At 33.6% G+C, this 57671-nt stretch carries 55 protein-coding genes (1 of these 55 running past the window's edge); 30 read left to right on the plus strand and 25 right to left on the minus strand.

The window, feature by feature from the left end; translation table 11 throughout:
• Window positions 1–23: 23 nt before the first annotated feature.
• The 3 genes from AC1EU5_RS11475 to AC1EU5_RS11485 all read left to right on the plus strand — a co-directional run bounded on the left by AC1EU5_RS11475 (window position 24) and on the right by AC1EU5_RS11485 (window position 2172).
• Window positions 24–701 carry a DUF2461 domain-containing protein gene (locus AC1EU5_RS11475; RefSeq protein WP_480192531.1) on the plus strand — a complete coding sequence of 226 codons (678 nt, stop codon included), beginning with the start codon at window positions 24–26 and terminating at the stop codon, window positions 699–701.
• Window positions 702–800: 99 nt separating this feature from the next.
• A complete protein-coding gene (locus tag AC1EU5_RS11480) occupies window positions 801–1454 on the plus strand; it encodes a SatD family protein (protein WP_480192532.1) in 654 nt (217 codons plus the stop codon).
• Window positions 1444–2172 (plus strand): DUF3307 domain-containing protein, encoded by a 729-nt coding sequence (locus tag AC1EU5_RS11485; RefSeq protein WP_480192533.1) that lies wholly within the window; start codon window positions 1444–1446, stop codon window positions 2170–2172. The genes AC1EU5_RS11480 and AC1EU5_RS11485 overlap by 11 nt, the downstream gene beginning before the upstream one ends.
• Here AC1EU5_RS11485 and AC1EU5_RS11490 read toward each other — a convergent pair.
• Window positions 2146–2553, minus strand: coding sequence for a glyoxalase (locus tag AC1EU5_RS11490; RefSeq protein ID WP_480192534.1), 408 nt, complete (start codon window positions 2551–2553; stop codon window positions 2146–2148). The two genes, AC1EU5_RS11485 and AC1EU5_RS11490, sit on opposite strands and share 27 nt — an antisense overlap.
• A 92-nt stretch (window positions 2554–2645) precedes the next feature.
• On the opposite strand from AC1EU5_RS11490, the gene AC1EU5_RS11495 reads away from it, so the two are divergent.
• Complete coding sequence (locus AC1EU5_RS11495; RefSeq protein WP_480192535.1) at window positions 2646–3536, plus strand: DUF72 domain-containing protein; 891 nt, start codon at window positions 2646–2648, stop codon at window positions 3534–3536.
• Here AC1EU5_RS11495 and AC1EU5_RS11500 read toward each other — a convergent pair.
• Window positions 3528–4154, minus strand: coding sequence for a peptidase associated/transthyretin-like domain-containing protein (locus tag AC1EU5_RS11500; RefSeq protein ID WP_480192536.1), 627 nt, complete (start codon window positions 4152–4154; stop codon window positions 3528–3530). The genes AC1EU5_RS11495 and AC1EU5_RS11500 overlap by 9 nt on opposite strands.
• Window positions 4155–4251: 97 nt before the next feature.
• On the opposite strand from AC1EU5_RS11500, the gene AC1EU5_RS11505 reads away from it, so the two are divergent.
• Together AC1EU5_RS11505 and AC1EU5_RS11510 are read left to right on the plus strand one after the other, a co-directional pair.
• Window positions 4252–4644: an acyl-CoA thioesterase gene (locus tag AC1EU5_RS11505; protein WP_480192537.1), complete on the plus strand. Its 393-nt coding sequence runs from the start codon at window positions 4252–4254 to the stop codon at window positions 4642–4644.
• Complete coding sequence (locus AC1EU5_RS11510; protein ID WP_480192538.1) at window positions 4637–5044, plus strand: acyl-CoA thioesterase; 408 nt, start codon at window positions 4637–4639, stop codon at window positions 5042–5044. Before AC1EU5_RS11505 ends, AC1EU5_RS11510 begins: the two co-directional genes overlap by 8 nt.
• Window positions 5045–5053: 9 nt before the next feature.
• Here the strand turns inward: AC1EU5_RS11510 and AC1EU5_RS11515 are convergent, their stop codons facing one another.
• Window positions 5054–6352 carry a T9SS type A sorting domain-containing protein gene (locus AC1EU5_RS11515; protein ID WP_480192539.1) on the minus strand — a complete coding sequence of 433 codons (1299 nt, stop codon included), beginning with the start codon at window positions 6350–6352 and terminating at the stop codon, window positions 5054–5056.
• A 16-nt stretch (window positions 6353–6368) separates the two neighbouring features.
• On the minus strand, window positions 6369–7661 hold the full coding sequence (locus tag AC1EU5_RS11520) for a dipeptidase (RefSeq protein ID WP_480192540.1): 1293 nt from the start codon (window positions 7659–7661) through the stop codon (window positions 6369–6371).
• Window positions 7662–7738: 77 nt separating this feature from the next.
• Between AC1EU5_RS11520 and AC1EU5_RS11525 the strand changes: the two genes are divergently transcribed.
• The 5 genes from AC1EU5_RS11525 to AC1EU5_RS11545 all read left to right on the plus strand — a co-directional run bounded on the left by AC1EU5_RS11525 (window position 7739) and on the right by AC1EU5_RS11545 (window position 11856).
• Window positions 7739–8107, plus strand: a complete 369-nt coding sequence (locus tag AC1EU5_RS11525; protein ID WP_480192541.1) for a hypothetical protein — start codon at window positions 7739–7741, stop codon at window positions 8105–8107.
• Between the two features lie 55 nt (window positions 8108–8162).
• Window positions 8163–9449, plus strand: a complete 1287-nt coding sequence (locus AC1EU5_RS11530; protein ID WP_480192542.1) for a carboxypeptidase-like regulatory domain-containing protein — start codon at window positions 8163–8165, stop codon at window positions 9447–9449.
• A gap of 121 nt (window positions 9450–9570) precedes the next feature.
• The gene (locus AC1EU5_RS11535) at window positions 9571–11088 is read left to right on the plus strand and encodes a DEAD/DEAH box helicase (RefSeq protein WP_480192543.1); all 1518 of its coding nucleotides are present in this window, start codon (window positions 9571–9573) and stop codon (window positions 11086–11088) included.
• Between the two features lie 127 nt (window positions 11089–11215).
• A complete protein-coding gene (locus AC1EU5_RS11540; RefSeq protein ID WP_480192544.1) occupies window positions 11216–11656 on the plus strand; it encodes a hypothetical protein in 441 nt (146 codons plus the stop codon).
• Window positions 11656–11856 (plus strand): helix-turn-helix transcriptional regulator, encoded by a 201-nt coding sequence (locus tag AC1EU5_RS11545; RefSeq protein ID WP_480192545.1) that lies wholly within the window; start codon window positions 11656–11658, stop codon window positions 11854–11856. The genes AC1EU5_RS11540 and AC1EU5_RS11545 overlap by 1 nt, the downstream gene beginning before the upstream one ends.
• 25 nt (window positions 11857–11881) lie before the next feature.
• Here the strand turns inward: AC1EU5_RS11545 and AC1EU5_RS11550 are convergent, their stop codons facing one another.
• Entirely contained in the window at window positions 11882–12844 is a 963-nt protein-coding gene (locus AC1EU5_RS11550) for a carbohydrate kinase family protein (protein WP_480192546.1), read from the minus strand.
• Window positions 12845–13181: 337 nt separating this feature from the next.
• Here AC1EU5_RS11550 and AC1EU5_RS11555 point away from each other — a divergent pair, with 337 nt between their 5' ends.
• A complete protein-coding gene (locus tag AC1EU5_RS11555; RefSeq protein ID WP_480192547.1) occupies window positions 13182–14264 on the plus strand; it encodes a hypothetical protein in 1083 nt (360 codons plus the stop codon).
• Between the two features lie 90 nt (window positions 14265–14354).
• Here the strand turns inward: AC1EU5_RS11555 and AC1EU5_RS11560 are convergent, their stop codons facing one another.
• A complete protein-coding gene (locus tag AC1EU5_RS11560; protein ID WP_480192548.1) occupies window positions 14355–16550 on the minus strand; it encodes an amino acid permease in 2196 nt (731 codons plus the stop codon).
• A 163-nt stretch (window positions 16551–16713) separates the two neighbouring features.
• Between AC1EU5_RS11560 and AC1EU5_RS11565 the strand changes: the two genes are divergently transcribed.
• From AC1EU5_RS11565 to AC1EU5_RS11575, 3 genes are all read left to right on the plus strand, one after another.
• Window positions 16714–17274, plus strand: coding sequence for a DUF4251 domain-containing protein (locus AC1EU5_RS11565; protein ID WP_480192549.1), 561 nt, complete (start codon window positions 16714–16716; stop codon window positions 17272–17274).
• Window positions 17264–17920 (plus strand): class I SAM-dependent methyltransferase, encoded by a 657-nt coding sequence (locus AC1EU5_RS11570; protein ID WP_480192550.1) that lies wholly within the window; start codon window positions 17264–17266, stop codon window positions 17918–17920. The genes AC1EU5_RS11565 and AC1EU5_RS11570 overlap by 11 nt, the downstream gene beginning before the upstream one ends.
• Before the next feature lie 206 nt (window positions 17921–18126).
• Window positions 18127–19422 (plus strand): hypothetical protein, encoded by a 1296-nt coding sequence (locus AC1EU5_RS11575; protein WP_480192551.1) that lies wholly within the window; start codon window positions 18127–18129, stop codon window positions 19420–19422.
• Between the two features lie 78 nt (window positions 19423–19500).
• On the opposite strand, the gene AC1EU5_RS11580 is transcribed toward AC1EU5_RS11575, so the two are convergent.
• Window positions 19501–20313, minus strand: coding sequence for a hypothetical protein (locus AC1EU5_RS11580; protein WP_480192552.1), 813 nt, complete (start codon window positions 20311–20313; stop codon window positions 19501–19503).
• Complete coding sequence (locus AC1EU5_RS11585; protein WP_480192553.1) at window positions 20310–21254, minus strand: hypothetical protein; 945 nt, start codon at window positions 21252–21254, stop codon at window positions 20310–20312. The genes AC1EU5_RS11580 and AC1EU5_RS11585 overlap by 4 nt, the downstream gene beginning before the upstream one ends.
• A 160-nt stretch (window positions 21255–21414) precedes the next feature.
• On the opposite strand from AC1EU5_RS11585, the gene AC1EU5_RS11590 reads away from it, so the two are divergent.
• The 5 genes from AC1EU5_RS11590 to AC1EU5_RS11610 all read left to right on the plus strand — a co-directional run bounded on the left by AC1EU5_RS11590 (window position 21415) and on the right by AC1EU5_RS11610 (window position 28348).
• Complete coding sequence (locus AC1EU5_RS11590; RefSeq protein WP_480192554.1) at window positions 21415–23151, plus strand: amidohydrolase family protein; 1737 nt, start codon at window positions 21415–21417, stop codon at window positions 23149–23151.
• Between the two features lie 145 nt (window positions 23152–23296).
• Complete coding sequence (gene fabD, locus AC1EU5_RS11595) at window positions 23297–24172, plus strand: ACP S-malonyltransferase (RefSeq protein WP_480192555.1); 876 nt, start codon at window positions 23297–23299, stop codon at window positions 24170–24172.
• A gap of 135 nt (window positions 24173–24307) precedes the next feature.
• Window positions 24308–25765, plus strand: a complete 1458-nt coding sequence (locus AC1EU5_RS11600; protein WP_480192556.1) for an MltF family protein — start codon at window positions 24308–24310, stop codon at window positions 25763–25765.
• A 64-nt stretch (window positions 25766–25829) separates the two neighbouring features.
• Complete coding sequence (locus tag AC1EU5_RS11605) at window positions 25830–26831, plus strand: metal-dependent hydrolase (protein ID WP_480192557.1); 1002 nt, start codon at window positions 25830–25832, stop codon at window positions 26829–26831.
• A gap of 248 nt (window positions 26832–27079) precedes the next feature.
• Window positions 27080–28348, plus strand: coding sequence for a ligand-binding sensor domain-containing protein (locus AC1EU5_RS11610; RefSeq protein WP_480192558.1), 1269 nt, complete (start codon window positions 27080–27082; stop codon window positions 28346–28348).
• A 146-nt stretch (window positions 28349–28494) separates the two neighbouring features.
• Here the strand turns inward: AC1EU5_RS11610 and AC1EU5_RS11615 are convergent, their stop codons facing one another.
• The gene (locus AC1EU5_RS11615; RefSeq protein ID WP_480192559.1) at window positions 28495–29382 is read right to left on the minus strand and encodes a LysR family transcriptional regulator; all 888 of its coding nucleotides are present in this window, start codon (window positions 29380–29382) and stop codon (window positions 28495–28497) included.
• 135 nt (window positions 29383–29517) lie between these two features.
• On the opposite strand from AC1EU5_RS11615, the gene AC1EU5_RS11620 reads away from it, so the two are divergent.
• The 4 genes from AC1EU5_RS11620 (at window position 29518) to AC1EU5_RS11635 (ending at window position 33502) form a co-directional block, all read left to right on the plus strand.
• Window positions 29518–30240: an aspartate/glutamate racemase family protein gene (locus AC1EU5_RS11620; RefSeq protein ID WP_480192560.1), complete on the plus strand. Its 723-nt coding sequence runs from the start codon at window positions 29518–29520 to the stop codon at window positions 30238–30240.
• 23 nt (window positions 30241–30263) lie between these two features.
• Window positions 30264–31115, plus strand: a complete 852-nt coding sequence (locus AC1EU5_RS11625) for a LamG-like jellyroll fold domain-containing protein (RefSeq protein ID WP_480192561.1) — start codon at window positions 30264–30266, stop codon at window positions 31113–31115.
• A gap of 129 nt (window positions 31116–31244) precedes the next feature.
• Entirely contained in the window at window positions 31245–33080 is a 1836-nt protein-coding gene (locus AC1EU5_RS11630) for an SEL1-like repeat protein (protein WP_480192562.1), read from the plus strand.
• Complete coding sequence (locus tag AC1EU5_RS11635) at window positions 33056–33502, plus strand: hypothetical protein (RefSeq protein WP_480192563.1); 447 nt, start codon at window positions 33056–33058, stop codon at window positions 33500–33502. The genes AC1EU5_RS11630 and AC1EU5_RS11635 overlap by 25 nt, the downstream gene beginning before the upstream one ends.
• An 86-nt stretch (window positions 33503–33588) precedes the next feature.
• Here AC1EU5_RS11635 and AC1EU5_RS11640 read toward each other — a convergent pair whose 3' ends face one another.
• Entirely contained in the window at window positions 33589–34290 is a 702-nt protein-coding gene (locus AC1EU5_RS11640; protein ID WP_480192564.1) for a LytR/AlgR family response regulator transcription factor, read from the minus strand.
• 13 nt (window positions 34291–34303) lie between these two features.
• A complete protein-coding gene (locus AC1EU5_RS11645; protein ID WP_480192565.1) occupies window positions 34304–35296 on the minus strand; it encodes a sensor histidine kinase in 993 nt (330 codons plus the stop codon).
• A 259-nt stretch (window positions 35297–35555) separates the two neighbouring features.
• Between AC1EU5_RS11645 and AC1EU5_RS11650 the strand changes: the two genes are divergently transcribed.
• From AC1EU5_RS11650 to AC1EU5_RS11660, 3 genes are read left to right on the plus strand one after another with little or no spacing between them, the layout of a single operon-like run.
• A complete protein-coding gene (locus AC1EU5_RS11650; RefSeq protein ID WP_480192566.1) occupies window positions 35556–36446 on the plus strand; it encodes a TolB family protein in 891 nt (296 codons plus the stop codon).
• 10 nt (window positions 36447–36456) lie between these two features.
• On the plus strand, window positions 36457–37389 hold the full coding sequence (locus tag AC1EU5_RS11655) for a hypothetical protein (protein WP_480192567.1): 933 nt from the start codon (window positions 36457–36459) through the stop codon (window positions 37387–37389).
• An 18-nt stretch (window positions 37390–37407) separates the two neighbouring features.
• A complete protein-coding gene (locus AC1EU5_RS11660; RefSeq protein ID WP_480192568.1) occupies window positions 37408–39387 on the plus strand; it encodes an alpha/beta hydrolase-fold protein in 1980 nt (659 codons plus the stop codon).
• 37 nt (window positions 39388–39424) lie between these two features.
• Here AC1EU5_RS11660 and AC1EU5_RS11665 read toward each other — a convergent pair whose 3' ends face one another.
• From AC1EU5_RS11665 to AC1EU5_RS11690, 6 genes are all read right to left on the minus strand, one after another.
• Window positions 39425–41707, minus strand: a complete 2283-nt coding sequence (locus AC1EU5_RS11665; protein WP_480192569.1) for an acyl-CoA dehydrogenase family protein — start codon at window positions 41705–41707, stop codon at window positions 39425–39427.
• Between the two features lie 288 nt (window positions 41708–41995).
• Window positions 41996–42178, minus strand: a complete 183-nt coding sequence (locus AC1EU5_RS11670) for a zinc ribbon domain-containing protein (RefSeq protein WP_480192570.1) — start codon at window positions 42176–42178, stop codon at window positions 41996–41998.
• 262 nt (window positions 42179–42440) lie between these two features.
• The gene (locus AC1EU5_RS11675; RefSeq protein ID WP_480192571.1) at window positions 42441–44087 is read right to left on the minus strand and encodes a sodium:solute symporter family transporter; all 1647 of its coding nucleotides are present in this window, start codon (window positions 44085–44087) and stop codon (window positions 42441–42443) included.
• Entirely contained in the window at window positions 44084–44689 is a 606-nt protein-coding gene (locus tag AC1EU5_RS11680) for a GNAT family N-acetyltransferase (RefSeq protein ID WP_480192572.1), read from the minus strand. Before AC1EU5_RS11680 ends, AC1EU5_RS11675 begins: the two co-directional genes overlap by 4 nt.
• On the minus strand, window positions 44686–45990 hold the full coding sequence (locus AC1EU5_RS11685) for an MGH1-like glycoside hydrolase domain-containing protein (protein WP_480192573.1): 1305 nt from the start codon (window positions 45988–45990) through the stop codon (window positions 44686–44688). The genes AC1EU5_RS11680 and AC1EU5_RS11685 overlap by 4 nt, the downstream gene beginning before the upstream one ends.
• A 61-nt stretch (window positions 45991–46051) precedes the next feature.
• A complete protein-coding gene (locus AC1EU5_RS11690; RefSeq protein ID WP_480192574.1) occupies window positions 46052–48724 on the minus strand; it encodes a TonB-dependent receptor domain-containing protein in 2673 nt (890 codons plus the stop codon).
• A gap of 147 nt (window positions 48725–48871) precedes the next feature.
• On the opposite strand from AC1EU5_RS11690, the gene AC1EU5_RS11695 reads away from it, so the two are divergent.
• A complete protein-coding gene (locus tag AC1EU5_RS11695; RefSeq protein ID WP_480192575.1) occupies window positions 48872–49900 on the plus strand; it encodes a LacI family DNA-binding transcriptional regulator in 1029 nt (342 codons plus the stop codon).
• 4 nt (window positions 49901–49904) lie between these two features.
• Here AC1EU5_RS11695 and AC1EU5_RS11700 read toward each other — a convergent pair whose 3' ends face one another.
• The 4 genes from AC1EU5_RS11700 to AC1EU5_RS11715 all read right to left on the minus strand — a co-directional run bounded on the left by AC1EU5_RS11700 (window position 49905) and on the right by AC1EU5_RS11715 (window position 54335).
• The gene (locus AC1EU5_RS11700; RefSeq protein ID WP_480192576.1) at window positions 49905–50570 is read right to left on the minus strand and encodes a sterol desaturase family protein; all 666 of its coding nucleotides are present in this window, start codon (window positions 50568–50570) and stop codon (window positions 49905–49907) included.
• Window positions 50571–50603: 33 nt separating this feature from the next.
• Window positions 50604–52577: an alpha-ketoacid dehydrogenase subunit alpha/beta gene (locus tag AC1EU5_RS11705; protein WP_480192577.1), complete on the minus strand. Its 1974-nt coding sequence runs from the start codon at window positions 52575–52577 to the stop codon at window positions 50604–50606.
• A 75-nt stretch (window positions 52578–52652) separates the two neighbouring features.
• Entirely contained in the window at window positions 52653–53138 is a 486-nt protein-coding gene (locus AC1EU5_RS11710) for an Lrp/AsnC family transcriptional regulator (protein ID WP_480192578.1), read from the minus strand.
• 63 nt (window positions 53139–53201) lie between these two features.
• Window positions 53202–54335, minus strand: a complete 1134-nt coding sequence (locus AC1EU5_RS11715) for a M14 family zinc carboxypeptidase (RefSeq protein ID WP_480192579.1) — start codon at window positions 54333–54335, stop codon at window positions 53202–53204.
• 247 nt (window positions 54336–54582) lie between these two features.
• Between AC1EU5_RS11715 and AC1EU5_RS11720 the strand changes: the two genes are divergently transcribed.
• Window positions 54583–54945: a helix-turn-helix domain-containing protein gene (locus tag AC1EU5_RS11720; RefSeq protein WP_480192580.1), complete on the plus strand. Its 363-nt coding sequence runs from the start codon at window positions 54583–54585 to the stop codon at window positions 54943–54945.
• A 52-nt stretch (window positions 54946–54997) separates the two neighbouring features.
• Here the strand turns inward: AC1EU5_RS11720 and AC1EU5_RS11725 are convergent, their stop codons facing one another.
• From AC1EU5_RS11725 to AC1EU5_RS11740, 4 genes are read right to left on the minus strand one after another with little or no spacing between them, the layout of a single operon-like run.
• A complete protein-coding gene (locus AC1EU5_RS11725) occupies window positions 54998–55546 on the minus strand; it encodes a DUF4252 domain-containing protein (RefSeq protein WP_480192581.1) in 549 nt (182 codons plus the stop codon).
• A gap of 8 nt (window positions 55547–55554) precedes the next feature.
• Window positions 55555–56136 carry a DUF4252 domain-containing protein gene (locus tag AC1EU5_RS11730; protein ID WP_480192582.1) on the minus strand — a complete coding sequence of 194 codons (582 nt, stop codon included), beginning with the start codon at window positions 56134–56136 and terminating at the stop codon, window positions 55555–55557.
• Between the two features lie 12 nt (window positions 56137–56148).
• Window positions 56149–56580, minus strand: coding sequence for a hypothetical protein (locus AC1EU5_RS11735; protein ID WP_480192583.1), 432 nt, complete (start codon window positions 56578–56580; stop codon window positions 56149–56151).
• Window positions 56567–57076 (minus strand): RNA polymerase sigma factor, encoded by a 510-nt coding sequence (locus AC1EU5_RS11740; protein ID WP_480192584.1) that lies wholly within the window; start codon window positions 57074–57076, stop codon window positions 56567–56569. The genes AC1EU5_RS11735 and AC1EU5_RS11740 overlap by 14 nt, the downstream gene beginning before the upstream one ends.
• Before the next feature lie 131 nt (window positions 57077–57207).
• On the opposite strand from AC1EU5_RS11740, the gene AC1EU5_RS11745 reads away from it, so the two are divergent.
• On the plus strand, window positions 57208–57671 hold the start of the coding sequence (locus AC1EU5_RS11745; RefSeq protein WP_480192585.1) for a S41 family peptidase. The gene runs 1051 nt beyond the window's last position; only the first 464 of its 1515 coding nucleotides appear in the window; the start codon lies at window positions 57208–57210; its stop codon lies beyond the right edge, outside the window.

Raw genomic sequence — 57671 nt, forward strand, 5'->3', positions numbered from 1 at the left:
TAAAAGCATTAAAATTTTATCAAATGGCCTTACAAATTTCTAAAGATGTCTTCAGTTTTTTTAAAGACTTAAAAAAGAATAATAACCGTGAATGGTTTACCGAGAATAAAAAGCATTTTAAAACCCTGGAAGCTGATGTCAAACAGTTTTATACGGCTATAAACGACAATTTGAATACCCATGATGATATTGATAAAATGAAACTCTTTAGAATTTATCGTGATGTACGTTTTTCAAAGGATAAAACGCCTTATAAAACACATTTTGGTGGATCTTTTGGAAGAACAAAACCACGTTTACGTGGTGGTTATTATTTACACATTGCTCCAGGTGATTCATTTATAGCTACCGGCTTCTGGCAGCCTAATTCTGCTGACTTAATGCGTATTCGTAAAGAATTAGAATTAGATGCTACTGAATTTAGAAAAATCATAAACGCAAAAAAATTTAAAGAGGTATGGGGTGATATAGTAGGTGATGAAGTAAAAACTGCTCCTAAAGGTTTTAATAAAGAACATTCTGATATAGACCTTATTAAGAAAAAACAATTCATATTTACCAAGAAATATTCTGATAAAGAAGTTACTTCTGCTGATTTCTTGAAAGAAATTGACAAATCTTTTAAAACCATTCGCCCTTATTTTGATTATATGAGTGAGGTCTTAACCACTGATTTAAATGGTGTTTCATTAATAGATTAATAATTAGTCTGTAGACTAATATTTATACTTTATTAGCCTACAGACTAATATTTATGCTTTATTAGCCTGCAGACTAATATTTTTATATATATTTGGAGCATGCAAACAGTAATAACAGGAGATTTAATAGATTCTTCGCTATATACATCAGAAGAACTTAATATTGTTTTAAATACTTTAAATAATGAATTTAAAAGTATTCAAAATCAATGCGATACGGAATTTAAAATATTTAGAGGAGATAGTTTTCAAGGAATTATTTTAAATTCTTCAGATGCACTTGATCATGTATTACAGCTGAAAACTGCCATTAATAAAATTGAACATAGTAACAAGAAAATATCCGGTTTAACCGATTTTAGAATAGCTATTGGCATTGGTACAGTGGATTTAAAACGTGAATCTATTTTAGAATCAAATGGTGAAGCATTTCAATTTTCAGGGAGAACGTTAGATACTATGAAAGGTGACTACCCACGTTTATCACTAAAGACTGCAAGTTCTAATTTGGATGAAGAATTCAATGCGAGTTTTAGTTTATTAGATAGTGTAATGAGCAAATGGAGTAGGGCTTCAGCTGAAGTTGTGTATTATCTTTTAAAAGGGCATAAAGAAAAAGAGATAGCGAATATTTTAGGTATTAATCAATCGGCAGTGAACCACAGAAAAAAGGCAGCCAATTGGGACTCTATTGCTTTGCTATTAAAACGATATAAATCAGCCATAAGTACTTTTGTTAAAGATGGAAGCTAATACTACAATACTTTTACAATTACTCTTGGCACATGTATTAACCGATTTTGTGTTTCAAAACACAAAAATGGTGGAGCATAAACGTGCTCATAAAGCCAGATCAGGTTATTTATATGTGCATAGCTTTTTGGCAGGATTCTTCACATATTTATTATTACAACAATGGTCCCAATTTTTAATTCCTATTGTGATAGCCATTACTCATTTCTTTATTGATCTCTGGAAACTCAATCAGAAAAAGGATAACCTGAAGTATTTCTTGATAGATCAATTCTTACATATTCTAGTGATTGTCTTAGCTTGGATCTATTTAGTAGATGGTTTATATGATATTTTACCAACGCTAGGAACATTTTTTACTTCAAAAAAGGCACTAGCTATACTTATAGGGTATGTGATTGTAATTTTTCCGGTAGGTTTTGTTATTGGAAAAGCTACAGAACGTTGGCAAAAAGAAATTGCGAAAGAGACTGAGCAAGAAAGCCTACAAAAAGCTGGACGTTTTATTGGTGTTTTTGAACGAATATTGGTATTGACCTTTATTCTTTCAAGTAATTTTTCAGCTATAGGTTTCTTAATTGGTGCTAAATCTATACTACGCTTTGGTGATGTAAAAGGAGCCCGTAAGCATACCGAATATGTACTCATAGGCACACTAATGAGCTTCGCAATATGTATAGCAGTTGGTTTACTAATTCGCTATTTCGTACTCAAATAGTTGAACTTGATCTTTTAAACGTTCGGTCACTAAATTCATCATTCTCTTATTTAGCGCTGAAGAATTTTCAATATAAAGATCATACTCTTCAATGGTAAATTGACCGATGACCATACCTTTTAAAGAGTTTCTAAACTTAGTATCTCGCTGAATTGCATTTTCAATATACGCATAGCGTTGTTCAAGGTTTAAGTCATAAAATCCGTATTTTCTTTTACGGATGTAATTTTTGAATACCTCAAGAAACAAATCATTCTGCAACTTAATAATGGGTCTTAATGTTTTGTTTTGAAATTGCTCATCATTTGACATGGTATCTGAAACAATGGCTGTTGGAATTTCAGGTCTTGACTTCAGTAGGTCGTGAGTTCTTGAATTCATGAGTAGCGAAGTTTCCTATAAATGTACAGATTGCTTATATTTGTTATGAACAGAAAAATTATTGTTATCAACAAATTATTAACTTTTTTCATATGAAATTTGGAAGTGTTCAGCATCCTGAAACTATAGATTTTACTTTACCTAAAGATCATCTTGATACTAAAGTGGTGTTAACAAAATTGAAAAATGAAAATCCGTTACAGGTATATGTTGGTTGCGCTAAATGGAATCGACAAGATTTAAAAGGATTTTATCCTCGTGGCACTAAAGATGAACTAGAGTATTATGCAACGCAGTTTAATAGTATTGAGTTAAATGCAACATTTTATAGGTTTTTCCCTCCAGAACAATTTCAAAAATGGTATGAAAAGACGCCACTGGGATTCAAGTTTTTCCCTAAATTAAACCAAGAGATCAGTCACTGGAAACGATTGAATGACATAGCCGAATCAGTAGACAATTATTTATATGCTGCTGCAAATCTCAAAGAAAAACTAGGGACTATTTTTTTACAAATGCATGCTAATTTTGCTCCCAAAGATTTTGATAGAGTAATAAATTTTGCAGAAGATTGGCCTAAGGAAGTACCTTTAGCTATGGAATTCAGACATACAGGTTGGTTTAATGATGCTAAAATTGCTCAAGAATTATATCATTTGCTAGAAGAAAATAATATTGCTAATGTATTAGTAGATTCTGCTGGAAGACGAGATATTATGCATATGCGACTTACCAATAATGAAGCTTTTATACGCTATGTAGGCGCTAACCATGAAAGTGATTATGATCGACTAGATGATTGGGTAGTGCGATTAAAAAATTGGGTAGAAAATGGGTTAGAGAAAATTCATTTTTTTGTTCACCAGAACTTAGAGAAAGCCTCGCCATTACTTTCAGCTCATTTTATTAAAAATTTAAACACAGCATTGGATACTAATTTGGTGATTCCTCAAATGGGTAAAGAGCCTCCTACCTTATTTTAATGGATACTTAGGAATATTTTCTCCTAGAACTATATCGCGTTTTGCTATAAGATAATCACCTTCTTTTTTGAGTGTGACTACTCCTTTTCCACCACGTGGATTTTGACGATTTTTAGTTCTATTGCTCAGATTAGGATCATCCGAAAAAGTGATGTCGTCAATATAATATTCATTTTTATCAGGTTCTTTAAGAGTTAAATGAATGTGCTGCTCAATGGTAGTATTAGGATAAGAAGCGGGCCTAAATGTATACAATGTATAGCTACCTGTTTGATCTGTTTTAATCCAACCTCTAATATAACCATGGCGTCGTTCCCATCTTTCAGAACCATCTTTTTTTGGGTAGATTCCTTTTTCATCTGTATGATAGGCATATAAGATAACGTCTTTTGCAGGTGTCTTACCATCACTCTTATAAATAGTACCTACAACTTTCATTTTTTGAGTAGCAGTTTCAAAACCTGGTAAGGTATCTATTGAATTTAGTATCTTATTTCCATATTCATAAATTGCTTCACATCCTTGGCAAGGACCACCAATGTTCTCCTTCAGATTTTCGCTTTTTTGAGAATTTGCACAACCAATGCTTAGTAAAAATACAATCAACAAAAATCTCATATCTTTAATTTTTTAAGATATTTTGAAAGTTAGCAGTTATTTTATTCCTAATAAAATGATTGTGAGAAGTTTATTAAAATATTAACACTAGTAGTTTATGAGATTTCATACCAGAAAGTGGGTAAAACCTGAAGACTTAAATCCTAACGGAACTTTATTTGGTGGTAGGCTGTTGGCTTGGATAGATGAAGAAGCCGCATTATATACTATCATACAGTTAAACAATTCAAAAATTGTTACCAAATATATGTCTGAGATTGATTTTAAGAGCTCAGCCAAGCAAGGTGATATAGTTGAAATTGGTATTGAAGTTGTAAAGTTTGGAAGATCATCACTTGTTTTAAAATGTGAAGTGCGAAATAAAATGACACGTGAAACCATTATTACTGTTGATAATATCATTATGGTAAATCTTGATGATAAAGGTATACCTGCACCGCATGGTAAAACCAAAATAGAATTTATAAAAGACCGTTTAGAAGGTGAATAAAGTTCCTGAAAATAAGGTTTCGTTTCGTTATTCTTTTAACGTAACTAAAGAACATATAGATGCTTTAAATCATGTAAATAATATAGTGTATTTGAAATGGGTACAAGAGGTCTCTGAAAAACATTGGAATAGGTTGGCTGATGAAAATATGAGAGCCAATAATATTTGGATGGCACTAAGGCATGAAATAGATTATCTAAATCAGTCGTTTCTTGGCGATTCAATAACAATTTATACATGGATTGAAGACTCAACAGGTGTCAAATCTACACGAATAGTACATATCTATAAAGATGAAACCTTAGTAACCAAATGTAAAACAACTTGGGTATTATTGGATGCAAAAAGTTTAAAACCAAAGAGAATAACTGATAATATATTGAGTCTATTTCACAATTAAAATAAAATATTACTCTATCACCATTCTTTTAATATCGTAACTATTTCCTTTTTTAAACTGTAAGAAGTACACACCTGATTCAAGATTAGAAATATCCAATTGTACAAGATTTCCTATTTGAATAATATCAGGTGTAATTTCATGACCGTTTTCTGTAAACAATTTAATATTGTTATATCTGGTTTTACCAGAAAGTAATGCTGTTTTACTATTTGCGGAACTGTCAATTAGCAAGGCTTCGTCAGTAACTTCATCCATATCATTAGAATCACTATCTAAATAGTCAGGCAAACCGTCTTCGTCGGCATCAGAAAATATGATTTTATATTCTTCTTTACGCTCTATAGTCACTTCATTTGCTGTAGGAATGCCATCATTATCATCATCTGGATCCAAAAAATTAAAATCATCATCGCTATCAGTGTTTAGTAATGCATAAATAAGTTGTCCACTATCTCTTGCTGTCTCTAATCTGTTATAGAGTCCATTAGTACCGTATTCTGCAAACTCAACATTGATTTTGCCAAATTGATTCAATGGCAAATTCCTGCGTCCAGATTCAATTGCATCGAAAATGCCATCGCCGTCTGAATCAAGATCGAGATGATTGGGAATACTATCATTATCTATATCAAAAAAACTTTCAACCCTGTTGTTATTATCACCAATATCAAAATTATTGTCATTATCGTCTAAATAGATAGGTGTACCATCTTTATCAAAATCACTATCTGGGTCTACTCCAAGAGATTCGTAAGCATCTGGTATGCCATCATTATCATCATCAAGATCTTCATAATCAAAGATTTGATCTTTATCCATGTCAGATGGTATAGGTTGAACATCAGTTATTTCAACTTCATCATCATCTAAAAATTTATCGCCTAGATCATTAACTCCAAAGCCGACTTCAGGATCACTATTCGGATCATAATTGTCAGAGGCTATGATCTCTGCACGTATCAAGTAATCAGTGCCGCTTAACACTTTGGCGGTAAATTGTAAGAATTTATTAGTTCTTGGGGGTATTTTTAAATTTAACCAACTTATAGATTTACCGGCTATTTCACCACCCTCAGTTAATGATTTCAAATCACCAAAACCATCACCTAACTCACTCAAAACCAAAACTCCGGTTGCTTCATCTGGCCCTTCATTATTCACGGTAATAGTGAATTTAATAGTAGAACGGATGTTAGGTACTTTGTTTTCAACCAACATATCAATAGATAAATCTGACGATTGCCCTATTAAATTCTGACTTAATAAAGCTAATACGCAAAAAGTGATTACTTTTCTTAATTTCATCTTCATGAACCTTTTTCTATCCTTCTGATTGCAATTTTTGGGCCACAGCTTGCGCTTGGTCCAGTGCTCTTAATAAATTACCACTCCATAGCTTTTCGATTTCTTCTTCCGTATATCCACGTTTTACTAATTCTAGCGTAACATTCAAGGTTTCCGAAGCATCGCTCCAGCCTTTAATACCTCCACCACCATCAAAGTCTGAACTAATTCCCACATGGTTAATACCAAGTAGATCAACCATATAATCTATGTGATCAACAAAGTCAGATACATCAACTGCAGGAGGAAGGTCTTTCATATTTTTTATCTTTTTCTTTACTATTTTTGATGCTTCAATATAGGTATCGATATAAGAGTTTCGTTCTGCACCTGTTAATTCTGCTATTTTTTCTCTTGGAAGCCACTTTTTACCTAAAGAATCCATAACTACCTTTTCTATTTCCTTTACTTGCTCATTTCGTTTTTCAAATTTCTCAGAATTGACATACCACTTAAATGCTACCGTTTGAACAACACCTCCATTTTCTTTAATAGCCATTAGAAGTTCATCATCTAAGTTCCTGCTGTGGTCACATAAAGCTCTTGCAGAAGAATGTGATGCTATTACAGGAGCTTTAGATAATTGTAGCATTTCTAAATTGGCTTTTTTTGATGGATGAGACAGGTCAATTAACATACCGTATCTATTCATTTCTGACACAACTTTTCGTCCTAAGTCACTTAATCCATTATGTAACCAGATACTATCTTTTTCACCAGTATTAGAATCGCTTAATTGGCTATGCCCATTATGTGCTAATGACATATACCTTCCGCCAAGATCATAGAACTTCTTTACGTTAGAAATATCTTTACCAATAGGGTAACCGTTTTCAATACCTATCATAGCCACTTTTTTTCCACTTTTATGGATGCGTCGTACATCATCAGAAGTGAGTGCTAATTCAATTTCATCCGGAGCATACTCTTTTACTAGACGATGGATGGCTTCAAATTTAGCGATGGCATTTTCATAAGCTTTTTCAAATCCCTCAGCATTTAGAGAGTCTTGGCCTGTATAAACAATAAACCATGCAACATCTAAACCACCCGCTTCCATTTTAGGAAGAGTTACCTGATTTTCAAGATTTTGTGTGTAATTAGTAGAGTCTGTAAAATTCTTAAGGTTAATGTCACAATGAGTGTCAAGCGTAATTACATTTTTATGGATTTGTTCTGCTTTGGCCAATAATTCACCTTGATTTGGCACTCTTTCCTTTGCACAAGATAAAACAATAAGAAATGTTAATACAACCAGTAAAAGCCTCATATGTAGGGGATTTGAAGATGGTAAATATAAGGAATCCTTAGAAAAGGATTTTGCTTAAATTTAGACTAAAAAATAGTATGGGTTTGATTCTTTTTATAATCTCAATAGTACTTACCGTTTTTACGGTACCATTCGGAATGATTTATACAATTCTTAAGCTAACATTTAAAGGAAAGTTTAGAGTTTTATTTAGAGTGTCAAATGGTTATTTTTACAAGATTGCATTGGCTATAGATCAAATGGGTAATGTAGCTATGCAAGATCTATTTAATGATACCTTAATTACAAAAAATGGTTATCAGTTTGGAGATGAAGATGAAACTATATCTAGTGTTTTAGGAAAGAATCAGGTAAAGCAAACATTAACAAGTTCAGGATTAAGTCTTGTTAAGTTACTAGATCTTATTGATCCTGATCATGCTTTAAATTCTATGGAAAAGATTTGATAATTTTTAATCTTACTATTTTTTAAGTATCTTTATATCAATAAATTATTTTGTCATGAAACACTTTATTATACCTATAAATTCTAAATCACTAGTACTTCTATTTGTTTTAGTGTTCATACCATTTATTACTAATGCTTTCTTTCAAGATCAAGTTGAAGTTAACGAATACAGCGGTATTGTTGTAGATGAAAACACAAATGAGCCTTTGGTCTTTGCGTCACTGTCTGTTGAAGGCACAAATATTAGTACTATAACTAACACAGATGGTACTTTTTTATTGAAGGTCCCTAAAGATTTGGCAGGTTCTCAAGTATCAGTATCGTTTTTAGGCTATAAACAAAAGATAATTGCCATAGCAGATTTAAAAGATCGGAAAAACAAAATAAAGTTGGCACCTTCCGTTACTCAATTAGCAGAGATTAATGTTAAGCAATTCAAAAACGCCCGAGATTTGGTGATAACCACGCTAAAACGAAAAGGGGTAAATAACATGAATGAACAAGCACTAATGACAGCATTCTATAGAGAGACGATTAAAAAAAGACGTAAGAATGTATCTTTAGCAGAGGCTATTGTAAATGTTTATAAACAACCTTATACATCGTTTAAACGAGATCATGTGAAGTTATTTAAAGCAAGAAAAAGTACGGATTACTCAAGACTAGATACATTAGCATTAAAATTACAGGGTGGCCCTTTCAATGCTTTGTATGTAGATATGATGAAGTACCCAGAATATATTTTTACAGATGACATGTTACAGTATTATAAATTTAGCTTTGCACCTTCAACTACTGTAAATGAAAAACCTGTTTTTGTGGTAAAGTTTCAGCAACGTGCTGATGTAGTAGAGCCCTTATATTATGGAAAATTATTTATTGATGCCGAAACATACGCTTTAACCAGTGCAGTCTATAATCTAAATGTTGAGAACAAAGAATTGGCTAGTAATCTGTTTGTGCGAAGAAAACCTGTAGATGTAAAAGTATATCCAACAAAAGCTGCTTATCGTGTAGATTATAGAGAGAAAGAAGGTAGATGGTATTATAGTTACAGTAACGTTCAGTTATCATTTAAGGTGAATAAGAAGAGAAAATGGTTCAATTCTATTTATTCATTGTCAAGTGAAATGGCAGTAACTGATTGGGAGATTCAAGAAACGAAGCAAAATATAAAAAACAAAGAGCGCATGCGTCCTTCTATAATTATTGCTGATGAAGCATCAGGTTTTTCTGATCCCGAATTCTGGGGTGCTTACAATGTAATTGAGCCTGAAAAATCTATTGAATCTGCTATTAATAAAATAAAACGACAGCTTAAAAAAGCAAGCAAGTCTTAACATAGATTATCATAAACTTGGAAGGACTCATAATTATGAGTCCTTTTCTTTTTTAACACAATTCTTGTTAAAAAAACCTCAAAAAGTGTGTATTTTTGCACTTTAGCCTAAATTCCATTCTTTGTCTACAACACAAGCTGTACTTACCTCTGGAAAACGACTCTATGAATATCAAAAAGGAGCTATAGAGAAAATTTTCAATCGCTTTGAAGAAGCTCCTAGCGATTATCATTTATTGTATCAGTTGCCAACAGGAGGAGGGAAGACTGTCATTTTTTCTGAGATTGTACGTCAATATTTAAAAAATCATACAAAAAAAGTAGTGGTTATGACGCACCGCATTGAATTATGTAAGCAAACTTCTAATATGCTTTCAGAATTTAATGTAACCAACAAGATAATTGATAGCAAGGCAGATTTAGCCGATCAAAATCAGTATACATGTTTTGTAGCTATGGTTGAGACACTTAACAACAGGCTGCATGAAAACAAATTAGACATTTCAAATGTTGGATTGGTAATTATAGATGAAGCGCATTATAACTCATTTACGAAGCTCTTTAAATTTTTCTCTTCATCGTTTGTTTTAGGTGTTACTGCAACACCTTTGAGCTCAAATATTAAATTACCTATGTATGATAATTACGATGAGCTTATAGTAGGAGAGAGTATTCAGTCTCTAATTCAAAACAAGTTTTTAGCCAAAGCTAATATGTATACCTTTAATGTAGGACTAACTTCTTTGGTTGTGGGCTCAAATGGAGATTATACAGTTAAGTCATCTGAAGAGTTATATACTAACTCAATGATGCTTGGTAAGCTGTTGCAGGCATATGAGGAGAAAGCTAAGAACACCAAGACGCTCATTTTTAATAATGGTATAAACACTTCTTTATATGTATATGATATTTTTAAATCTGAGGGATACCATATTGAGCATTTAGATAATACTACTTCTAAAAGTGAGCGTAGAAGAATATTACAATGGTTTAAAGAAACACCAGGAGCTATACTGACATCAGTAAGTATTTTAACAACAGGATTTGATGAGCCCACGGTAGAGTCCATCATATTAAATAGAGCTACAAAGTCACTTACTTTGTATTATCAAATGGTAGGACGAGGCTCAAGAATATTGAATGATAAATCTTCGTTCAATGTCATTGATTTGGGTAATAATTTTCATCGATTTGGCCCCTGGGGTTACCCCTTAGACTGGCAGCGTATTTTTAGGTCACCCAATTCTTACCTAGATAAATTGATTTCAGATGAGGAAATAGAAAACAATTTTACCTATGAAATGCCGGATGCCGTAAAACGTAAATTCTCCCAATCAGAGAGTATTGAGTTTAATATTAATGAGGCCTACAAATTGGCAGTAAAAAATGGGAAATCCACAAAATCTGTATTGAAAGACTCAATAGCCCAGCATGCCAAAATATGTATTGAAAACAGTGAAGATGTATATGATGCATTAAGCCTTACTCAGTTGTTAGGCGACGATATAGACTACAGGGTAAATAGATATAGTAAATGTATTAGTAAAAGCACGAACAATTTTGTTGAATGGCTTAAGGGAGATTATAGATTAAAACTTCGAAATTATATCAGAACTAATTTTGACCGGATAAATCAATAGTATAAAATCACTTAGATAAACTTAAATTTTCAAATATTAACATATAATTTGTTTAATAATTAAATGTAAATTATATTTGTCAAAAAAATAAATAAACTTTCCTTTTAGGAAAATTAACTTGATTATTATGGCGGATAGTACATTTTGTGAAAAAGAAAGAAAACGACTAGAAAAGTTAAATTCGTTTCAACTCCCTAATTCCTATAAAAAAGTAGGTATAACAATTGTAGTCATCTCCTTTTTGCTAATGATTGCAAAAAAGTTTATTGATGAGCCTAGCTGGGTAAAACCATTATTGTCAAGTATTTTTTTACTTGGCTTTTTAATTATTTCTATATCTAAAGAAAAAATAGAGGATGAACTAATTGTAAGTATTAGGGCACAGTCCTATAGATTAGCCTTTATATTGGGTGTTGTCTATTCATTAATTCAACCTCACATTGATTATTTTGTTTCCTACTTGATCAATCCACAAGATGCAACCGCAAGTTTTACTTATTTTCAAGTGTTGACCTTTATGCTGGTTGTACAATTAGGCTTTTTTTATCAATTAAGGCGCTATAGATAATGAAAAATTGTATCAAAGTACAACGTGCTATACATGATCTTACTCAAGATGATTTGGCAAAAAAAATTGGTGTATCTAGGCAAACAATCAATTCAATAGAGAAGAACCGTTATGTGCCATCTACTATATTGGCTTTAAAACTATCAAAGTTGTTTGATGTTTCAGTAAATGAATTATTTAATTTGGAAGAAAATGATTGACGTAATAATAAGTATTATCCTCTATTTACTGATAATTTTCTTTTAAGATTGCTTCGGTTTCGCTTTTCGATTTAAATACTGAAAAATCTTTTCCTTGCGTTCTTAGAGCTCCCAAAACATTGGCATATTGTCCAGCTTTAATGGGGTCATTATATTTGGTAAATCCATAAGCCAAACCACCTGCAAAAGAATCTCCACAACCAGTGGTGTCTACAACATTTTTCACAGGCACAGATTTTATAAAATCTTTGACAATATTGCCATTGTTTTTATAATAAACTGCACAACCTCTTGAATCTAAGGTAACATATAGTATCTGTATACCTTTACTTAAGGCATATGATGCAAAATCATCCAAATGATTTGTGTCATCTTCATCAAATTCAATATTGGCATAGTCTTTATCAAACCAACAGCAATGAGATTCCTCTAAATTCATTTTTAAAATGTCAATAAGAGGAAACCAATCTTCTCTGTCTCTCCAGAATTGTCTAAGTCTATCGCCATTTTTATTAACGAAGGTTGTAGGTCCGTGTGCATCAAAAACTATTTTCGCATTACTGTTGGCTTTGATATATTGAAGCGTAGTTAATTCAATTTCAAAATCAGTTATAGGCACAAAGACAAAACAATCACTATCTAAAAAAGAGGCAACATCTTGTGGTTTTATAGATGCCATATTTGCTTTCTGTTTTTCTATACGATTATTTTGATCTATAAACTTGAGTTCAATAATAGTTCCCTGATTTAAATCCGTTCGTACCCCATCATAAGAAATATTCTTATGCGATTTCAATAAATCCGCAATTGCTTGCTTGTCTTGTTGGTGAACATGTGCAATTGGAATAACAGTATCATCTTGATCATTCAACAATCTTGACAAAGCAATAGTGGGGTGTGTAATACATCCATACTTTTTTATCACATCGCCTTTGTGTGTGTAAATGGTATCTCTAGGTATAGGGCCAACAACAGCTATTTTGGTCATAGCAGTACAATTAATTTAGTCTAAAGTTACTAAAATATTTAGTGATTTTTAAAGTGGTGCGTTTAATGAAATAATCTATGAAGCATTTTAAATTAAAGGATAGTGGTAGAAGTCAGATTAACTTAAAAGGTCAATAAACCGCTAAAATTTTTATTGTTAAGTTTTGTCTTAATATTATTACAGTGCCTATGTTTTTGAATGAATATTTTAAACAGTATGATATCAACGAAAAAAAATGTGAAATTTTTCATAAAGAATGTAAAGTGTTAGCTGGCTAACATTTTATCTTAATTGCTCATTGTAGTTTTGGTTACAGATAATTTAAAATTCAAGAACTATGTTTAAAAAAGCAATTTTAGGATTAATTGCAGTAGTATTTTTTACTGTGTCGTGTAGTGACGACGATGATGGAGCTCCTATAATACCTGAAGCAGGTACATTAAGTGGTGGCCCTTTTGACTTTATAGTTGATGGCGTACCTGATTTTGTAAGTGGTATTACTTTAGATAACCCGAACGCAATGGGAACAAACAGAACCTATGTCATCACAGATGATCAGGGTGAAATATTGGGATTACCGCCAGATTTAACTGCTGTAGAAGGTGTAAACTTTGATGATGCAGGTGCTGGCGTGTGTTTAATTTGGTATTTGCGTTATGAAGATGATTTGCAAGGTGCAGAAGTGGGCATGAATGCCAATGATTTGCAAGGCACTTTTGACCTCTCCAATGCAATTACTGTTAATAGACGTACTGTACAGGCAGGTACAGTGACCGGTGGGCCTTTTAATTTTATTATTGATGATGTTTCTGACTTTGCAACAGGAGTTGCGATTGATGGCTCTACCTCAGTAGGTGACAATAGTCGTTGGATAATTACAGATGATACAGGAAAAATACTAGGGTTGCCACCAACATTAGAAGCTGTTGGAGGTGTTGATTTCAATGGAGCAGGAGTTGGTACATGCTTGATTTGGTATATACGTTATCAAGATGGACTTGTTGGTTTGGAAGCAGATTTAAACGCTAATGATCTTGAAGGTGTATTTGATCTTTCTGATCCTATTACTGTAAATAGAAATGCTGTTGAGGCAGGAACAATCTCTGGAGGGCCTTTTACATTTACCGTTGACGGAACACCCGATATGGTTTCAGGTATCACCATTGATAGTAGTAATGCTATAGGAGACAAAAGCACTTGGGTAATTACAGACGATGCAGGAAAAATACTAGGTTTGCCACCTACTTTAGCTGACGTAGAAGGTGTAAATTTTGATGATGCTGGTGCAGGAGTTTGTTTGATTTGGTATTTGCGTTATCAGGATGGACTTACTGGATTAGCCCCTGATAATAACACCGCTGATCTGCAAGGATACTATGACCTATCAAATTCTATAATGGTTACACGTAATAATCCTTAATTTGTTTTTCTAATGCAAATTAGTTTATTATCTGAAAAGGTGCCTTTGAGGCACCTTTTCTAATTTAAACAATTATTTAAACTAAGAGTTTTAAGCCAAAATGCTCTCATGCCCAGAATCTTTTACAAACATACAAGAGCTTTGTGTCTTTAAGGCAAGATTTTCAATATGTTCTGGAAGTAGATTTTCATTGAGTCCAAAAATATTAATATCCGCTGAAGGAGGTTGCTCTAAAACATCAGAAAAATTCCCAACATAAACCTCTGTTAATGTATTTGGTAAACGTGCAAGGTTCACAAGTGACTTCAAAAATTTTGTTGCATTTTCCTTTTCTTCTGATGTGCTGATCACGGTAATTAATCGTATCTGTGCTTTCCAATTTGTCATGAGTTTATAACCTATGAGTGTGGATAGATCTAAATTGCCGATATCCCATCCCAGATTCCAATTTCCCCTACGATCACTCACCCATACATTAATCATAGAACGCTGCCCAAATTGAGATACAGGATGTAACTTAAACAATAAGATGCCTATTTCCAATCGTATACATTCTTTAATTACAGGCTGAATTTCCTGTTCATAATTGTCATGCGATTGTAAGTTTAAGAATACAATATTAGGCCTGAAAAAGGCACTTTTTAAGGCCTGATTGCTAAAGTTAATTCCTTTTGCAAATTCATTAGTATTGATAATGGTATATGATGAAAATACCTCTTTTGCGCGAAATGCTTCAGATAGTTTAGATAACTCTTTACCAAGCACAGGGGTATTAGAAGCTGGCTCAATTCCAAGTAAATTGATAGAACCTTTTGGATAAGCTATATATCGTAAAAAATCAAAGTTACCTTTAGCTCCTCTTAAATCTCTTACAGGCACCATTACATTAGGTTTCCATGCTCTCTGCTGCATATTTTTCATTCCCCAGGTATGCTTGGCTGCCCATTCTGCAAAAGAAACAAATAAGCCAGAGCGTACATCTTCAAAAGGGGTTTCTAAATCTTGTCTTGATAAAAACAAGTATACTACTAAAACAATAGCAATACTTAATAGACTTATAGTTGGGTTGATAATAAACATAGCAAATATGGAAGATATGAATCCAACCCAGGGCACCCAACGGTTGATTTTGAACAAAGGCCTATAACTAATGAGCGCTAAACTTTGCTCAATAATAACCACAACATTAATCATGGCGTAGGTAATTAAGAAAAATAGAGTAACCAAGGGTGCAACTGCATTAATATTTCGCAGAAGCATAGTGGCGAAAATCAAAATTCCTGTTACAATTAATGCATTTCTAGGCTGTCCATTGGCACTAGTACCCGAAAGAAAATTAGAATAGGGGAGTACTCTGTGTGTACCCATTGCAAATAGTATTCGAGATGATCCAACAATAGAAGCTAAAGCCGAAGAAAAAGTGGCTCCTAAAACTCCAGCAATAATCAGGGGCCCAAAGTATGCTTTTTCAATAATAATATTATAATTAGAAATGAGCTCTTCTTCAGTTGCAGTACGGGCTAACCAATAAGCCAAAGCCATGTATATAATAAAACTGATACCTATAGCCCATAATGTTCCGGAAGGAATACTCTTCTTGGGGTCCTTAAGCTCACCAGACATATTAGCCCCAGCCATAATACCAGTTGCGGCCGGAAAAAATACTGCAAATACTATCCAGAAGCTTGTACCTTCAAAGCCATTTTCAGGGCTCCCTTTGAAATTTCCCCAGGTCAACGCTTCATTAGTTGGAAATTGCATAGATCCTTGAGCCGCTGCTATCACAATAGATATTAGTGATAAGATTATGATCACCATAATAATGAACTGTGTTTTGATAGCTAGATTGGCACTTATGTATGCAATACCCATTAGTATTGCAAAGACAACTATATCAATTAAAAATGGGCTGTGTTCAGGGAAAATGCCTAACCACCCTTCTCTAAAACCAAAAATATACATGGTAACTGCCAAGCCTTGCGAAATGTATCTAGGTATTCCCAAACTTCCGCCAACTTCTAAACCTAATGCTTGCGAAATAATGGCATAAGCTCCACCGGCTCCAATACGTATGTTGGTAGTAATAGCTGACATAGATAAAGTGGTGCAGAGTGTAATAGCAAAAGAAATGATGATGATTAGCCATGTTCCTAATAAGCCTGCATTACCTACAACCCATCCCATGCGTAGGTACATAATGACACCTAAAATTGTTAATAATGTAGGTGTAAAAACACCACCAAAAGTGCCGAATTTTTTAACTGTTGATTCTTGGTTTGTACTCATTAAGGTTAGTTAAGGCAAGGGTAATTTGCTAAAGTGAATATAAGAAATAAACTGAACTTATTTTATTGAGCTTCTTAACTCTTAACAATTCGTTAATTATAGTTAAAAATTATACTCTTTATGGTAATTTCTGTAAATTAAAGGTCTATAAAATCTAAGTGACATGAGAGGTTCCATATTATTACTTTTATTCATTTTTGTTTTGTCTGCTTGTGCTACAAGTAAGAAGAGTGCTGAAGAAGATTCAGCAATTTTAGAGAGTTTAATTACCAATAAAACGTTTGAAGTTATTTCTGATTGGGCACAACCACAAGTTACGAATGCTATGGTGCAACTAGGGAATGCAGGCTTGTTCCCTCCGGGAAGTACAGCAGGAATGATTAACCTTCAGGGAAATACCAATTTTTTGAAAATGCAAGATGGCAAAGTATCTGGTTATTTACCTTTTTTTGGTGAACGTCAGATGGGTGGCGCCTATAATAGTAACCGCACAGGCATTGAATTTGAAGGTATACCTAATAATCTGAGAATTGAGCCTAGAAAAAAGGGAGGTTACCTAATCAGGTTTGAAATTAATGATAAGCATAGATCAACAGAAAATTATAGAGTCCATCTTGAATTATTACCTGGCTTATCAAGTGCATTGGCAATTAACAGTTCTCAACGTTTTAGTATTCGTTATAGAGGTAATGTAAAAGCGTTAAAGACGGATAATGAGTCGTAACTGCTCTTATTTTTGTATTCTTTTAATTTTTGCGGTCAATCTGCCATCTATAAATGCTCAGTATAGTTCTAATGACTGGCAATGGCGTGATACCTGGATGCAAGTTGATAAGCTTTTTGAATATACAGACTTAAAGACTGATGCAGCTGTTGCTGATATAGGCTGTCATGAAGGCTATTTAACCATGCATTTAGCAAATAAAGTAGGTGATTCTGGTAGAGTATATGCTGTAGATGTTAGAACGGATAGACTTCAAAAACTTAGTGAGCATGCCAAAGAACGAAAATTAGATAATATTGAGGTAATCAGAGGAGATTATGACGATCCTAAGCTACCTGAAAATTCACTGGATGCAATTTATATTATAGATACCTATCATGAAATGGAAGCGCATAAAGAGATGTTGAGTCATTTTAAAAAGGCGTTGAAATCCGGTGGACGAATTTTACTACTAGAAAAGATAAAAGAACGTGTAAAAGGTAAATCGCGTTCAGACCAAGTAAGTGCTCATTCTTTAGCATTAAAATATGTAAAAAAAGAACTCAAGCTTGCCGGATTTACTATTATAAGGGAAATCCAAAATTTTGGCTATTGGGAAGAAGATGCAACTAAGCAAATGTGGGTATTAGTTGCAAAGAAAGAATAGCACTTCTTTTATACAGGAAAAACCCTTAAATTTTATAAGGAAAATTACCGTCAAAAAGGGTAGTTTTCCTCTTGCCCTTTAGTGTCTTTACGTACTACATTTGCAGTCCTACTTGATGATTCGTCTGATACGATTAAGTGTTAACGGCTGCCACTTCTGATGATCCCATTAACTTTCTAAAAATTGCAGCCATTAAAAATGCTATTATGAAAAATGAGAAAAACAATGGCTGTTGTCCGCAGCTAGTAGATGGTAAAAAGTGTGATTATCTTGATTTTGTATATCGTCTGACAAATTTTACCAACGTAAGATTAGATAATCAAGTACAACGGGTACCAGTAGAAGTCGCCCTTCATGTGAGAATAGAAAGATGTACTGGCCCATTACAATTAGGTAATCTTGTATACAGCACAACACTACTACCTAAAGAAAAAGTTAGGTTGTATACCCAAGATCGTAGATCACGATTTTCTTTTGATAGTGAAACAGAGCTTTCTTATAGGCATGAACAATCTGCTGAAGAACAATATTATTTAGACTCATTTGAAAAATTTATGTCAGATCTTAATAGTAGAGAAAATGTAAGTTCAAGTTCTTCAAGCAGTGGCAGTGCAAGTAGCAAAGGCTCAACCAGTGGTTTATTAGGTACTATATTTAATGGCCCTTCAGCATCTATTTCTGGTAGTTTTGACGCCTCTTCTACTAAAGACTTTATGAGAGAATTAAGTGTTCATGCTGAAGCAAGTCATAATAAGTCTATACAAATGACACGTGAGTCAAATGCCATGCAAATTGGTGAAGTTTCTACAAGAACGCATGCTGAAGGCGAAAGTGAAAGTCATGTAGAAAGTAGTAGTCGTACGTTTAGTAATGAAAATCGTTGCCATTCAGTGAGTTATTTATTTTATCAGGTTGATAAACAACAAACTACTAAAGTTACCATTAAGGCTGTAAAAACTCGTGTGATTGACCCAGCAGTATCTACGGCAGTAATAAACAGACCGGTCATTGCTAATGCAAAGCTCTCTGTAATTCCCGCCGCTGTTTTGGCAACTTCAGATAAGTTACCAGAAAAAGTAAAAGAACTAAGTGCCCTTGAAGAAAGCAATAATGCTAAGTTTGATAAGACTATTGCTTCTAACTTTTCTAGGTTCAATGCAACTCAACCTATTACTGAAGCAATACGAGCAAAGGCGATAGAAAATGTACAAAGTGATTTAGTAGAGGCGGGCATCTTAACTAAAGATGGTAAGGTTACTAAGGAAACTATTAGTGAGTTTTCATTTGAATTCACAACTACTATTCCAACACCTGGAGTGGTGGTAAAAGGTTGCTTAGATGATTGTAATATATGTGAGGATACTTTAAAAGAGCAAATTAAATTAGAGCTCGAGCATCAAAAGCTGCAAAACAAATTATTAGAGAAGCAAATTGAGCTACTTGAAAAATCACAAGAATATCGCTGCTGTCCAGTTGGCGAGGAAACGGAAGAAGAAGATTAAATTATTCTCTTTTACACACTCCTTTCTAAATGAGAGGAGTGTTTTTTAACATCAGGTAATTGAAACTTTTAATTGACCTTATTTAGTAAAATACAACACTTTTTTAGAAGGAAACCTGTATCCTTTTTCAACATCCTTAATTTTAAAAATGATTTCATAGAGGCCCTTAGTATTTTTCTTAAAACAAAGCTTTTCAATCGCAGTATCCTCTTTTAAAGTTTTATTTCCCAATAATGTATAATTTGACAAGTCAAATTCATAAGGCACAGAGAACACTTCATTTAATGCTATTTTTTCACCAACCCTTCCTGAATTTTCAACGGTCTCAACTTGAACCTTTTCAATTTCAAGTTTCTCAATAGCTGGATATAATGCTTCATACTCAAGTAAAATATCTTTATTACTAACTGATCCTGATAGTTCTTTTAAAGCTCTTTTAGTTTGATTTTTAAATAGTATTGAACGCATGCTATCAACAACTTTTCCAACATAAAGATATTCAGTATCTCTGAGGTAAAACTTATCTCTATAGATACTACTATCATTTAAAAAACCTTTCTGACGCCTAATATATTTGCGAGAAAAAGTAGTTAAATACATAACTAAATCTGATTGTTTGTGAAGCAATAAATAAAGTTCTTCAACTTTTCTTATGTCTTTCTGTGCATTGACTTCAAAAAAGTTCTTTGGGCATTTGTTAAACCTAGTTGCCAGGTTTATTTCCTTTTCACGTGATTCACATATATTAAATACATAGACATCAAATTCATTAATAGTATACCACCGTTCTTTAAGGAGTTCCTGGCGTTCAAAATACCTTGGTTTCAACTTATAATAGCTTGTACACGAGCTTAAAACAAGTAAAATAATAATGTATACTTTTCGTGTCATTTTCCACCTAAATAATTGTATTCATACCTACCTCCAAGTGCAAATCGCCATCCAGTATAATAATCAGGATGGTATGGAACATTTGTTTTAAAATGAATCAAATCTTGTAAATCCCAGCTATTAAAATCATAAATGGCAATATTTCCAGAATAGCCAGAACTCAGATCAGAAATATTTAGCTTCCAACGTTGATTATTATAGGCAAATTGATTGGTATCAGCATAGTTAAGAAAATCTATTTGCAATTTATCGCCAATATCAAAAGCGTGTTTTACATATCCGGTAAACTTATGATAGCTAAGTTCAGCTAAATCAATAAAACTTTTTTCATCACCATGATAGCTTAAAAGAATGCCTCCAGTATAATATCGATCTCTTTTATCTGCTACCCAACTTAGTACTGGGCCTCCATCATTATAATATGTGATCTGGGCCCTCCCAATTACATTAATATTAAATAAGCCAATACGTTGTTTCATGTTTTTTTGCATATACACCCAAATTGCTCCATAGGAGAATGATGATTTATATGGGTTTTGTAACGGATTTGCAGTGAAGTCAGAAAAATGATAGAAAGGAACATAGCGCTCTTCAAGACTATAGTCTCGTTTGTCAAGCTTTACAGTTCCAATAGTACTGTAAAAAAAATGCGTGTTTATTTTTTTCCAAGGGTCAGTAAGAGCACTTCCAATAACACCTGTATTAAAAAGAATGACTCCAGCATGTATACTTGGCGAAAAATGAATGTCTTCAATATTAAGTGCAGCTCCAGCAGAAATGCTTAATTTGTAATTGGCAGATTTTATAAAAGGTTGAATTTCAATATTGAGCTTTGCAGCTACACCAAATTGAAATCTATCATCTATTGTTGTATCAATATTGTTTTGAGCAATACTAGAATTACTTAATATGATGATAAATATTACGTATATGATTCTCATATAATCACAGAAGCTAATTGTATAAAGATATTGGATTTATCAGTTTTATGAAACAGGAGAATCCCTATTAGTCAAAAGGTAAAACCCTATGAAGAAATAGGAATTTTCCTCTTGAGCCTAACAATTTGGTGTTGTAACTTTAGTGCTAAATTGTACTGTTATGAATAATCCTATTGCTGATCTACATTGTCACCCTTCCTTAAAGCCATCAAACAATTCAAATATCAAAGATATTTGGTCGTATAAAAAAAACCTCTACACAAGATCCTTGTTCAAGGGGTTTTTAGGTGTTTCTGTAAGAAGGTGGCTCGTTAATGCGTTTGCAAGAGATTTAGCCAAGCATACGCAGTCAAATTTAGATAGTTGTTATGAAGGTGATAATAGATTGGTAGTCTTGGCCATTTATCCTCCAGAAAGACAATTTTTAAAACCTAACAGACCATTTAAGGGAACAACGAAGGTTCAAAAATTTATTTTGAATACAGTGTTTGGTGAAAAATTAAAGAAAAGTGTTGATAATAAAATTATAAGAGTTTTGACTGGCTTTTCAAAGCTACGTGTTGATCAGTATTTAAAAAGTATTTATGACTCAGAAAATGTTAATTATTTTGATGACTATATTAACGAGTACAAATTTATAGAAAAGAGTCATTTGTCTGAGTCAGGCAATGAAAAACTCATTTATAATCCGTCTTTTAGATTGGTTAAAAATTATGAAGAATTAAAAACTATAAAGAGCAGGCATGTTATTGCTGGTATACTATCTGTAGAAGGCATGCATACTATTGCTAATTACAAAACAGACACTTTATTTAACGGAACTACAATTGATCAATTAGAACCTGCAGAAAAATTAGATTTAGAGAATAGCTTTAAAAGCAATATAGCTAGACTTAAAGACACTTCTGAATTTGAATACACGCCATTATTCATCACTTTTTCACATCATTTCAATAACCTTATTTCTGGTCACGCAAAGAGTTTTGCAGATGCTAAAAATAAAAGTACACCAGGGTTTTCGAATGTTTTCAATCAACAAAATGGTTTGGATTTTGGTTTTACAGATTTTGCAAAAACATTGATCAAGAATCACTTACTTTCCAGGAACAATGGCAGTCGTATTTTAATTGACACCAAACATATGTCATTAAAATGTAGAGATGAATATGCTGCCATTGTTAATGAACATAAACAAAATGATGACTCCGTGCCCATAATATGTAGTCATACGGCTATTAATGGTATTAGCTCCAGAGCAGAAGCAGCCTCAAGAAATGACACGAACGCGCTTGATGAAAAATCTTATATCAGCAGGTGGGATATTAATATAACAAATCAGGATATTACTGAAATATTTGATTCAGACGGTATTTTAGGCATATGTATGCATGATGGACGTATGCCAGGTGGAAAATTCAAGAAAGTGTTAAAAGAATTTAAGAAAGGTATGTACAATAGTATCGAGTCTGTAAACAGATTACATGCGCAAATGTTTCTAACTAATATATTTCATGTTGCTAAAATCAATTTGCAACATATAAGGGCTACTAATAAAAATACAACAAACTTAATTGATGAAAAAACAGCGTGGAAAACTATATGCTTGGGTAGTGATAATGATGGCATTGTTGATCCTTTTGATCATTATAATAAAGCAGACACCCTAGACGAGTTTAAGAATAGGTTATCAAAAGCTATTAAGCTAAACTATAAACCGTATATGAAGAAATTCAGGATATTAAAGGTAGAAGACAATTCATGTGCTTTCTACACGAAAGAAGAACTCTCTGACATTATGGTCGGATATACTCCTGAAGAACTTATTAATAAGGTTTTTTCAAGCAATTTGATGCATTTTTTAAGCAAGTATTTTACAAAAAAATATTTGCAAGGATAGTTTATGCTTATAATTTACATTCTTGGTTGTAATTCTAATGATATCTAAATCATAACTTAGTTTTACAGTTAAGTGTATATTTATGCATTATTATTTAATTATTTCTATATCAAGTTTAATGAATCTTAACATTCTATTATAATTTATGCATGCATATTTATTTCCTGGTCAGGGTACACAATTTCCCGGTATGGGACAAAACTTGTATGAAAAATCTAAATTGGCAAGAGAATATTTTAAAAAGGGAAATAGCATATTAGGATATTCAATTACTGATGTAATGTTTAAAGGAAGCGCTGTTGACTTGAAACAAACTAAGTTTGCTCAACCAGCTATTTTTTTATACTCATATATTCTGACAAAAATGCTGGGACCTTCTTTTAAACCAGATATGGTGGCTGGACATTCCTTAGGTGAAATATCTGCTTTAGCAGCTATTGGATGCTTAGATTTTGAATCAGCTTTGAAACTAGTTTCAAAGCGAGCTTTAGCTATGCAGAAAGTTTGTGAAGTTAAAAATACTGGAATGGCAGTTGTAGTTGGTCTATATGATGTTATTGTAAAAAATACTTGCAACCAAATAGATGGAGTTGTTGTCCCAGCCAACTACAATGCATTATACCAAGTTGTTATTTCGGGCGAAAAACAAGCGCTGAAAGAAGCATCTAAAAAGTTAAAGCCTGGGGCTACTGCAGTAGTCAATTTACCTGTAAGCGGGGCATTTCATTCTCCTTTTATGGAACCAGTGGTTGAAGAGTTTAGATTAGCAGTAGAAGCGACAAAATTCAATTTTACAAGATATCCTATTTATCAAAATGTGACAGCAAGACCAAGTAATGATTTAGAGAAAATTAAAAGAAATTTAGTAAAACAGTTAACATCTCCTGTAATGTGGAGGCATACTATTCTGCATATGATAGAAGATGGAGCCACGAAATTTACCGAAATTGGTCCTGGAAACTTTTTAAGAGGCCTTGTTCATCAAATAGATAAAAAAGTTGATACATATGGAGTTTTATAACTTATAAAATCTTTTGAGTAATGATCAGGCTAGATGTATTAATGCAAGTTGAAATTTATGTTGAATTTTTCGTATAACATTTTTATTAGTAAAAATAATCTTTATTAGATATATGCTTATATTTGAGCATACTACATGGTAACATTCAGACATTTTATCTTAGTTCTTATCCTATTAAATTTACTTTCTTGTAAGCAACAAGAAAAATCTTCATTTAACACGAATGATGTTGTCAGAAACCCTATTGTTGAGAACTCAGTTGATAGAGATTTAGATGATATTAAGAAAGATGGTGTTCTCAGAGCATTAGTCGTCTATAGTAGTACAAGTTATTTTCTATATAAGGGGCAGGCTATGGGCTTTGAATTTGAACTTTTAAAAAAGCTTGCAGATCACCTTAATTTAAAACTAGAGCTTTTAATATCTAATGATTTAGATTCAGAATTTGAAGTGCTAAATAGAGGTGATGTAGACTTAATTGCGCATGGAATGACTATTACCAATCAACGAAAATGGGAAGTAGACTTCACCGAATATCTGTTTTTAACACGGCAGGTACTTGTTCAGAAGAAACCAGATAATTATAGAGAACTATCCTGGCGGGCTTTGCAAAAGAGTGTACTTCATGATCCCATTGAATTAATTAATGATACTGTATCTGTACGTAAGAATTCAGCATATTATGAACGTCTAATGAGTTTATCTAATGAAATTGGCGGAACTATTGTTATAGATACTTTAAATAGTCAATTATCAACAGGTGAAATTATGGATATGGTAGCAGATGGAAAGATTAAATATACAATTGCTGATGAAAATTTGGCAACAATAAATGCATCCTATAAACCTATTTTAAAAATTGATATCCCTATTTCTTTTTCTCAACGAATTGCATGGGTTGTTAGAAAAAAATCTCCAAAGTTTCGTGCCGTTGTGAATGAATGGATTATAGCACAGCGAAAAAAAGAATCGTACAACGTTATTTACAATAAGTATTTTAGAAACCGTCGTTCTTTTAAGAGACGTGTTAAAAGCGATTATTACAGCTTAAAGGACAATCAGATCAGTAAATATGATGATCTCATTAAAAAATACGCCAAAAAAATTGATTGGGATTGGCGTTTATTAGCCTCACAGGTATATCAAGAATCAAGATTTAACCCTGAGGCGCAATCGTGGGCAGGTGCTCAAGGACTCATGCAAGTTATGCCAAACACAGCTGAGCATTTAGGTATTCAAGATATTTCTAACCCTGAAGAAAGTATACGTGGTGGTACTAATTATTTAAAACAGCTTTATGATCAATTTTCAGATATTGGTGATTTAGAAAACAGAATTAAGTTTACCTTGGCAGCATACAATTGCGGATTAGGTCATGTTAGAGATGCACAGCGTCTGGCTGAAGAGCAAGATCTAGACACAACCATTTGGTCAGGACAGGTGGAGAAAATGATGCTAGCTTTAAGTAAACCTATAAATTATAATAAACTTTTTATTCAGCATGGATATGTGCGAGGCTCAGAACCAGTAAAGTATATTCAACAAATTTTTGAGCGCTATGAACATTATAAGCAGTTTATCATTTTAGAATAAAAGTTGATCATCTCATGCTTCCATTTTTGGAATCCTTATTTTAGCATACAAAGATTCTCATTCATTGGATTCACTTACTCAAATCGTTTTAGGGGCTGCAGTAGGAGAGGCTACGTTAGGTAAAAAAATTGGCAACAAGGCCATGTTATATGGTGCTATAGCCGGTACTATTCCTGATCTAGATGTACTAGCAAATTTTTTTACTGATACTATCACAGCAACAGAATTACATAGAGGCTTTAGCCATTCTGTACTGTTTTGCATTTTGATGGCACCTATTTTAGGATGGTTAGTTCATAAGTTAGAACGAAAGAAAGATGTAGGGTGGGATAGTTGGACAAAATTATTCTTTTGGGGATTATTAACGCATGCTTTATTGGACGCCTTTACCACCTGGGGCACACAGCTATTTTGGCCATTTAATATAAGAGTAGCATTCAATAGCATTTTTGTGATTGATCCTTTATATACCTTGCCTTTTTTGATCTTTGCTCTGCTCGCTATGTTCAAAAAAAAGGGAACTACAATACGTTCCAGATTAAATAGAACAGGTATTCTTATTTCAAGTGGTTATTTGCTACTGGCATTAGCCATTAAATGGTATACATACCAAGAATTTAAAGTAGCTTTAAAAAATCAAAACATAGCATATACTAAAATTTCAACAAGACCAGCACCAATGAATATATTGCTATGGAATGCCATTATAGATACTCCAGATAGTTACCTGATTGGTGATTACTCATTGTTTGACTCATCTGAAATTCATTTCTCAGTCCATCCTAAAAATAGAGAATCATCAGCATTAATAGCTCAAAAACCGAATGTGAAACGTCTAATTACTATTTCTGAAGGCTGGTATCTTTTAGAACAGAAAAATAACCGTTGGTTTTTTAATGATTTACGCTTTGGTCAACTAAAAAGAAAAAATGGTGAGCAAGGTTTTGTATTTTCCTATTTACTGGAAGAAAAGAGCGGCAAAATACAAGCTTCAGAAGTACCTAAAAACCGTGAAGATGCCCAGTTTCTATTAGAATCGTTATGGAAACGGATTAAAGGAAAATAAGCTTCTTTTAATTTATCATGTTAATTTTATAGAATACGAATTATAACTTCAGAGATGTGTTTTAATTGTTCAAGTTATGTTACGTTGCTTGGGTAAAACAAAGCTTTCTTAACTAAAGTTAATAGAACACTCTTTTTATGAAATACTAAATTTCAACTTCCCAAATTGACTGCTCGACTTGCCATATGAACGTTCACAACACTGTAACACTCAAATATTCAGTATATTAGCATACAAAATTTCAAGTGATGAAAAATAAATTCTTACTCTGTTGTCTTTTCTTTGTAGCTGCGCTTCAAGCACAAGACCAAATAAAATGGACCTGTTTTACCGATGATAAGTTGTTGTTAGTGGATGACCACCAAATAAAAGGAGTGTTTGAGCATACAGATGGTAACTTATGGTTTGTAACTGACCGCGGTATAGATATTTACGATGGTACAGGATGGAGCCGTATTGATAAAAGCAATAAATTAATGCGTAAGTCACTCGGGGCCTTTATGGTAGATAGTAAAAAGCGTGTTTGGATTGGTACAGGAAGTCCGGAATTCTATATGAAATATTATGGAACTGGTACTTTTTATAAGGGTGGATTACTAGTTTATGATGGTGAAGACTGGAGTCCAATTCTTACTAAAGACATTGGCATTAAAATACCTATTATTACTCAAATATTTGAACAAAATAATGGAGATATATGGGTTGGTGCCTCTAGTGCAAATCCAGGCATGGAGGAGTCATCACTATCCGCCAGAGGTGCTATACTTCGCTTTTCAAATGACAAATGGACAATTTTTAAATTCAAAGACTTACCTTGTTTGAGTTGTGAATTTGTTAAGGGGTTTTATGAAGATAAAAATGGGAGACTCTGGCTTTGGGGAACAAAAGGGATCACTTATTTTGAGAATGGTAAATTTCACCGTGTCTCTAAAGAAAATGGTTATTTGAAGGGAGCTCGTCGACTTACAAAAGTATATGAAGATAATAATAAAAATTTTTGGGTTGCTGGATTTGGAAGGGTGGCACGTTATGATGGAAGAAACTGGACTACATTTCTCAAAAAAAATGGTATTCCTTCAAGTAATTATCCACCAATTGGTTTGACCGAATCAAATGATGGGCAAATCTTATTGACGGCAAGAAATGGAATTTATAAGTACGACGGTAAAGAAACCTGGTTGCATGAAAAGAAAAAGTATGTTGGTTCGGGCGTTTTTTCTGATTCAAAAGGTAGACTATGGATTTCTAGTTATAAAGGTTTGGAAATTCAGGATGGTACCAATTCAACTATTAAAAAAGAAATAAGGGGTATTTGGAAATTTATTGAAGATAAAAAGGGTAGTATTTGGGGATTCACAGGTAAAGATGGCATAAGACGTTTTAAAGACGGCCAGTGGACACACTTCAATAAAAAGAACAAATTACCTTCTGATAAAATTCGCTTTGCTCATTTAACCGACGATGGTATTTTATGGATTGCAACCAATAAGGGCATTTGTAAATGTGAGTATAACTGAATCAAGAATTTATACAAGTAATTTTCATAATCAATCAAATACCAACTAACCATAATCACAAGCTTATTTGTAAAAGTAAATAAAACGCCTTTTATGCTAAGCTTAGATAAAGTATAGAAGGAAGGCATAACATTTTTGAAATGATATTATTCTAAAAAGTCTTCTTCAAAACTGGATATAAAATCGTTAATGTATTTTTTATTTCGCTGTTCATTTTTTACTACCAAATAATGGGTTCGCTTTAAGCCATTCTTCCCAATACGCTTAAATTTCAATTCCTTTGATAATCTAAAAGGACTTAATTGCCATTTGGGAGCACACATAACACCCATATTTGCATTTATCATTGATAAAGAAATCTCTGTAAACGGAATTGCAGAAATTTTTTGAGGGTTTATTTTATTTGGTTTTAAAAAATGTTCATAAACTGCTACACCATCTAAGGGAAAAGAATTAATTAGCAAGTGTACATTTTCAAAATGACTAGCCTCTAAATAATCTAAATTATTTAATTGATTCTCTTTATGTATAACAACAAAAATTTCATCTTTAAAAACTTCTATACTTTCCAATTCTTCAGATTCAGGTTTTGATGTTACAATGGCTATATCTATTTCATTGGATAATACTTGCGATATAGTTTGATGTGTTACACCAAGGGTTATATCTATATTAATTTCAGGATATAGAATCCCCATTTTTTGAATAAATGATGGAATAGCGTGAAAGAACGACTGGCATTCTGCACTCAGTTTAATAGTTCCTTTTGAGCCTTCTTTAATATGTTTTATGGCACTAAAACCTTCGTCAATGGAACGGAGTAATTTATTAGCTAATTTATATAGCTCATTACCTTCCTCTGTTAGTTCCCATTTGTTTCTTGATCTGTGAAATACTTTAAACCCTAAACGTTCTTCTAAATCTCTTAATTGATGGCTTAAAGCCGATTGCGTTAAAAATAAACGCTCAGTAGAGTTTGCAATACTACCTTCCTCAGCAATGGTTTTTATTAGTCTGAAATATTTGAGCTCCATAAATACAAAGATAGCTTAGTAACTTATATACTATAAATGAAATTATTTCAATTATAACTTTATTGATTTCAACCTTAGCATTGCCCAATCACATACCTTCAAGATATTTTTGTATAACTAGAATCAAAACATGATATGAATACAAAAACAATAGGATTGATAGGAGGGATGAGTTGGGAATCATCAAAACTATATTACGAATTTCTAAACACAAGAGCAAAAGATCTATTAGGGGGCTCTCATTCTGCAAAATGCATTATGGTTTCTGTAGATTTTGCTGACATTGAACGATTAACTTTTGAAGGAGATTGGGAAGCTATTGGTAAACTTATGAAACAAGCTGCCCAACAGTTAGAAGGGGCAGGAGCTGATATTATTTTATTGTGCACTAATACCATACACTTAGTCAGTCACTACATTTCAGAAAATATAAATGTCCCGTTTTTACACATCGCAACATCTACTGGAGAATCTATTCAAAGGTTTGGCCTAAAGAAAGCAGCGTTATTAGGCACCAAATTTACCATGGAAAAGGATTTTTATAGTAAAACATTAATTAATGATTTCAAGCTTGAAATTTTGATTCCTGACCTTAATGAAAGACAGGAAATCCATGATATTATATATAACGAATTAGTGAAAGGGCAGTTTACAAATGCTTCAAAACAAAGAATTATTGAAATCATAGAAAAACTTCAAAAGCAAGGAGCGGAAGGCATTATTTTGGGTTGTACAGAATTGCCCATTTTAATTTCAAAATCTGATGTAGAATTGCCAATATTCGATACGGGCAAACTTCATGCGCATGCAGCTTTTGAATGGAGTTTAAAGGGTTTAAATAAACCAGCTGAAGTCTAATGTTAATTATAAATAAGAAATTTATGAAAACTACTGCGCTTTTATCACTGCATACCCTGTGCTTTTTTATTTCAATTATCTCATTTTCGCAAGAGGTAAAACTGAAAGATCATATTCTTTTTTATAGCTCTTTTGACGGAAAAGCATCTGCAGATATATCATTTGGAGATGCAATGATTTATACAGCTAAAAATTATAAAGAGGCAACCAATGCGAAAGTAGGTTTAAGTGATCCAAACGTTGTTTTAGCCAAAAATAAAGGCCTTATAGGTGATGCTATTCATTTTAAACAAGCAAAAACATCAGCCATTTTCTATAAAAGCCATAAAAATGTTGGATATAATAATACATCTTGGAGCGGAACCCTATCTTTTTGGTTACGACTAGATCCTAACAAGCAATTGCCACATCATTATTGTGATCCTCTAGTTATTACAGATGCTCAGTGGAATGATGCTGCTTTATGGATTGATTTTACAGATCATAACCCTCGACAATTTAGATATGGAGCTATTGGAGATAAAGTCGCTTGGAACACTAATGATGATGCCGAAGATGCAGATTGGAAAAAACGAACAATTACAGTGAATCCCGCTCCATTTAACTCTAAAGCTTGGACACATGTTGCTATGGTTTTTTCGGAAGTAAATTCAACCCAACCCACATTTAGACTATATCTTAATGGCACCTTTCAAGGTGCAATAGAAAATATTGATGATCCATTTACATGGGAGCCAGAAAAAGGAAAAATCATGTTAGGACTAGGCTACATAGGCTTGATGGATGAGCTTGCTATTTTTAATAAATCATTAAATCTGGAAGAGATAAAAACCATTTATGAATTAAGAAATGGCTTAAAAGCTTTATTTAATTAAAAGTAACTTCATTTAATTTGTACATTTTATACGTCTAGAGTACTGTAAACCAAAAAAGTACTCATAAATTATTTCGTATATTTATCTTATACAAGCAATATATTTATGCATTTAATTAAACTATAAATTGTGTTATCTTCTATACCGGCAAGTTTAAATGAGCAGGCCAATGAGCAATACAAAATTGGCGAATATGAAGAAGCTTTTCGATTGTATACATTGTCAGTTGAAGAAGGCAATATAGATTCAATGAATAGCATAGGTGTTCTTTACCAGTACGGACAAGGGGTAGAGCAAAATTATGCAAAGGCAATGGAATGGTATGCTAAGGGTGCTGATGCTGGACTTGCAGTTGCTATGAACAATATTGGAGTAGTTTTCCAACATGGCTATGGCGTAGTTCAAAATTACCAGAAAGCTTTTGAATGGTTTTTGAAAGCGGCTAACCTTGAAGATATTACTGCCATGTCTAATTTAGGAGCTATGTATATGCATGGATTGGGTGTAATGCACAATCATGAAGAAGCAATATACTGGCTTACGAAAGCAGCTACATCTGGAAATGCCTCTGCAATTCACAATATAGGTATACTCTACACTATAGAGGGTCCTAAACAGAACTTAGATAAAGCCATTGAATGGTTAGAAAAAGGAGCAAGTTTAGGACTGGGCATTTCTAAGTATGCTCTCGGATTAATTTATGAGGAAGGAGAAGGGGTGGAACAGGATTATCATAAAGCTATTGAATGGTACACTAATGCAGCACAATTAAAAGTAGCTGATGCTATGTTTAATCTTGGATGCTTACATGAATTAGGCTATGGTGTAAATCAAGATGTAGAAAAGTCTTTAGATTGGTATAAAAAAGCCTTTGATGCTGGGCATGCAGAATCCGCAAGATCTATAGGTATACTTTATGAAAATGGAACTATTGTAGATCAGAATTATATAAAAGCTTTTGAATGGTACAGTAAGGCAGCTGAAGCAGGCAGTGCTTCTGCCCAATGTAACCTTGGAGTTTTGTATGATTATGGTTATGGGGTCCCGCAGAATTTTGAAAAAGCCAATGAATTTTATCGAATTTCGGCCGAAGCAGGAGTTCACGAATCTATGCGAAATATAGCTATACAATATAAAAATGGACTAGGGATACAAAGAGACTATCAAAAAGCTATGGAATGGTTTGCTATGGCTGAAGAAGCAGGGAATATAGATGCAATGTGCGATATTGGTGCCCTCTATGCTGAAGGTTTGGGAAGAGAAGTAAATAATGAAATAGCCTTTGAGTGGCATATGAAGGCAGCTGAGCTAGACAATGCTTATGCTATGAATTATATTGGGGTGTGTTATCATAATGGAATAGGAGTAACTGAAGACAGGGAACAGGCTTTTACTTGGTATATGAAATCGGCAGGGCTTGAAAATGACTTTGCAATGAAAAATATAGGTGGTTATTATATGGAAGAAGGCCCTACACAAAACTATGCCAAAGCATATAAATGGTATATTAAAGCAAGTGAAGCTCAAAATGTAGAGGCCATGGCTAGTCTTGGTTTTTTGTATCACCAAGGACTAGGAGTAGCTCAAAATTACACTGCCAGTTTAAAATGGTGGACAAAAGCAGCTGAGATGGGTAACGCAATGGCAATTAATAATATAGGAGATTTATATGAAAATGGTTTTGGGGTAACACAAGATTATCAAAAGGCACTGGAATGGTATCGAAAAGCAGCTGAATTAGATTTTCCTCAAGCTTTTGTAGGAATCGGTAATTTCTATGAGCACGGATATGGAGTACCACAAGATTTTTCAAAGGCCAAAGAATGGTATACAAAGGCAGTTAATATTGGTTTTATTGAAGCAGAACAGTTCCTTCAAGTACTAAATGATAAGACTAATGTACCCTTATTAGATAACTCAAAAACCAAAAAAATAAATTGGTGGAATGGTTTTTGGAAAAACTAAAAATAAAAGTGAAGTTTTCAACAAAAGCTGAAAAATTAGCCAAATGGCTCAAACCAAGTTATATCTGTACTTATCCAGCATTAAAGCATGAGTTAAGAGATTTATTAACATATCCTTTTCCAAATTATTATCTGCCTAGAGATAAATCTTTTACAACTGGAGATAAATTTAATGGCTTTCGTACAGTTACTATTAAATACCGTCCTGCTGAACATTGCGGAAAATTTTCTAGAGAGAAATGCGTAAATCCGTCGAATTGGTTGAAGGTAGGATGGCTTATAATCTTGTTTCCATTCCGATTTGCCTATTCATTAGTATATATGCTCTTAATCAGACCAGTATTGCATAGGTTAAGAAAATTAGGACTTATAAAAACTGTATATGCCGGCACCAAATTAAGAAGTTTAATTAGGCTTAAGTAAAAGTAATGAATGCATATTTTGTCGGTTACAGTTCATAAGGAGTTCAGATTTCAATATTTAAATGTACTATAAATGGCCTGATTATATTATTTTGATTTATTGGCCAAAGCTTCCAATTTTTTAAAAACTAGAACTTTATACATTGCACTCACTGGAACTTTATTGTTTTCTAGGAATAAATGGTTTCTCGTTGCCTTTGTAACCCTATTTAAATTGGCGATGTATGATTTATGCGTCCGTTGAAAATTTTCGGACAAGACTGATGTAATGTTAATAAGCGTTTCTGTAATAAGATACATTCTTGAATCGGTAAAAATCTTTAAATAATTTCCAAAACTTTGGATGTAGAGAATAGATGTAAAGGAGATATTTACAGGAACACCATCATGTTTTATTTGAAGTTCTTCATTGTCGCTATGCTTTTTAGGTTCCGCTATTTTTGAAGCTACCACTTTGTTGATGGCTTTTAAAAACAGTTCAATTTTTATAGGTTTTAATAAATAATCAACCACACCATAATTATAACTTTCTAATGCATACTCCGAATAAGCAGTCGTTAAAATAACTTTTGGTGGTTTTATCATAGATCGCAAGATTTCCATGCCATTAAGCTCTGGCATTTCTATATCCAAAAAGATAAGATCAACCTCGTTTTGTTGTACGAAATTCACAAATTCAAGTGGATTACCTGTACTTAATACCAATTCAAAATTTTCAATTTTTGAACAATACTCTTCTAACACTTTACGTGCCAGTATTTCGTCGTCTATAATACCAATTTTAATCATTCGTTGTTTGCTACTATGTATTTAAATCTATAGATAAATTTACATAATATGTTTTTTCTGTATCCTTAATTTCTAATGTGTGAGAATTGGGATACAGCAATTTTAAACGTCTTTTAACGTTTTCAAGTCCCATTCCTTTTCTCTTTGATGTGACTTCAATACTGGGCTTAGAATTTCTTATCTGAAATTGAAAGGCAGAATTTTTAATGGTAGCTGCTGCTGTAATAGAGCTCTGTTCATTCGTGCTTTGCGCACCATGTTTAACAGCGTTTTCCACAAAAGGAATAAGTAGCATTGGAGCGACTTTTAAACCCAATACATCACCATCTATTGAAAATTCAATAGTACAACGTTTACTCAGTCTTTTTTCTTCAAGTAATAAATAATTTTCTATAAATTCAAGCTCTTCTTTTAATAAAACAGTGTCTTTTTTAGCACTCTCTAACTGATATCGCATGAGTTCTGAAAGCTGCATGACTACATCAGGAGTTTCTGACGATTGCTGCCTCGATAATGAATAAATACTATTTAATGAATTAAACAAAAAATGAGGATTCACCTGTTCTTTTAAATAGGTAAGTTCCATTTCTTTTTGTAATTTTTCCTTCTCATCATTTTTTCTTCTAAATAAGATACTTCTCCTCAGAAAGAAAGCAGCCATTCCGGTTCCGGTAGTATAAATAAGGAAAAAGAACATCTTATAGACACCAACCCAGCTAGTTTTAGAATACCCTTTTAAGTAAGACGTTAGGAATATGGTTCCAATAAGTAATATACCGTATAAAAAGTACTTTTTTTTATCATAAAAAAGTGGAATAAGGATAAAATGGTTGATCCAAATAACCGCCATAATACTTACTGCAAAGCCCAATTGCCATGCATAAAATGCATAATCACTATCATATTTATCTCTCGATAGCCATCCACCCAATATTTCTAGCATGGCTACCAATGCAAAGGCTCCAATATTAATAAGCAGGGTATTCCGCAAGGATTTTTTCATCATAAACTATAGATGGTGTTAGAAACCGAATAAAGATACTGCCTTGAACTTCAAAGTAGCATAAATTCTTTATAAAAGACATATATCTATGACGAAATGATTTTGTCATTTAATCATTGGGTTCATCATCTTTAAGATTTTAAACATCGATTATACGCTATTTTTATTCAACATTTAAATGGTGCGAACTGAACTTTTTGTCCAATAAAAAATTATTGGAAAGTAGCAATTAAGAGTTTACTTGCGGTAATTGATAAATACTATGAAAAATCTTATAGAGCTATTTTTAATACTGACATTTATACTGTTTTTCAGTTCATGCAAAACGGAAAAATCTGACACTAAAGAAAATGATATTCCAACTGAAGAAAGTTTCTATCTTGGGCAAAAACCACCGGGTTTAATACCTAAACCTTTCGCTCCCAATTTAGTCACAACAACACGTTGGGAATATGGCGCCGCCTTCACACCCAATATGAAAGAATTTTACTTTATTAGAGAGGTTGAAGGAAAGAAAAAACAAGAATTTGTAGTTTTTCAGCTTCAAAATAATGAATGGCATGAGTCGGTTATTTCATCTCGAATCGGTCAACCTTTTATTTCACCAGATGGTAAGACCATGCACTTAGGTAGAAGATATAAGGAACGTAATGATAACAGAGAATGGTCTGGGCTAAAAGACCTTGAGTCTCCTTTCGACAGTTTACCAATCATGCGTCTTACTGCTTCAGCAAAAGGGACTTATTTTTTTGACGAGTTTAAACGTGACTTTACAGGTGATATTCGATATTCACGGCTTGTAAATGGAAAGTATGAAGAACCGAGGTTACTCAATAAAAAGATTAACACAGGAAAAAGCTTTCATCCATTTATTGCTCCAGATGAATCCTACCTTATATTTGATAGTACACGAGACGACGGCTATGGTGATTCAGATATTTATATAAGTTTTAAACAAAAAGATGGTTCTTGGGGTGTCGCAATTAATTTAGGAAATCAAATAAACACAAGAGCTTGGGAGGCGGCGGCAAGTGTGACACCGGATGGTAAATACCTTTTCTTCAATAGAAATATGGGCTCACAAGAATACGAAAATGTAGATATATTCTGGGTAGATGCAAAGATTATTGAGAATCTCAGACCCAAAAATTAAAAGCTAAACAATGAAAAACACACATATAATTTTGATACTTGTATTGGCACTAACTGTTAGTGCCTGCAATACGAAAAACCCAAAATCAAAAGACAATGATTCACCTCTCGATAGCTATCAGGATATAGAAACCGACTATTTCGGAGAAGAACCACCAGGCTTAATTCCCAAGCTATTTGCTCCTGAGATTGTTTCACCAGATGGGCTTTTTGAAGGAGGTAGGTTTTCTCCAGATAGGAAGAGTTACTATTTCACTAGAAAAAATGGAAAATATAAAGAACGCACATTTTTTGTTATTCACTATGAAAATGGGAGGTGGGGTAATGAATCTGAAACCGACTTAAAATGGCCAAAATTCTCACCAAGTGGGGATACTTTATACGGTGGAAATAAATATAAGGTGCGGACTGATACAGGCTGGTCTGAGTATAAAAGCCTTGGGCCACCTTTTTCCGATAAGCATATCATGGGAATATCCTTTTCAGACAATCGAACTGCCTATTTTGATGAAATTAGCTTTGATCAACATAATCAACCCGATACAATTGGAGCTATTAGTTATTCACGCCTAATAGATGGGAAATATGAACCACGGCAAAAATTGGGCAAGCATATTAACACTGGAACGTGGATTGCCCATCCCTATATTGCACCTGATGAATCTTATTTAATATGGGATCAGCGCACTGAAGACGGATATGGAGGGTCTGATATCTATATTAGTTTCCGAACGGAGAATGGTTCTTGGCTCCCTGCTATGAACATGGGTGGCAAGATTAATACGGAACTCTCGGAAAGTAGCGGCAATGTGACATATGATGGAAAATACCTGTTTTTCTCAAGAGGGCAATGGGAAATTAAAGAAGACGGAAGTGAAAATTGGGTCGGCAAAAGTTACTGGGTGGATGCAAAGATTATTGAGATGCTCAGACCCAAAGAATAATCATCAAAAAAACAAAATATGAATACAACAAAGTTATTAATATTATTATCTGCTATATTCTTGCAAACAGTTTTTGCACAAGAAAATAGTGCTGATGAAAATACCAAAACAGCGAAAGGATCTCCCTTAGTATTGCCACAAATTCAGGTAGTCCCCATAAAAGATTCTGAGACAGAAAAAAATTACGAACTGTATATAGAATTGCCAGAAAATTATTCAAAGAATGCAAACCAAACCTATCCTGTCCTTTATTATACAGATGCTATGTGGCATCAAGAGATGCTATCTGGTGCTTCTGAGTTTATGCTGGAAGATGCTATTCTTGTAGGAATTTCATGGCAGAAGGATATCGCAGAAGATTTAATGCAACAATATGGAGCACATGCAAGCCGATTTACCGATTATTCATTCTGGAAAAAGTCAAACCCAAATCATCCCAAACTAAAATTTGGCCAAGCCGAAAATCACTTGGAGTTTATTCGCAATCAAGTTATCCAATATGTGGATAATAACTATCGTACCGATCCCAACAGTCGATCCTATTTCGGTTACTCACTAAGCGGTGCATTTGGTGCGTATATATTACTAACACAGCCAGACACTTTTAATAATTACATTCTTGGGAGTCCGTTGAGCAAAGGCTTAGTCCCTTACCTTACTGAAATCAATACTACATTAAAAACTTCCGAGTCTAATACGAATAGCGCATTGCACGCTAATGTGTTTATTGCCTACGGTAGTTTAGAAAAGGAGAAAGATGAACCTATCGATGAATATCTTAATTTACTAAAGGATAGAAAAAATTTAAATTTATCTATACAAAACAAAACCATTGAAGGTGATCATCAAACCGCGTTTCCAAGGGTTGCTGTTGAAAGTGTCGCTTGGTTATCATCTTTGATGAACCATGTATCGGTGAAAAGCAACCAGATCTCATTCTGGGATATTCCCCATCTCAATAAGGCATATGTAAGTCTAACACCAGAAGACAGAGCAGATGGAATAGTAGTTGATACTCTATCAGTAAACAGCAATGATCGAGACGCAATCCTCAAATTGTCACAAGAAATTTTTGATGACAAGCATGGTGATTATGATGCGGTGCTCATTTCACACAAAAACAAATTAGTGTTTGAGTCCTATTATAAAAAAGGGCGTATTAATGTGCCTCATGGGCAAGCATCAGCGGTAAAAGCCTATACCAGTTTGGTTTTGGGTAGAGCTATTCAAATGGGTTACCTATCTATGGAAGATCTAGACAAACCTCTGATTAGTTTTTTAAAAAATATTGACCCAAAAAAGATTGCTGAAGGTGCCAAAAAAATCACACTCCATAAAGCATTAACCATGCATGGAGGATTGACTATCGATAGAGATAAATGGAAAGACATTGAGAATGATTCAGCTCGATTAAAGGGGCAAGGGCTCGTACAGACACTTCTTGAGCAAAGCGCACCTATTACCTCGGAGTCCCAGAAATATTTGTACGGTAATTTTAATCCAATGTTGGTGATGACGGTTATTGATGCCGTTGTTCCCGGAACAGCTGAGGATTTTATTAAAAGGGAGTTACTTGACAAACTGGGTATAACAAATTATAAATGGTCAACACATATTAGTGGTTTACCACAAGCAGGATCGCAAGCTAGTATCATGTCTCGTGACATGATAAAATTGGGTAATTTGGTGCTCAATAAGGGGAAATTAAACGGAGAACAACTTATTTCTGAAGACTATCTAGTCAAAGCCACCAGCAGCATTGTAATACCTACTCAAGATTGGATGCCCAAAGACTATCGTTACGGTTATTTTTGGTATCAAACACTTATACAGGTAGGTAATAAAAGTTATGATGCCACATTTGCCTGGGGTGGAGGTGGGCAACGTGTCATAGTAATGGAAGAACTTGACTTAACCATTGTCATTTCTGGGCATGACGGAGAAGATAACATCATGACTCAAATTTCTGAAATCATTATACCAGTATTTGTAAAATAATAATTCTAAAAAATAGTAAGCCTTGAGTAACGTATTGTTAGAGGTTATGATCTTTACTTTTTGCTATTGGAGCATCCATACACGAATCCGGAATACAAAATCCATCTACCAATACTTCTAAATGAGGCCTTAACTCTGTACATAATCTCTCTACTCGTTGGCGCATAGCCTTAGATTTAGTACCACCTATGTATCCTTGTTCCAGATACCAGGAGGCATCTTTACGCAATTCATGCAATGCAAATAAACTACCTAATTTCTCAAATAGCAATCGGTATTTTTCATCAGTAATCGTCGTCGTAAAATTGGTAAAAGTGCTGTAAGCCAATTCTATACTATATGCTTTTCCCAGGGTGAGTAAATGGGTTTGTACCTTTAAAAATGCCTGATAAGAAGGCATTCCTTTTTTAATGTAATCACGTATCCTCATCGCAATGGTATACGTTAATCTACGCGTTCTATAATTAAAGGCATGCTTATGAAACTTAACACTATACAAATGGTCTTTGTCTACATTGTTAACGTAGGCAGGATTGAATGTATTTAGTTTATCACTAAGTCTTGATCCTAATAACTTAAGAACTGCGGTAAAGCCTGCACTGTTAAATTCTGCTTTATAATCTGATAACACACCTTTAGCCGCCAATTGAAGCAGCACTGTATTATCACCTTCAAACGTGGTAAAAATATCTACATCATTTTTAAGATCCGCCATCTGATTTTCTAATAAGTATCCTTTGCCACCGCAAGCTTCCCGACACTCTTGAATGGTTTGGTTGCCAAACCAGGTAATGATTGATTTTAAGCCTGCTACCTGCGTTTCAATTTTTCGCTTGTCAATTTGGGCGTCATCAGCGTACTCCTTCATGATATGGTTCAAAGTAACGTCGTATACAAAGCAAGAAGCAATTGCTGGCGTTAAACGTAACTGATGTGATGGATAATCCATTAAAAGATCTTCCTGAATTTTAACGTTGTCATTAAACTGTCTTCTTCGTAACGCATATTTTACGGCTATAGCTAATGCCTTTTTAGCCCCCCCTAATCCTGCACGGGCCACACAAATTCTTCCTCCCACCAGCGTACCAAGCATTGTGAAGAATCGTTTATTTGCGCTTTTAATTTCAGATGAATAGTTGCCGTTTTTATCAATAGACCCGTATTTATCTAATAGATTTTCTCTGGGAACCTGAACTTGATGAAACCAAATTTTTCCGTTATCTACACCATTCAGTCCTAATTTATAGCCATTATCTTTAATGGTGATGCCAGGCATCAGTTCATGCTTTTCATTTCGAAGGGGTACCAAAATAGCATGAACACCTTCATTTTTACCATCTACAATAAGCTGGGCAAATACGGAAGCCATCGTGGCATGCAGTGCATTTCCTATATATTCTTTATTATCATTTTGGCCGGGTGTATGTATAATGATACTATCGGTATGTTTATCATAGGTAGCCGTCGTTTTAATCCCTCTTACGTTCGATCCGTGTCCTGTTTCTGTCATGGCAAAACACCCTAGTAATGATACCGTACCCGAATCTTTTAGGTAGGCGTCCTTATGCTTTTTAGTACCCAATTTTTGAATACTACCTCCAAAAAGTCCGAATTGAACCCCGAACTTAACCGCTAGACTTCCATCAACGTACATGAGCATTTCAAATATTCTTGCATAACTACAAATATCATTAGTGCCTCCGTACTCTTTAGGATACGCCATAGCTCCGTATCCTTCTTGAGCCAGAAAATTAACTTGCTTGAGTACTGTTTCTCTAAATGCATCTTTATCACGCTCAATACCGTTATAAAGTATGGGGTTTTTTAGCACCTCTTTAAAATCATCAATTACAGCAGCATAAGTGTCTTTAAGTATAGTGTCAATAGAAGAAGGATCGTAATAATGTGAGGTAACTTCTTTTACTACTTCTAAATCGAAAAGGTGATTGTAGTGATTGGGTTGAATACCCAAATTAATTTCAATAGCTGCTAAATTAGTATTGAACGAGTTTTGCTTATGATAATGTGCTACCAGTTTCTGACTCAATGAAGACAGCGGATAGGTTTCACTTTCTACTAATTTTATGTGCGAGTTGCCAATAATCTGTTTCCAATGCTTTATTTCTTCATTTGCTGGAGGGTTGTTTTTATCTAACCATTGCAAGAGAAGGTTTCGATCATTTTCATAAAGCGTTGTATCCTTTTTGATGACTTTTTTTACTACAGCCACTTCTGAGTATGATAGTAAATCATCTGACCAGATCACATGAAAAAAAGGTATATACTGTAAAATACCTGAGGAATAGCTATTTTTTATCATGTACTGAAAATACGACAATTTGGTTAGATAATTAGTATAGGGTTGTAGAAGGCCTGTTGATGGTAAGTTCAAACTTCATAATCTGACGCGCATAACGCATTGTAATCTTGTAGTAGCGTTTTAGTAAATAAAGCAATTTGATGTAATGCATATTATAACTACAGAGATGTATTATAATTTATATTATGTTAAATAGTAAATTTTATGATTAGCACTATTTCAGTAGAAAATGCGTTTAATTCAATTCTAGATATAAAATCAAAACCTTGCAAAAACAGTTAATATAAATTACTGTGCAATCGGATTGATCATTACCTTTTTTATTTGATTGTAATAACAATCAATGATTAATTCCAAAGGATTCCGACATTCTGTGCATTCTTCTAGGTATTGTTGCTTGATCTTTTCAGTTTCAATCCATGTTGAAACTTCATTAAAACAATACGGGCAAAAAAATTCATGTTCTTTCATAGCTTGTGGGTTTTAGGTTGGTTAGCTTGACTATGATTGATTCTATATTATGACCATATACTTTCGTAAAGGTTTAATTTATAACGTGTTATCATTTAAAATAGTATAAACACTTGAGCTCACTATCAAAAATCACTTGTTTTCGATACATTTTTGCTATCGCAAAAACACTAGAACTGACGTGACTTTTGATGACATTTCATTTGTCATAGAACACATATCAATAACTATATAAATCATGAAGATATAGTGTGCCAGAAAACTAGCTGAAAATTACAGGAATATAGTAGCTCAGAATTAAAATAAACACAAAGAAAATAAGCAATATATAGACCTCTTTTGTAAAGAAATCTGATTTCTTTAATGTGAAATCTGTAAGTTTTGTAGTCTTTGCTTCTACGCGTTTGGTAAACAAAGAAACTATATATGCAATTATAACAGTCATGGCAAATCCGGTGAAGTTGAGCCATATCCAAAAAATGTCAAAACCTATATCAAAACCAAAGATCTCTTGCATGGTTTTAGAAAACAATAAATTAATGAGTACAGCCGCAATAATACCTGCATTCATACCAATATGATTTACTCTCTTAGCAAAAAATGCCAGTACAAAAGTGGCTAGCACCGGCCCATAAAACACAGAACCAATAGCATTAATAATTTCTATAACAGCACTCTTGCTACCACCAAATAAAAAGGAAGCTGCTATGCACACCACTCCCCAAAAGACTACTGCACCCTTTGAAATGAGCATATACTTTTTAGTTTCCAACTTTTGCTTGCCTCTATTAAAGAAATCCTCTACAGTAACTGCTGACAGTGAATTCACCGTTGAGCTTAAGGATGACATTGCTGCTGATAAAATACCAATCATCAGAATGCCAATGAGCCCGTGAGGTAAATATTTAATGATAAAAACCGGAACCATCAAATCGGCTTTTACGCCATTAGTCGCAAATTCCTCAGGAAAATGTCTTTGTGTAGTAGCCGCTATATCACTCAAAAAATCTGGAGCTAATGAAACCAACGCTCCTAAAATGAGGCCCATAATACAATACACGAATACAACAGGAAAGCGCAATAATCCGTTTGCCAGCAGTAATTGACGTATGGCTTGTTCGTTTTTAGCAGATAACATTCGCTGTGCTTGTGTTTGATCACATCCGTAATAAGAGACATACAAGAAAAAACCGCCTATAAGCATAGGCCAAAACCCATACTCATTCCCCTCACCTATACCTAAATTATTGTCAATGACTTTCAATCGCTCTGGATCAAATCCATTAGCTAAGCCACCTTGAGCTTGCACTAAATCCCAACCATAGATCAAACAAATTACCAATCCTGCAAATAAAATCAACATTTGAATCGTGTCTCCCCATACTACTGCCTTCATCCCTCCTTGCCAGGAATAGATAATAGTAATGACACTAATAATAAGAATGGTATAGATATAATCTATGTCTAAAACCGCTTGTAAAATAATAGCAATGGTATAAACCATCACTCCTGTTCCTAAAGCTCTACTGATTTGAAAAACAATACTTAAAGTCATTCTAGTTGAAGTGCTAAATCGCTTTTCAACATATTCATAAATACTGACTACACCAGATCGAAATAACGGTGGAATAATCACTAACATAATAGCGATCATAGCCAATGGAACAGCAAATTCAAAAGTGAGCCACTTCATCCCCCCTCCTACTTTTAATCCTACAAAAGCGGGTGCAGAAATAAAACTAATAGCTGATAATTGGGTTGCCATTGTAGATAAACTCAACGGGAACCACCCCATACTTCTACCACCCAAAAAATAATCCTTAGAGTCTTTATTTTCTTTAAAGAAATAACCCATTCCTAAAAAGAAAATGATATACCCTATAACAATACTATAGTCTAGCCAGTTCATACTACTATTAATTTAAGTTTTTCACCTAATTCATTTTTCACTTTAATATTCCATTCGTTCTTTAGTATGCTAAAAAGCAGTGCATCACTTCTTTTATTTTCATTTTTCATTGATGGAAATAAAGACCGTAAATTACCTTCTAATATACAGCCAATACTTTTAAGCGCGGCTATGCTAATTAAATTCTCTGCATGTACACCAAAGCCAATACGCTCAAGATTCAATTGTTCAAAAATGAATTTGAACAACAGATACTTGCAGTGTTTATTGATTCCGCTACCTCTAAACGCTTTGCCATACCAGGTATGTCCAATTTTAACTGATTTAAAATCAGCTGTATACTCATATAGTCTGGTCATACCAACTATTGCCTGTCTTTTTTTATAATATACCACAAACGGATATTCTCTTTCTTTTTGGCGATTTAGAAAAGCCTTATTTAAATATGTTGTCAATTCTTCTTTGGTAGCTCCTTTTTCAAAAAAATAGGTCCATATATCTGGGTCATTAGAAATCTTAAGGAGCGCATCTAAATGCTCAGTTTTAAGAGGACATAATCTTACCACCTCATTTTCTAAAGTATAATTTTCAGAAAAAATCAATTGTTAATAAGATCTAAGAATAATGCAGCACTCCAAGAAAAGTTATTTCCTCCATAGCCACCGTTACTATCTTTATAAACTTCTTTTCTTGAATCAAAGTATTCGTAAAATCCTTCCTTTTCAATCAATTCTACGGTATCCTTTTTAATACGTTCTGCCAGTTCATGATAGCCATAATTCTTTAAGCCATAAAAAAGGATCCAGTTTAAATTTACCCAAACGGGGCCCCTCCAATATTTTTTTGGGTTAAATCGATCACTTTCAGGGTCAAAAGATGCACATAAATACTGATCATCATTTCCAAACTTTTTCGTCATGATATGTATTAGCTTTTCAGCTCGTTCAGCATCAGGAATGCCTGCAAATAATGGCGAAAATGAAGAAGAACATATATATTTCAATGGTTTTTTATTCCTTAAGTCGTAATGCACATAAACCCCAAGCTCGTCATCATATAATTTAGAATTAAAAGAAATCAAGGCTTTTTGCTGCCATTTATTCAATTGTTCAATCTTATCTTCATTATTTCCAATTAAGGTATACAAATCAATTAAGGCTTGATTTGATTTGATTAACATGGTGTTGAACAAAGGGTCTAATACTAAAAATGGTGATAATTCTGCAATTTTTGCATCATTATACTGATGTTGTTTAGCAATATCAATGATATATAGATAATGATCATACTCTCTTTTTGAAGGTCGTTGTGCTGCATCTACATGAGTGGTATCTCTTCGTTCAAATTCATATTCAGGAGAGTCCATATTTTCAAAAATATCATCCCATAAAGGCGAGTTATCTGTACCCGATTCCCAATTATGATAGATGTATACCAATCCTTCATTGTTAACATCTCTTTTTGTGTAGAAATACTTATGATTTAGGTATACTTTATCAATTTGAGTTTTAATAAAGTCTAGTATATCATTTTTATCTTTAGCAATTCTATACAGTTCCTTTAATACGAAGCCCGTTACCGGAGGTTGCGTAATTCCAGATGATTTATATTGTTTTGATGCTTGAGGATGCAAGTGAGATTCATGAAATTCTGGCCCAGGAAAATAGGTGTCACTATCGTTATGAAAGATAATATGTGGTAGAAATCCATTACCCCACTGGGCATCTAGTAAAGTTTCTATTTCTTTTTTGGCCTTTTCAATATCAAAATAAGCCCATCCAATTGCAATAAAGCCAGAATCCCAATTCCATTGAAACGGATATAGATTTTCACAAGGTATGCTAAATCCACCTTTCCAATTTTTATTGAGAACAGACATAGCTTGTTCTTTTAATTTTTCCATAAGACAAATATAAAAACCCACCACCAAAAGTGGTGGGCAAAGCACCAACTAATTCAAATTACTAAAAATTAAAGGTTGCTGTTACGAAAAATCTTCTTGGTAATATAGGTCTTCCAAAGAAAAATTCTCCATCTGCTGATTGACCTGCTATGCCGGCACGAGGATTTCCTTCAGTTAAACCATCACTATCAAATAAATTAAATACAGCCAAACCTAATCTTATTGAATTATCATCTTTTGTTTTGAATGAATAACCCGCCCCAAATCTGGCTATAGTAATAGCATCTAGTTCAACATTATTAGAGTCATCTGTGAATTTCTTACCCGTATGATTTAAAGTAAAGTTTGCATCAAAGACACTGTTATCAAAACTTGCTCCTAAGCTTCCTAATATATTAGGTTGTCTACCTATTTCATTTCCTTCATTTATAGTAGAGATTCCACCATTTACCAGATCTTCTGTTTCGTTTGTTGTTATTTCGTGATCCTGATATGTCACGGTGCCAAATACCCTGAAATCATCTGTGAAATTATAGTTTCCTGTTGCTTCAAGACCAATAGTATTTGTAGTTTGCTCACTGCGGGCTTGGTCTACTAACTGTCCACCAGATATGGCCTGATCTATTCGAATACGATCACTTAAGTTTACAAAATATGCGGCTACAGAACCTGAAAAACTAGAAGTACCAAACTTAGCCCCTATCTCACCTTGTAATATTGTTTCAGCGTTATAATTTGTATCTCTAATCCCAGGTGTTGGCGAGAACCCGCGCTGTTGAGGAAAGAAAAATCCTCTTGAAAAATTGGCATATAAATTTGTGGCATCAGAAAGCCTATAAAGCCCTGCAAGTGATACAGCCCAATCTGTATCTTCAATCTCTCCTGTAATAAAGCTTCCATTAGTGAATCTAACATTTTGTAAATCACTCGTAAGCTCAGGATTATCATATACCTGTGTATCTTCTAATCCAGGATTACCATCCCTAAAAGTACCTTTAGTATTCTCAATACGCACGCCAATATCAAAACGCCATTTATCTAATACAATTTCATCTGTTAAATAGAATGCTGTTCTACTTTGGGTTAAAAATCTGTTAGAGGTCATTCCTATTCTATTATAAATACCTCCGTCAGAATAAATTACATTATTACCACCTACGTCAGTATAACTTAGGTTTACCAATCTAGGGTTATTATTAAATTCTGAAAGAATTCTATATTGATAGTTCACGTCTTCAGCTTCAGTTCTTGCAAGAAAAGTACCAAGTGTGAATGTATGCTTATTGTCTTTTGTGTTGAAAATCAAATTAGCTTCTCCGGAATAGTCGGTCATAGGTCTTAACCTATCTACATGTAGATTCTCTACAACAAGGTCATTGTCGTTTATTTGTTCGCCTGAACCACCTTGATAGCTTGCATTGGTTGCAATAGCATCAGGAGCTACTTCTGAAATATACTCTGAAAGTGTAATGGGATTGCCAAAATTACCATTTCCACCAACGTATAAGGCAAAATTGTGACTGTAATTGGCATATTTCACCTTTGACCTAAATTTTAAATTATCTGCTAAATTGTAGTCGAATTCTCCTAATACGTAACCACCTCTCGTAAATACTCCATCATCAATAGGACTTTCATATACACCACCTGGAGTTAAAAAAGAATTGTTGGCCAATTCTCCTGATAAGAGTTGTTCTACTTCATCACCATCATTACCTCTTATACGCTCCCTTGACCCTCCTTCTAATGGTAATGGTAAGAAAAATTGCGCTTTATCATTTATAAATTGTCCATGAACTGTAAACGAACCATTTTCAAATTTTTTCTTGATGTTACCTCTAAATTGAACCCCTCGCGTATCCAATCCGGTCTCTATAGGACCATTATCCTTTCTTACAAAGCCAGTTAGAGCGTAATAGGTATTAGAATCCTCACCTCCAAGTTTACCCCCGGTATAAAAATCCAGTTTCAATCTACCTCTATTTCCGTATTCAACATTAATAATATTCTCATCGTTTGAATCTCCTGTTTTGCTTGTATAGTTGATAATACCTGCTACAGAACCAGCCCCATAAAGAACTGCTGCACCACCTCTTACAAATTCTACTCCTTTAAAACCAATATCAGGTCTGGCATAAACATCATGCGCAGATGAATTAAGCCCAAATGTGCTCATTAATGGCATTCCATCATACTGTAACGGATTGAATACATATTGGCCTCCTGAGGGTAAACCTCTTACGAATAAATTAGTGGCTGTTTCACCACCTCCACCTTCTGCGGTAATTCCCGGAACATCTCTAAGAATATCTGCTTGGCTATTTGCAGATAACCTTGTGATTTCCTTTATCTTCTTTGAACTAATTGATAAAGGTGCTTGCTTTTGGGATCTGAATGTTGATGATGCTGTAAGCAGTACTTCATCTAATTGCTGTGTAGACTCTTCCATTGAAACATCTACATTTATTGTACTACCAGTTAGATTAACTTCTTTCTCTACAGTTTTATAACCAATAGCAGAAAATTGAAGTGTTTGATTTCCAGATTGACTGGTTGAAAAAGAAAATTCTCCGTTAAAATCTGTTGTTGTTCCAGATGATGTTCCTTTAATAAGAACATTTACACCTGGAATTGGATTTCCAGAATTGTCTTTTACGGTTCCTGAAATTTCGGTTTGTGCTAAGGAATATGTAAAGCCAAGTACACAAATAATACTAAAAAGTAAAGTCTTCATAATTTACGAATATTATAAAAATTAGCTAGTTATTTTATAAAATTATAAATTATTAATCCCTTAATTTAAAAAATATTAAATAAATTAATGCAAACGTTTGCGGAAACGTTTGAAATTCATAAATTAGAACTTATCGTTAAAAAGTATATGAAGAAAAAAGTTAGTGTTACCCTTAAACATATAGCTGAAGACTTAGGATTATCAATATCTACGATATCTCGAGCTCTTAAAGATCACCCAGATATTAGCATTTCAACAAAAGAAAGAGTACAGCAGAAAGCTAAAGAATTAAGTTACTTCCCTAACCTATTTGCTCAGGGGTTTAGAACACATAGAAGTCATACTATTGGCGTAATAGTGCCAAAAATAACACATTACTTTACATCTACGGTATTGGAAGGGATTCTAGAACAAGCAGAAAAACAAGGCTATAAAGTTATTATTTCTGAATCTAAGAATAACTTCAAAAAGCAAATAGAGATGCTGAATGCTATGATTAAATTTGATGTAGATGGCATACTGCTTTCACTAACGAGGGTTACTGAAAACATTAATGACATTCTGCGCATAATGGAAAGAGTACCTTTAGTTTTATTTGATAAGGTCTCTAATAAAATACCATGCACCCAAGTTATAGTTAATGAAAAGCAGGCAGCTTTCAATGCCGTTGAACACCTTATTAATATTGGTAAAAGAAGAATAGCTATATTCAAAGAAACTGAAAATTCATTTAATTCAGAAAGGAGATTTGAAGGGTATTTACAGGCGTTGCGACACTATGAAATTGCATTAGATGAAAAATTAGTTTTTAGTACCGAAAATATATCCTTAGAGCATGGTCAAGAACTTACCAATATTGCATTGACATTAAAGAAACGACCAGATGCTATTTTTGCTATTACAGATAGCTGTGCCATAGGAGCTATAAAAACGCTCAATAAGTTGAACATCAAAATTCCTGATGAGATTGCTGTAGTAGGTTTTAGTAATTCATATACCTCAACCATTGTAGAACCCAAGTTAACTACTATTAATCAACCCGGTAGTGCAATAGGAAAGACAGCCATAAAATATTTGGTACATGAAATAGAAAATGAAAATGAAGAAGAAGTTACCAATAAAACTGTACAAATACGTACAAATTTAATCGTACGTGCATCATCTTTCAGGCATTAATCTACTATTTTTTATCATCAATATAGTCTCCTGATTGTGCAGAAGTCTTTCTTAATTCGGGCATGGTTCCAAATACATGATCCCAAAGTGTGGAAGACACACCAAAAGCTTTATCTGGTTGCCTATAATGATGAATAGCATGATGATACCACAAGACTTTTAAAAAATTATTAGGCACTTTAAAGATATGAATACTATAATGAATGCATAAATATAATGTGTAACCCATTAGAAAACCGGCTAAAAAACCAAAGACCAAGTCACCCAAAAGTACCCTGTACACAATAAAGAACATTGTGGCTAGCATTAAGGCTATAATTGGAGGCATAGCTAAACGCTGCTTATCTTTAGGGTAATCATGATGAATGCCATGCGCTTTGTAGCTAAATTCTTCCATGGAATGGTTATGAGGTTTGATATGATAAATAAAACGATGAATTATATATTCAACAAAAGTAAAAACAAACATACCTGCAAAGAACAATAGGATCATTTGTGGAGTGGTAAACCCCTTTTCAATAATACCATAATAAATCAGAAAACCTGAAATAATACTAAAAAGCATTATAGGAATTGAAATATGCGTTTTTGTGAGTCCTTCTAAAAGAGGGTTTTTGAAAATAGTTCCACTTCCTTTATGCTTTGGCCTTTTTAACTTTGCTGTTGGCATACCATTGCAGAATTACACCATAAAGGTATAAAACTAATAGGAAAGTAAGGCAGATAATTCTTGTTTCAATCTACTTTTTGCAAGGTATTGCTCTTCTAGTTTAGAGTCAAAAGGAATAGGTGTTTCAATACTGGCCACGCGCTTTACAGGAGCATCTAAATATTCAAAGCAGCGTTCCATAATTAATGCTGAGATATCACTGGCAATACCACCAAATAATGAATCTTCTTGTACAATGATAGCTTTTCCTGTTTTTTGAACGGATGTGAAAATAGCCTCAGTATCTAATGGTTGTAAACTTCTTAAATCAATGATATCAGCGTTGATTTGTTCTTGATCTGTAACCTCCAGCACCCAATGTACTGCAGCACCAAAAGAGATGATGCTAATGTCATTACCTGCTCTTAACAGCGATGCTTTTCCTAAAGGTAGCGTGTAATAATCATCAGGCACTTCTTGACGAATACTTCTGTACAATGCTTTATGTTCAAAGAACAATATTGGGTTTGGATCTTCTATAGCAGTGGTCAGAAGTCCTTTTGCGTCATAAGGAAAAGCAGGATACACTACTTTTAATCCCGGTGTTTTAGTAAACCAGGCTTCATTGGTTTGTGAATGAAATGGACCTGCCCCCACTCCTGCTCCACATGGCATTCTAATAACCACATCGGCTTCCTGACCCCAACGATACTGTGATTTTGCCAGTAGGTTTACAATAGGATTAAATCCTGAACTTACAAAATCAGCAAATTGCATTTCAACCACAGACTTCATGCCGTTAATTGAGAGCCCATAGGCACTAGATACAATAGCAGATTCGCAAATAGGCGTATTTCTAACGCGCTCTTTTCCAAATGCTTCTACAAAACCTTCAGTAATCTTAAAAACACCTCCATATTCAGCTATATCTTGCCCCATAATGACAATGTCATCATGTTTTTCCATGGCTTGTTTGAGTCCATGTGAAATGGCATCAACAAAACGCAATTCAGAGGTCTCATCTTTTTCTTTTACTTCTTGAAAATCAAATTTATGAAACACATCATTTAATTCGTTTTTTAAAGAAGAACTAATGTTCTCTTCAGCAAAAGCTTTATCAAGATTTTCATTGATTTTGTGAACAATTTCCTCTTTTATTTGAACTTCAAGTTCTTCTGTAAGTGTACCTTCATTTTTCAAAAATTCCTGATAATTTTCTATAGGGTCTTTGGCAGCCCATTCATCCATTAATGCTTGTGGAACATACTTCGTACCACTTGCTTCTTCATGACCTCGCATTCTAAATGTTTTAAACTCTATCATGACTGGGCGTGGCCTTGAACGCATGCTCTTTGCCAATTTAGCAATGGTGGTATATACCTCCAAAATATTATTACCATTCAATATGTGCGACTCCATACCATAACCCTTCGCTCTGTCGGCCAAGTGTTCACAATTATATTGCTCTGAAGTTGGTGTTGATAGGCCGTATCCGTTATTTTCAACACAAAACAATACAGGTAGATTCCATACAGAAGCAACATTTAGGGCTTCATGAATATCACCTTCGCTGGTGCCACCTTCACCAGTAAATACAGCACATACTTGCTTATTCTTTTTTAGGAGGTTTCCTAATGCTATACCATTGGCTACTCCAAATTGCGGTCCTAAATGCGATATCATTCCTACAATCTTATACTCTTGAGTGCCAAAGTGAAAACTTCTATCTCGTCCCTTCGTAAAGCCGCTGGCTTTACCTTGCCATTGTGCAAATAGTCTATATAGTGGGATGTTTCTGGTAGTAAATACTCCTAAATTACGATGCATAGGTAATACATACTCATCTGCGCTCAGTGCTTTTGTAACGCCAATAGCAATTGCTTCTTGACCAATACCGCTAAACCACTTAGAGATTTTACCTTGACGGAGTAAAATGAGCATCTTCTCTTCTATTAACCGAGGTTTTAATAATGCCTTATAGAGGTCAAGTAATACTGAATTACTAAGTTTTGCTTTATCAAATTTCATAAAACTCTGACTGTTTTACATAAAAAAATCTTCCCCCAAAGGAAGAAGATTTATATGAAATAACCAATTGAATTATTAAATTTTAAAATCACTAAAAATTGTATGCATAAGTCGCTTTTTATCATTAATAACTTCTTCTAAAGAAATTGAAGTTTCTGTACGTAATACACCAGAAATATTATCTATCTTAAAGATAATGTCTTTTGCATGCTTGGTGTCTTTAGCTCTCAATTTGCAAAATACGGTGAACTTACCAGTAGTTAAATGTGCAACCGTAACTTCTGGAATATTATGCAATTCATCAATGACCTTGCTTGTAAGCGATGAGTTTTCTAATAAAACCCCTACATAAGCTATAAATGTATAGCCCATTTTATCATAATCAACCGTTAAAGTGGAACCCTTAATAACGCCTTCTTCTTCCATTTTCTTAACCCGTACATGAATAGTACCCGCAGATACTAATAATTTTTTGGCTATGTCTGTAAAGGGAGTTCTTGCATTTTCTATGAGTATATCAAGTATTTGGTGATCTATTTCGTCGAGTTTAAATTTTGACATATCCTATGAGTTTTATTGAATTTCAAGTAAAAATCAAAAATTTTTAGAAAAAAAACAATATTTCTACCATATTTTTATAATTTTCTTTAATTCATCTTCATTTTTCACCTCAACTCCTTCTTTGTCCATACGTATATCTGTATTGTAATTCTCTAGATTTCCAACGATTGAGATTTCCGGCTCAAAGCTAATTTTACCGCTGGTTAACAGCTCTTTAAAAACAACACCTACAGAAACTTTTTCTTCAGCTTCTTTTAGATGGATGTTATCATAAATAATATCTAGATACAACTTTTCATTATTTGGAATATCAAAATATGGCGTATGATCTAATGTTTTATCACCAGCAGCTATATAATGAAGCCCCTGAATTAGGGCTAAGAAATTATACTTCCTTACATGTTCTCGTAAATAATCACCTTTAAAATGGCCGGCTTCAATCAAAATAGTATTGTGACCAAGCTTTTGGAAATTGTCTCCGGTAGCAGTGGGATAAAATTCATCGGTATAACGCCCTATGTTATTTGGAATAACTTGTTGAAGTAATTCATTCATACTCACAATAACACGCATAGTCTCTTTTCTACCTTCAGTCACTGTTCTTTCCTCATTTACTGAAGGTGCCAAAAAAGAGATAGTTGCTGTTTGTTTTTTAGTACCTACACTAAAAATAGTACGCTGATCATGCAAATTGAAACAATAATCAGGCTTAAATTCATCTAATACTTTACGTAATAGAATGCTTTCGGGCTGCGAAAGGTCTACAGCGTCTCTATTTAGATCTACATTATTAGCATTTTTACGTGTATATACAAGTGCACCATCTGGATTTAAAATAGGAATGAAAACCAATGTGCAATTTTCTAAAATGATATCTATTACATTCTCAAAGTTAGTTTGGTTCCCTAGAAAATTGAAAACATCAAACAGAGCCTTAGTACCTGTTGATTCATTACCATGCATTTGTGACCATAAAAGCACTCTTATTTTTCCATGACCAACCTCAACACTATAAATAGGATTTTCATGAACAGAAACGCCTATAGCATCAACTTTGAATTGGTGAGCTAGCTTTTCCAAAAAAGGCTCAATCATTTCATGTGTGATATAACGACCACCGAGTAACTTTTGCTTGAATTGGTCGTGCCAATCCAATAATGCTGCTATGTTGATTACTTCCACAAGGCAAAAGTACATATTCAATAATTTACAAAAGTAAATGGCGATCCATTTATTTGATTACTTTTGTAAACAAATGTTTTATTACTAGATATATGTATTGAATAATTTATAATAAATCATTTTTACATACTTTAAATAATTAATAATCAATGTTTTTATACTTATTATTGAAATTTTTAATTTAATGTAAATTATTGATTTTTAGCTATAATCACATATTCAACTACAGTATATTTATACTTTTGTAAACAGAAAAAGTAAAATGATAAATGCAGCTGATTTTACAAATCGTCTTAAGATAATCATGGAATACTATAAATTATCACCATCTTCATTTGCAGATGAAATAGGTGTACAGCGTTCTAGCATTTCTCATTTATTATCAGGAAGAAATAAGCCTAGCCTAGATTTTGTTTTAAAGGTACTAGATAAGTTCTCTGAAGTTGATTTGTATTGGTTAATGAACGGAAAAGGAACTTTTCCTAAAAGAAGACAACAAAAAACTGATGTAAGTTCCTTCCCTGCTAAAGAAAGCAATCTAGCGGATCTAAAACCCCATCAAAAAGAAATTGATAGAATTATCATTTTCTATAAGGACGGTACTTTTGAGAATTTTGTTCCATAAAAAATCCCGCACTTGGCGGGATTCTAAATTATAATATTAACTCTTCTAATTATTATTCTGATTTCATTTTCAAAAAGCCCTCGAGTTGCTTAACACCAATATTATTACCATCCACTTCTTGAATACCCTGAGCCAACTTCATGATCTTTTCTGCAGTCATATTATCTCCTAAAACACGTACTAAAGCAAAGCCCTGTTCTTTATCAGAAGCATAAACTATAACTTCATCCATGCTGTCGTCATCCCCCTCATACTTAATAACCACATTTCTGCCTTTATCATTCATACGCATCAATTCCGTAAACTTATCGCTTTTCAGAATAGTTTTTACTTTCTTTTTTTCTACTTCATATTCAGCTGTATTCTCTTCATTCTTCCTAAAGGCCAATACATTCATTTTCTTTAATGACTTATAAGCCTCTGCAGTTTCAGGAGAAACATCATCTTTTAGAGAAATAATACTGGCCGGAATATCGACTGATATAAAATTCTTATTATCCTGGCTGTCTATATAATACTTTTGTAACGAGGCCTCACTGCTACAAGAGGTAATAAAAAGTATTAAAAACGTTAGAGTTATATAATTAGTTAGTCTTTTCATTTTAAACATTAGTTTTTGTTCTCTCCTGCCTTTTTCAAATGCTCACCACCTTTAATGTTCATTTGCTTTGTAAGCTCAGAGATTTTATTCAAATCAATATCACCTGTAATAGAAACGATCACAGCTTCAGCCTTACGCTCACTATCTTTAGTCATATTACTTAATCCATCTACAAACATGAATAATTCTTTTACATGATCAGCATCTCTTCCTTCTTTTATGTAAATTTTCACATTGGCATCCTTATCTTTAACTCGCATTAATTCAGACAGGTTAGATGATTTTAAGTAACTGTTTACTTTAGATTTCATTTCAGCAGCTATTGAAGAACTTTCAGTAGCCAATACGCGTAAGCTATTAAGGTTTCTAACCATATCTACATATTCTTTACCTTCCTCAGTATCTACCCCCATTTTACTCATCAATTCAAAGGCTTTTTTTGTAACAACTACGGTAGTTACTTCTTCCATATCCTCAAACTTATCAAATGCAGATTGAGCCATGGTTAGTACCGGTAGCATAGCTACCAAACATACTAGTATCAATTTTTTAATATTCATGTTCCCTAATTTATTTATTGTTGTCTTCATTTTTTTACATGTTTACTTTTTAAATACTTTGTTTTGCGCTTTTTCAAATTGACTCAAACCAGCAAATGCAACACTTTCTCCTTTGTTTAGATTTTGAGAAATCAGTTGGAAAGCCTTTTGAGTTTCTTGAAAAGCAAGCTCTGCTTCACGCTGCTCTTTAGCAGATAGACCAGAGTCTGTCATAAAATACACACTAAATACTACTAGAATTGAGGCTGCAATAGATAACCACCATAAGTTAGGTCTGTTTCTTTTTAGCGGAATAGTCTTTGTATATGTCTCATTACCGCTCATTTCAAAATAATTGAATAACGCCTTATACTCATACAAATGGGGAGCTACTATATCACTTGAAAAATAAGTTTTTAAAGCAGCTTCTTCTTGCAAAGAAGTTTCAGCATTTTCATACTTTTTTAGTAATTCTTCTATTTTAACTAATTCCATAGTTGTGTGTCTTTATGAGTTGTTCTCTTATCGTTTTTCTTGCTCTAGATAGCGCCACACGCACCGCTGTAGGTTGTAAGTCAAGAATCTTGCCAATTTCTTCAAATTCATAATTCTCAATATCTCTTAACTGTATGATCATTTTTTGCTTTTCAGGCAAACTTTTAATCAGCTCATGTACTTTAGATACACTATCTTCTAATTCTATTTTTCGTTGTAGCGATACATTTTCATCTTTATAGTTACTATGTACCAACTTTAAATTGTTTGATCGTTTTGCTTTTAACTGATCTAAACAATAGTTCTTGGTCATGGTCATAGCAAAAGCCTCTACGTTTCTGTACTCCTTTAACTTCTTCTTGTTTTTCCAGAGTTTATAATACAATTCTTGTGTGGCGTCTTCAGCTTCGTCAGTTGACACTAACAAGCGTTTTGCTAGTCTAAAAACTTTATCTTTTAAAGGTAAAACTGTATTTAAAAATTCAGCTTGCTTCATTAATTTGGTTTGATTATTGATACGCTATTCTAACGCGATTCAACATTTCGACGAGTAAGTTACAATTTTGTTACACGGCCTTACGAAATTTCTTAAATTGCGGCACATTTTTAAAAAACTAAAATTAGATTATGAAGAAAGTACTTTTGTTAGCTTTTCTAGCTAGTTTCTTTTTTATTGCCTGTAGTAGTGATGATTCTCAACCGGAGCCACAACCTGATCCGGATCCTACTGTTTCACTTGACAATGAAGTAAATGATTTTGTATGGAAGGCTATGAATTATTGGTATTTCTGGCAAACAGATGTTACCAATTTAGCAGATTCCAAAGATGATAATACAGATGATTACTATACTTACTTAAATGGTTTTACAGATTCTGAAGATTTGTTTAATAGTTTGAAATTTTCTGCTGATGATTTTTCATGGTATATTCCTGATGTACAAGCTCAATTAGATGCTTTTAACGGAACAACATTTTCTTATGGAATAGAGTTGCCAAGAACTGTAGTTAGAGTAGCTCAAGGAAGTGATGATATAGTAATATTTGTTGCCTATGTAGTTCCTGGATCTCCTGCAGATGATGCTGGGATAGA

This window comes from Maritimimonas sp. 2405UD52-3 (genome assembly GCF_056591715.1).

What these genes read in the sequence shown, in the direction of transcription:
- AC1EU5_RS11475 (WP_480192531.1), top strand. Translation starts at nt 24, where the DNA reads ATGGCCTTACAAATTTCTAAAGATGTCTTCAGTTTTTTTAAAGACTTA.
- AC1EU5_RS11480 (WP_480192532.1), top strand. Translation starts at nt 801, where the DNA reads ATGCAAACAGTAATAACAGGAGATTTAATAGATTCTTCGCTATATACA.
- AC1EU5_RS11485 (WP_480192533.1), top strand. Translation starts at nt 1,444, where the DNA reads ATGGAAGCTAATACTACAATACTTTTACAATTACTCTTGGCACATGTA.
- AC1EU5_RS11490 (WP_480192534.1), bottom strand. Translation starts at nt 2,553, where the DNA reads ATGAATTCAAGAACTCACGACCTACTGAAGTCAAGACCTGAAATTCCA.
- AC1EU5_RS11495 (WP_480192535.1), top strand. Translation starts at nt 2,646, where the DNA reads ATGAAATTTGGAAGTGTTCAGCATCCTGAAACTATAGATTTTACTTTA.
- AC1EU5_RS11500 (WP_480192536.1), bottom strand. Translation starts at nt 4,154, where the DNA reads ATGAGATTTTTGTTGATTGTATTTTTACTAAGCATTGGTTGTGCAAAT.
- AC1EU5_RS11505 (WP_480192537.1), top strand. Translation starts at nt 4,252, where the DNA reads ATGAGATTTCATACCAGAAAGTGGGTAAAACCTGAAGACTTAAATCCT.
- AC1EU5_RS11515 (WP_480192539.1), bottom strand. Translation starts at nt 6,352, where the DNA reads ATGAAATTAAGAAAAGTAATCACTTTTTGCGTATTAGCTTTATTAAGT.
- AC1EU5_RS11520 (WP_480192540.1), bottom strand. Translation starts at nt 7,661, where the DNA reads ATGAGGCTTTTACTGGTTGTATTAACATTTCTTATTGTTTTATCTTGT.
- AC1EU5_RS11525 (WP_480192541.1), top strand. Translation starts at nt 7,739, where the DNA reads ATGGGTTTGATTCTTTTTATAATCTCAATAGTACTTACCGTTTTTACG.
- AC1EU5_RS11530 (WP_480192542.1), top strand. Translation starts at nt 8,163, where the DNA reads ATGAAACACTTTATTATACCTATAAATTCTAAATCACTAGTACTTCTA.
- AC1EU5_RS11540 (WP_480192544.1), top strand. Translation starts at nt 11,216, where the DNA reads ATGGCGGATAGTACATTTTGTGAAAAAGAAAGAAAACGACTAGAAAAG.
- AC1EU5_RS11545 (WP_480192545.1), top strand. Translation starts at nt 11,656, where the DNA reads ATGAAAAATTGTATCAAAGTACAACGTGCTATACATGATCTTACTCAA.
- AC1EU5_RS11550 (WP_480192546.1), bottom strand. Translation starts at nt 12,844, where the DNA reads ATGACCAAAATAGCTGTTGTTGGCCCTATACCTAGAGATACCATTTAC.
- AC1EU5_RS11555 (WP_480192547.1), top strand. Translation starts at nt 13,182, where the DNA reads ATGTTTAAAAAAGCAATTTTAGGATTAATTGCAGTAGTATTTTTTACT.
- AC1EU5_RS11560 (WP_480192548.1), bottom strand. Translation starts at nt 16,550, where the DNA reads ATGAGTACAAACCAAGAATCAACAGTTAAAAAATTCGGCACTTTTGGT.
- AC1EU5_RS11565 (WP_480192549.1), top strand. Translation starts at nt 16,714, where the DNA reads ATGAGAGGTTCCATATTATTACTTTTATTCATTTTTGTTTTGTCTGCT.
- AC1EU5_RS11570 (WP_480192550.1), top strand. Translation starts at nt 17,264, where the DNA reads ATGAGTCGTAACTGCTCTTATTTTTGTATTCTTTTAATTTTTGCGGTC.
- AC1EU5_RS11575 (WP_480192551.1), top strand. Translation starts at nt 18,127, where the DNA reads ATGAAAAATGAGAAAAACAATGGCTGTTGTCCGCAGCTAGTAGATGGT.
- AC1EU5_RS11580 (WP_480192552.1), bottom strand. Translation starts at nt 20,313, where the DNA reads ATGACACGAAAAGTATACATTATTATTTTACTTGTTTTAAGCTCGTGT.
- AC1EU5_RS11585 (WP_480192553.1), bottom strand. Translation starts at nt 21,254, where the DNA reads ATGAGAATCATATACGTAATATTTATCATCATATTAAGTAATTCTAGT.
- AC1EU5_RS11590 (WP_480192554.1), top strand. Translation starts at nt 21,415, where the DNA reads ATGAATAATCCTATTGCTGATCTACATTGTCACCCTTCCTTAAAGCCA.
- fabD (WP_480192555.1), top strand. Translation starts at nt 23,297, where the DNA reads ATGCATGCATATTTATTTCCTGGTCAGGGTACACAATTTCCCGGTATG.
- AC1EU5_RS11600 (WP_480192556.1), top strand. Translation starts at nt 24,308, where the DNA reads ATGGTAACATTCAGACATTTTATCTTAGTTCTTATCCTATTAAATTTA.
- AC1EU5_RS11610 (WP_480192558.1), top strand. Translation starts at nt 27,080, where the DNA reads ATGAAAAATAAATTCTTACTCTGTTGTCTTTTCTTTGTAGCTGCGCTT.
- AC1EU5_RS11615 (WP_480192559.1), bottom strand. Translation starts at nt 29,382, where the DNA reads ATGGAGCTCAAATATTTCAGACTAATAAAAACCATTGCTGAGGAAGGT.
- AC1EU5_RS11620 (WP_480192560.1), top strand. Translation starts at nt 29,518, where the DNA reads ATGAATACAAAAACAATAGGATTGATAGGAGGGATGAGTTGGGAATCA.
- AC1EU5_RS11625 (WP_480192561.1), top strand. Translation starts at nt 30,264, where the DNA reads ATGAAAACTACTGCGCTTTTATCACTGCATACCCTGTGCTTTTTTATT.
- AC1EU5_RS11640 (WP_480192564.1), bottom strand. Translation starts at nt 34,290, where the DNA reads ATGATTAAAATTGGTATTATAGACGACGAAATACTGGCACGTAAAGTG.
- AC1EU5_RS11645 (WP_480192565.1), bottom strand. Translation starts at nt 35,296, where the DNA reads ATGATGAAAAAATCCTTGCGGAATACCCTGCTTATTAATATTGGAGCC.
- AC1EU5_RS11650 (WP_480192566.1), top strand. Translation starts at nt 35,556, where the DNA reads ATGAAAAATCTTATAGAGCTATTTTTAATACTGACATTTATACTGTTT.
- AC1EU5_RS11655 (WP_480192567.1), top strand. Translation starts at nt 36,457, where the DNA reads ATGAAAAACACACATATAATTTTGATACTTGTATTGGCACTAACTGTT.
- AC1EU5_RS11660 (WP_480192568.1), top strand. Translation starts at nt 37,408, where the DNA reads ATGAATACAACAAAGTTATTAATATTATTATCTGCTATATTCTTGCAA.
- AC1EU5_RS11665 (WP_480192569.1), bottom strand. Translation starts at nt 41,707, where the DNA reads ATGATAAAAAATAGCTATTCCTCAGGTATTTTACAGTATATACCTTTT.
- AC1EU5_RS11670 (WP_480192570.1), bottom strand. Translation starts at nt 42,178, where the DNA reads ATGAAAGAACATGAATTTTTTTGCCCGTATTGTTTTAATGAAGTTTCA.
- AC1EU5_RS11675 (WP_480192571.1), bottom strand. Translation starts at nt 44,087, where the DNA reads ATGAACTGGCTAGACTATAGTATTGTTATAGGGTATATCATTTTCTTT.
- AC1EU5_RS11685 (WP_480192573.1), bottom strand. Translation starts at nt 45,990, where the DNA reads ATGGAAAAATTAAAAGAACAAGCTATGTCTGTTCTCAATAAAAATTGG.
- AC1EU5_RS11690 (WP_480192574.1), bottom strand. Translation starts at nt 48,724, where the DNA reads ATGAAGACTTTACTTTTTAGTATTATTTGTGTACTTGGCTTTACATAT.
- AC1EU5_RS11695 (WP_480192575.1), top strand. Translation starts at nt 48,872, where the DNA reads ATGAAGAAAAAAGTTAGTGTTACCCTTAAACATATAGCTGAAGACTTA.
- AC1EU5_RS11700 (WP_480192576.1), bottom strand. Translation starts at nt 50,570, where the DNA reads ATGCCAACAGCAAAGTTAAAAAGGCCAAAGCATAAAGGAAGTGGAACT.
- AC1EU5_RS11705 (WP_480192577.1), bottom strand. Translation starts at nt 52,577, where the DNA reads ATGAAATTTGATAAAGCAAAACTTAGTAATTCAGTATTACTTGACCTC.
- AC1EU5_RS11710 (WP_480192578.1), bottom strand. Translation starts at nt 53,138, where the DNA reads ATGTCAAAATTTAAACTCGACGAAATAGATCACCAAATACTTGATATA.
- AC1EU5_RS11715 (WP_480192579.1), bottom strand. Translation starts at nt 54,335, where the DNA reads ATGTACTTTTGCCTTGTGGAAGTAATCAACATAGCAGCATTATTGGAT.
- AC1EU5_RS11720 (WP_480192580.1), top strand. Translation starts at nt 54,583, where the DNA reads ATGATAAATGCAGCTGATTTTACAAATCGTCTTAAGATAATCATGGAA.
- AC1EU5_RS11725 (WP_480192581.1), bottom strand. Translation starts at nt 55,546, where the DNA reads ATGAAAAGACTAACTAATTATATAACTCTAACGTTTTTAATACTTTTT.
- AC1EU5_RS11730 (WP_480192582.1), bottom strand. Translation starts at nt 56,136, where the DNA reads ATGAAGACAACAATAAATAAATTAGGGAACATGAATATTAAAAAATTG.
- AC1EU5_RS11735 (WP_480192583.1), bottom strand. Translation starts at nt 56,580, where the DNA reads ATGGAATTAGTTAAAATAGAAGAATTACTAAAAAAGTATGAAAATGCT.
- AC1EU5_RS11740 (WP_480192584.1), bottom strand. Translation starts at nt 57,076, where the DNA reads ATGAAGCAAGCTGAATTTTTAAATACAGTTTTACCTTTAAAAGATAAA.